The 57,671-nt window shown below is 42.3% G+C and carries 58 protein-coding genes, 1 tRNA gene and 1 pseudogene (2 of these 60 running past the window's edge); 21 read left to right on the plus strand and 39 right to left on the minus strand.

The features are described 5' to 3' along the window. Positions 1-223, plus strand: the 3' end of a protein-coding gene (locus L3D27_RS06405) for a tetratricopeptide repeat protein (protein WP_432480669.1). 734 nt of this gene lie to the left of the window's left edge; 223 of the gene's 957 nt are visible here — the last part of the coding sequence; its start codon lies off the left edge, out of view; the stop codon is at positions 221-223. A 209-nt stretch (positions 224-432) separates the two neighbouring features. Here the strand turns inward: L3D27_RS06405 and hemE are convergent, their stop codons facing one another. From hemE to cgtA, 3 genes are all read right to left on the minus strand, one after another. Beyond that, positions 433-1,500 (minus strand): uroporphyrinogen decarboxylase, encoded by a 1,068-nt coding sequence (gene hemE / locus L3D27_RS06410; protein ID WP_432480670.1) that lies wholly within the window; start codon positions 1,498-1,500, stop codon positions 433-435. Positions 1,501-1,566: 66 nt separating this feature from the next. Continuing rightward, on the minus strand, positions 1,567-2,679 hold the full coding sequence (proB, locus tag L3D27_RS06415; RefSeq protein WP_284672927.1) for a glutamate 5-kinase: 1,113 nt from the start codon (positions 2,677-2,679) through the stop codon (positions 1,567-1,569). A gap of 34 nt (positions 2,680-2,713) precedes the next feature. Further along, positions 2,714-3,928 (minus strand): Obg family GTPase CgtA, encoded by a 1,215-nt coding sequence (cgtA, locus tag L3D27_RS06420; protein WP_432480671.1) that lies wholly within the window; start codon positions 3,926-3,928, stop codon positions 2,714-2,716. Between the two features lie 412 nt (positions 3,929-4,340). Between cgtA and L3D27_RS06425 the strand changes: the two genes are divergently transcribed. Genes L3D27_RS06425 through trpC form a run of 3 tightly spaced genes read left to right on the plus strand, consistent with a single transcriptional unit; the run spans position 4,341 to position 7,009 of the window. Continuing rightward, positions 4,341-4,964, plus strand: coding sequence for an aminodeoxychorismate/anthranilate synthase component II (locus L3D27_RS06425; protein ID WP_432480672.1), 624 nt, complete (start codon positions 4,341-4,343; stop codon positions 4,962-4,964). Between the two features lie 56 nt (positions 4,965-5,020). Then, complete coding sequence (trpD, locus tag L3D27_RS06430; protein WP_432480673.1) at positions 5,021-6,112, plus strand: anthranilate phosphoribosyltransferase; 1,092 nt, start codon at positions 5,021-5,023, stop codon at positions 6,110-6,112. 60 nt (positions 6,113-6,172) lie between these two features. Then, positions 6,173-7,009, plus strand: coding sequence for an indole-3-glycerol phosphate synthase TrpC (trpC, locus tag L3D27_RS06435; protein WP_432480674.1), 837 nt, complete (start codon positions 6,173-6,175; stop codon positions 7,007-7,009). Between the two features lie 133 nt (positions 7,010-7,142). On the opposite strand, the gene L3D27_RS06440 is transcribed toward trpC, so the two are convergent. Together L3D27_RS06440 and L3D27_RS06445 are read right to left on the minus strand one after the other, a co-directional pair. Continuing rightward, positions 7,143-7,790, minus strand: coding sequence for a MarC family protein (locus L3D27_RS06440; protein WP_432481887.1), 648 nt, complete (start codon positions 7,788-7,790; stop codon positions 7,143-7,145). 100 nt (positions 7,791-7,890) lie between these two features. Then, positions 7,891-8,532: a MarC family protein gene (locus L3D27_RS06445; protein WP_432480675.1), complete on the minus strand. Its 642-nt coding sequence runs from the start codon at positions 8,530-8,532 to the stop codon at positions 7,891-7,893. Positions 8,533-8,679: 147 nt separating this feature from the next. On the opposite strand from L3D27_RS06445, the gene queC reads away from it, so the two are divergent. Then, positions 8,680-9,396: a 7-cyano-7-deazaguanine synthase QueC gene (queC, locus tag L3D27_RS06450; RefSeq protein ID WP_373628712.1), complete on the plus strand. Its 717-nt coding sequence runs from the start codon at positions 8,680-8,682 to the stop codon at positions 9,394-9,396. Positions 9,397-9,718: 322 nt separating this feature from the next. Further along, positions 9,719-10,297, plus strand: a complete 579-nt coding sequence (locus L3D27_RS06455) for a TetR/AcrR family transcriptional regulator (RefSeq protein ID WP_432480676.1) — start codon at positions 9,719-9,721, stop codon at positions 10,295-10,297. Positions 10,298-10,407: 110 nt separating this feature from the next. On the opposite strand, the gene L3D27_RS06460 is transcribed toward L3D27_RS06455, so the two are convergent. Then, the gene (locus L3D27_RS06460; protein ID WP_373628688.1) at positions 10,408-11,721 is read right to left on the minus strand and encodes an NCS2 family permease; all 1,314 of its coding nucleotides are present in this window, start codon (positions 11,719-11,721) and stop codon (positions 10,408-10,410) included. Positions 11,722-12,003: 282 nt separating this feature from the next. Here L3D27_RS06460 and L3D27_RS06465 point away from each other — a divergent pair, with 282 nt between their 5' ends. From L3D27_RS06465 to infA, 6 genes are all read left to right on the plus strand, one after another. Continuing rightward, positions 12,004-12,480 (plus strand): peroxiredoxin, encoded by a 477-nt coding sequence (locus L3D27_RS06465; RefSeq protein ID WP_432480677.1) that lies wholly within the window; start codon positions 12,004-12,006, stop codon positions 12,478-12,480. A gap of 15 nt (positions 12,481-12,495) precedes the next feature. Continuing rightward, positions 12,496-13,695, plus strand: coding sequence for a glycosyltransferase family 4 protein (locus L3D27_RS06470; RefSeq protein ID WP_432480678.1), 1,200 nt, complete (start codon positions 12,496-12,498; stop codon positions 13,693-13,695). A gap of 410 nt (positions 13,696-14,105) precedes the next feature. Then, positions 14,106-15,236 (plus strand): aspartate-semialdehyde dehydrogenase, encoded by a 1,131-nt coding sequence (asd, locus tag L3D27_RS06475; protein WP_432480679.1) that lies wholly within the window; start codon positions 14,106-14,108, stop codon positions 15,234-15,236. Between the two features lie 94 nt (positions 15,237-15,330). Continuing rightward, positions 15,331-16,314 carry an asparaginase domain-containing protein gene (locus L3D27_RS06480; protein ID WP_432480680.1) on the plus strand — a complete coding sequence of 328 codons (984 nt, stop codon included), beginning with the start codon at positions 15,331-15,333 and terminating at the stop codon, positions 16,312-16,314. Between the two features lie 26 nt (positions 16,315-16,340). After that, positions 16,341-17,195: a tRNA pseudouridine(38-40) synthase TruA gene (gene truA, locus L3D27_RS06485; RefSeq protein WP_432481888.1), complete on the plus strand. Its 855-nt coding sequence runs from the start codon at positions 16,341-16,343 to the stop codon at positions 17,193-17,195. A 173-nt stretch (positions 17,196-17,368) separates the two neighbouring features. Continuing rightward, complete coding sequence (gene infA, locus L3D27_RS06490) at positions 17,369-17,590, plus strand: translation initiation factor IF-1 (protein WP_029102801.1); 222 nt, start codon at positions 17,369-17,371, stop codon at positions 17,588-17,590. Positions 17,591-17,852: 262 nt separating this feature from the next. On the opposite strand, the gene L3D27_RS06495 is transcribed toward infA, so the two are convergent. Next, positions 17,853-18,545, minus strand: a complete 693-nt coding sequence (locus L3D27_RS06495; RefSeq protein ID WP_432480681.1) for an alpha/beta hydrolase — start codon at positions 18,543-18,545, stop codon at positions 17,853-17,855. 225 nt (positions 18,546-18,770) lie between these two features. Here L3D27_RS06495 and ypfJ point away from each other — a divergent pair, with 225 nt between their 5' ends. Together ypfJ and L3D27_RS06505 are read left to right on the plus strand one after the other, a co-directional pair. After that, positions 18,771-19,667, plus strand: coding sequence for a KPN_02809 family neutral zinc metallopeptidase (ypfJ, locus tag L3D27_RS06500; protein WP_432480682.1), 897 nt, complete (start codon positions 18,771-18,773; stop codon positions 19,665-19,667). A 520-nt stretch (positions 19,668-20,187) separates the two neighbouring features. After that, a complete protein-coding gene (locus tag L3D27_RS06505) occupies positions 20,188-21,060 on the plus strand; it encodes an ATP-binding protein (protein WP_432480683.1) in 873 nt (290 codons plus the stop codon). A gap of 86 nt (positions 21,061-21,146) precedes the next feature. On the opposite strand, the gene L3D27_RS06510 is transcribed toward L3D27_RS06505, so the two are convergent. Both L3D27_RS06510 and L3D27_RS06515 read right to left on the minus strand, forming a co-directional pair. Continuing rightward, positions 21,147-22,436: an adenylosuccinate synthase gene (locus tag L3D27_RS06510; protein ID WP_284672944.1), complete on the minus strand. Its 1,290-nt coding sequence runs from the start codon at positions 22,434-22,436 to the stop codon at positions 21,147-21,149. A gap of 93 nt (positions 22,437-22,529) precedes the next feature. Beyond that, positions 22,530-23,759 (minus strand): ATP phosphoribosyltransferase regulatory subunit, encoded by a 1,230-nt coding sequence (locus tag L3D27_RS06515; RefSeq protein ID WP_432480684.1) that lies wholly within the window; start codon positions 23,757-23,759, stop codon positions 22,530-22,532. A gap of 373 nt (positions 23,760-24,132) precedes the next feature. Between L3D27_RS06515 and corA the strand changes: the two genes are divergently transcribed. Further along, on the plus strand, positions 24,133-25,392 hold the full coding sequence (corA, locus tag L3D27_RS06520) for a magnesium/cobalt transporter CorA (protein WP_432480685.1): 1,260 nt from the start codon (positions 24,133-24,135) through the stop codon (positions 25,390-25,392). On the opposite strand, the gene L3D27_RS06525 is transcribed toward corA, so the two are convergent. From L3D27_RS06525 to rsmG, 10 genes are all read right to left on the minus strand, one after another. After that, positions 25,359-26,186 (minus strand): TIGR03915 family putative DNA repair protein, encoded by an 828-nt coding sequence (locus tag L3D27_RS06525; RefSeq protein WP_432480686.1) that lies wholly within the window; start codon positions 26,184-26,186, stop codon positions 25,359-25,361. The genes corA and L3D27_RS06525 overlap by 34 nt on opposite strands. Before the next feature lie 9 nt (positions 26,187-26,195). Continuing rightward, entirely contained in the window at positions 26,196-27,452 is a 1,257-nt protein-coding gene (locus L3D27_RS06530; protein WP_284672947.1) for a putative DNA modification/repair radical SAM protein, read from the minus strand. Between the two features lie 234 nt (positions 27,453-27,686). Further along, positions 27,687-28,406 (minus strand): tRNA pseudouridine(65) synthase TruC, encoded by a 720-nt coding sequence (gene truC / locus L3D27_RS06535; RefSeq protein WP_284672948.1) that lies wholly within the window; start codon positions 28,404-28,406, stop codon positions 27,687-27,689. Continuing rightward, a complete protein-coding gene (locus L3D27_RS06540; protein WP_432480687.1) occupies positions 28,406-29,413 on the minus strand; it encodes a DNA polymerase III subunit in 1,008 nt (335 codons plus the stop codon). Before L3D27_RS06540 ends, truC begins: the two co-directional genes overlap by 1 nt. A gap of 76 nt (positions 29,414-29,489) precedes the next feature. Next, the gene (gene kdsB, locus L3D27_RS06545) at positions 29,490-30,269 is read right to left on the minus strand and encodes a 3-deoxy-manno-octulosonate cytidylyltransferase (protein ID WP_432480688.1); all 780 of its coding nucleotides are present in this window, start codon (positions 30,267-30,269) and stop codon (positions 29,490-29,492) included. A gap of 201 nt (positions 30,270-30,470) precedes the next feature. Continuing rightward, the gene (gene lpxK / locus L3D27_RS06550) at positions 30,471-31,481 is read right to left on the minus strand and encodes a tetraacyldisaccharide 4'-kinase (protein WP_432480689.1); all 1,011 of its coding nucleotides are present in this window, start codon (positions 31,479-31,481) and stop codon (positions 30,471-30,473) included. Further along, entirely contained in the window at positions 31,478-33,280 is a 1,803-nt protein-coding gene (msbA, locus tag L3D27_RS06555) for a lipid A export permease/ATP-binding protein MsbA (protein ID WP_432480690.1), read from the minus strand. The genes lpxK and msbA overlap by 4 nt, the downstream gene beginning before the upstream one ends. A 148-nt stretch (positions 33,281-33,428) precedes the next feature. After that, complete coding sequence (locus L3D27_RS06560) at positions 33,429-34,475, minus strand: ParB/RepB/Spo0J family partition protein (protein ID WP_284672952.1); 1,047 nt, start codon at positions 34,473-34,475, stop codon at positions 33,429-33,431. Positions 34,476-34,572: 97 nt separating this feature from the next. Then, positions 34,573-35,391 carry a ParA family protein gene (locus L3D27_RS06565; protein WP_432480692.1) on the minus strand — a complete coding sequence of 273 codons (819 nt, stop codon included), beginning with the start codon at positions 35,389-35,391 and terminating at the stop codon, positions 34,573-34,575. An 84-nt stretch (positions 35,392-35,475) separates the two neighbouring features. Next, on the minus strand, positions 35,476-36,141 hold the full coding sequence (rsmG, locus tag L3D27_RS06570; RefSeq protein ID WP_432480694.1) for a 16S rRNA (guanine(527)-N(7))-methyltransferase RsmG: 666 nt from the start codon (positions 36,139-36,141) through the stop codon (positions 35,476-35,478). A gap of 464 nt (positions 36,142-36,605) precedes the next feature. Between rsmG and L3D27_RS06575 the strand changes: the two genes are divergently transcribed. Continuing rightward, positions 36,606-38,948, plus strand: a complete 2,343-nt coding sequence (locus L3D27_RS06575; protein ID WP_432480696.1) for a Lon protease family protein — start codon at positions 36,606-36,608, stop codon at positions 38,946-38,948. A gap of 200 nt (positions 38,949-39,148) precedes the next feature. Here the strand turns inward: L3D27_RS06575 and L3D27_RS06580 are convergent, their stop codons facing one another. From L3D27_RS06580 to L3D27_RS06640, 13 genes and pseudogenes are all read right to left on the minus strand, one after another. Further along, positions 39,149-39,358, minus strand: coding sequence for a hypothetical protein (locus L3D27_RS06580; RefSeq protein WP_432480697.1), 210 nt, complete (start codon positions 39,356-39,358; stop codon positions 39,149-39,151). 846 nt (positions 39,359-40,204) lie between these two features. After that, a complete protein-coding gene (locus L3D27_RS06585) occupies positions 40,205-40,597 on the minus strand; it encodes a hypothetical protein (protein ID WP_432480698.1) in 393 nt (130 codons plus the stop codon). Continuing rightward, positions 40,573-41,061, minus strand: coding sequence for a hypothetical protein (locus L3D27_RS06590; protein WP_432480699.1), 489 nt, complete (start codon positions 41,059-41,061; stop codon positions 40,573-40,575). The genes L3D27_RS06585 and L3D27_RS06590 overlap by 25 nt, the downstream gene beginning before the upstream one ends. Positions 41,062-41,218: 157 nt before the next feature. After that, entirely contained in the window at positions 41,219-41,569 is a 351-nt protein-coding gene (locus tag L3D27_RS06595; protein ID WP_432480700.1) for a hypothetical protein, read from the minus strand. Further along, complete coding sequence (locus L3D27_RS06600; RefSeq protein ID WP_432480701.1) at positions 41,529-41,858, minus strand: hypothetical protein; 330 nt, start codon at positions 41,856-41,858, stop codon at positions 41,529-41,531. Before L3D27_RS06600 ends, L3D27_RS06595 begins: the two co-directional genes overlap by 41 nt. A 49-nt stretch (positions 41,859-41,907) precedes the next feature. Further along, entirely contained in the window at positions 41,908-42,447 is a 540-nt protein-coding gene (locus tag L3D27_RS06605) for a hypothetical protein (RefSeq protein ID WP_432480702.1), read from the minus strand. A gap of 178 nt (positions 42,448-42,625) precedes the next feature. Further along, the gene (locus L3D27_RS06610; RefSeq protein WP_432480703.1) at positions 42,626-42,901 is read right to left on the minus strand and encodes a hypothetical protein; all 276 of its coding nucleotides are present in this window, start codon (positions 42,899-42,901) and stop codon (positions 42,626-42,628) included. Between the two features lie 3 nt (positions 42,902-42,904). After that, on the minus strand, positions 42,905-43,270 hold the full coding sequence (locus tag L3D27_RS06615) for a helix-turn-helix domain-containing protein (protein WP_432480704.1): 366 nt from the start codon (positions 43,268-43,270) through the stop codon (positions 42,905-42,907). A gap of 43 nt (positions 43,271-43,313) precedes the next feature. Then, positions 43,314-43,619: a helix-turn-helix transcriptional regulator gene (locus L3D27_RS06620; protein WP_432480705.1), complete on the minus strand. Its 306-nt coding sequence runs from the start codon at positions 43,617-43,619 to the stop codon at positions 43,314-43,316. A 113-nt stretch (positions 43,620-43,732) separates the two neighbouring features. Further along, positions 43,733-44,290: a hypothetical protein gene (locus tag L3D27_RS06625; protein WP_432480706.1), complete on the minus strand. Its 558-nt coding sequence runs from the start codon at positions 44,288-44,290 to the stop codon at positions 43,733-43,735. Further along, the gene (locus L3D27_RS06630) at positions 44,260-44,679 is read right to left on the minus strand and encodes a hypothetical protein (RefSeq protein WP_432480707.1); all 420 of its coding nucleotides are present in this window, start codon (positions 44,677-44,679) and stop codon (positions 44,260-44,262) included. The genes L3D27_RS06625 and L3D27_RS06630 overlap by 31 nt, the downstream gene beginning before the upstream one ends. Before the next feature lie 111 nt (positions 44,680-44,790). Then, positions 44,791-45,159: pseudogene (locus tag L3D27_RS06635) on the minus strand (GNAT family N-acetyltransferase); the annotation flags it as partial. Between the two features lie 100 nt (positions 45,160-45,259). Beyond that, complete coding sequence (locus L3D27_RS06640) at positions 45,260-45,529, minus strand: DUF1778 domain-containing protein (RefSeq protein ID WP_373628436.1); 270 nt, start codon at positions 45,527-45,529, stop codon at positions 45,260-45,262. A gap of 87 nt (positions 45,530-45,616) precedes the next feature. Between L3D27_RS06640 and L3D27_RS06645 the strand changes: the two genes are divergently transcribed. Continuing rightward, the gene (locus tag L3D27_RS06645) at positions 45,617-45,823 is read left to right on the plus strand and encodes a hypothetical protein (RefSeq protein WP_432480708.1); all 207 of its coding nucleotides are present in this window, start codon (positions 45,617-45,619) and stop codon (positions 45,821-45,823) included. Between the two features lie 169 nt (positions 45,824-45,992). Beyond that, positions 45,993-46,142, plus strand: coding sequence for a hypothetical protein (locus L3D27_RS06650; RefSeq protein WP_432480709.1), 150 nt, complete (start codon positions 45,993-45,995; stop codon positions 46,140-46,142). Between the two features lie 334 nt (positions 46,143-46,476). Here L3D27_RS06650 and L3D27_RS06655 read toward each other — a convergent pair whose 3' ends face one another. The 7 genes from L3D27_RS06655 to L3D27_RS06685 all read right to left on the minus strand — a co-directional run bounded on the left by L3D27_RS06655 (position 46,477) and on the right by L3D27_RS06685 (position 54,579). Next, positions 46,477-47,820 (minus strand): tyrosine-type recombinase/integrase, encoded by a 1,344-nt coding sequence (locus tag L3D27_RS06655; protein WP_432480710.1) that lies wholly within the window; start codon positions 47,818-47,820, stop codon positions 46,477-46,479. A 186-nt stretch (positions 47,821-48,006) separates the two neighbouring features. Then, positions 48,007-48,083, minus strand: a tRNA-Pro gene (locus L3D27_RS06660). Between the two features lie 144 nt (positions 48,084-48,227). After that, positions 48,228-50,531: a site-specific recombinase gene (locus tag L3D27_RS06665; protein WP_432480711.1), complete on the minus strand. Its 2,304-nt coding sequence runs from the start codon at positions 50,529-50,531 to the stop codon at positions 48,228-48,230. 163 nt (positions 50,532-50,694) lie between these two features. Further along, positions 50,695-52,728 carry a UvrD-helicase domain-containing protein gene (locus L3D27_RS06670; RefSeq protein WP_432480712.1) on the minus strand — a complete coding sequence of 678 codons (2,034 nt, stop codon included), beginning with the start codon at positions 52,726-52,728 and terminating at the stop codon, positions 50,695-50,697. Between the two features lie 271 nt (positions 52,729-52,999). Further along, positions 53,000-53,218 (minus strand): hypothetical protein, encoded by a 219-nt coding sequence (locus tag L3D27_RS06675; RefSeq protein ID WP_432480713.1) that lies wholly within the window; start codon positions 53,216-53,218, stop codon positions 53,000-53,002. Next, entirely contained in the window at positions 53,205-53,489 is a 285-nt protein-coding gene (locus L3D27_RS06680) for a hypothetical protein (protein WP_432480714.1), read from the minus strand. The genes L3D27_RS06675 and L3D27_RS06680 overlap by 14 nt, the downstream gene beginning before the upstream one ends. 103 nt (positions 53,490-53,592) lie before the next feature. Next, positions 53,593-54,579: a polyprenyl synthetase family protein gene (locus tag L3D27_RS06685; protein ID WP_432480715.1), complete on the minus strand. Its 987-nt coding sequence runs from the start codon at positions 54,577-54,579 to the stop codon at positions 53,593-53,595. A gap of 310 nt (positions 54,580-54,889) precedes the next feature. On the opposite strand from L3D27_RS06685, the gene L3D27_RS06690 reads away from it, so the two are divergent. From L3D27_RS06690 to L3D27_RS06700, 3 genes are all read left to right on the plus strand, one after another. Beyond that, positions 54,890-55,969 (plus strand): 3-deoxy-7-phosphoheptulonate synthase, encoded by a 1,080-nt coding sequence (locus L3D27_RS06690; RefSeq protein ID WP_432480716.1) that lies wholly within the window; start codon positions 54,890-54,892, stop codon positions 55,967-55,969. Positions 55,970-56,086: 117 nt separating this feature from the next. Then, positions 56,087-56,956 carry a DMT family transporter gene (locus L3D27_RS06695; RefSeq protein ID WP_432480717.1) on the plus strand — a complete coding sequence of 290 codons (870 nt, stop codon included), beginning with the start codon at positions 56,087-56,089 and terminating at the stop codon, positions 56,954-56,956. Positions 56,957-57,485: 529 nt separating this feature from the next. Further along, positions 57,486-57,671, plus strand: partial view of a hypothetical protein gene (locus L3D27_RS06700; protein ID WP_432480718.1) — the 5' portion only. The gene runs 660 nt beyond the window's last position; 186 of the gene's 846 nt are visible here — the first part of the coding sequence; the start codon lies at positions 57,486-57,488; its stop codon lies beyond the right edge, outside the window.

The raw sequence follows: 57,671 nt of genomic DNA on the forward strand, positions 1-57,671 counted from the left end.
AGACAAATCAGTCTCGCTAGGCTACATTGAAGCAGAGCAAAGCCTTGCTCAAGCAGACCTATTAAATGACAAAAAAGATGCTGCCTTGTCACGACTAAAGGCATTGCAAGCCAAGCATCCTGACAACGCTCAAATCGCCAATCAAATCAAAATCATCAATGAAGGTGGTTACTATATTTGGCGTTCTGATGACAAGCCACTTAATATCAAACCTGTTAAGTAGTAATCAAGTATTTTTGATTGGCATAAGATTGCTTATAAAATAATGCTTTATAGAAAATTCTGTTTTTGGGCATCTGCACAGAAACAGAATTTTTTGTTGCTCATCAAGACTAATTTGGATAGACAACCATCAAATAATTGGTACAGCCACTCACCCAATAAAAAAACCGTCCACTCGGTCGGTTTTTTTATTATAATGCAGTTAATGCTTTACAGTTGAAATTCATGCACCGCATCAACAAACACTTTGGCATGATCTGGATTTGCCCACTGGGTGATACCATGGCCAAAGTTCGCTACATAACCTGTATGGATACCGCTACCATAGACATCGCTTAGCATATGTTGCACCGCTTGGCGGATACTCTCAGGCGTTCCGTATAGGGTAGCAGGGTCTAGATTGCCTTGAATCGCCTTGGTACGACCCAATGCCACACGAGCCTTATCTAATGGCATGGTCCAGTCAAAACCTAACGCATCTGCCTTGCTGTCTGCTTGCACATCAACCCATAAACCGCCACCTTTGGTAAACATAACCACAGGTACATCAGGATGGTTAGCTTTTAGGACATCGATGATACGGCGGTTATATTGATGGCTAAATTCAATAAACTGGCGATGACCTAACGCCCCACCCCAACTATCAAAAATCTGCACAAGGTTCGCCCCTGCAACAATCTGAGCACCCAAATACTCAGCTACTGCATCAGCGATTTTATCCAATAATGCGTGCAACAACTCTGGGTGTGCATACATCATTTCTTTGGCATGGCGATATTCTTTTGAACCACCACCTTCTATCATATAAGTCGCCAGTGTCCAAGGCGAACCACTAAAACCAAATAATGGCACTTGCCCACCCAAAGCATGACGAATACTTGTTACCGCATCAGTAACATAGCTTAGATCTGCCATGTTTAGCTTAGGTAGGTTGGCTATATCAGCTTCGGTGCGGATGGTTTTTTGAAATCTAGGACCCTCGCCTGCTTCAAAGTACAGACCCAAATCTAAAGCATCAGGTACAGTCAAAATATCACTAAATAAAATTGCCGCATCCAACTCAAAACGACGCAAAGGTTGTAAAGTTACTTCAGTAGCACGAGCCGTGTCTTTGCACAAGCTCAAAAAGTCACCTGCTTCAGCACGAGTTGCCTTATATTCTGGTAGATAACGCCCTGCCTGACGCATCATCCAAACAGGTGTAGTATCCACCTCTTCAAAACGCAATGCTCTTAATAGTCGATCATTTTTTAGAGTTGGGAAATTATTATTTGTCATAAAATATCCATCAAATTATTGAAATCAAATGATTTAAGATATATAAAATAAACACTTAGCGTATCATCAAAGAACCGCCATGTCATCACGATGCACCATAATGACTTTGTCATTATTTAAATTCAAAATTCGCACAATTTCATCGGTGTGCTTTTGAATGATGGCTTTGGCATCTTTGCTACCAAAACCTACCTGCCCCACCGCCAAACGCACTTTTTGGGTATTGACAATTTCCACCACATCACCTGCATCAAAATCGCCTTGAACCTCCACAACACCCACAGGAAGCAAAGATTTTCCTTGCTCGGTAATGGCATTCATCGCCCCATCATCAATCACGAGCGTACCCACCATACGAATGTGGGTAGCAAGCCATTGTTTTTTTGCAATCAGGCGGTCGGCATGATCGGTGGTCAGTCGTGTGCCAATAGATTCGCCGTCCACCAATCTTGTGATGACATTTTCTACCTTGCCATTAGCGATGATGGTTGGACAGTTTGCCATCGCGGCCAATCTACCTGCACGGATTTTGGTTAGCATACCACCACTACCCCATTTACCGCCATCACCTGCCACATCAAGCAAATAATCCGCCATGGCTCGTTCGTTTTGTATGAGTGTAGCATTGGGGTTGGTGCGTGGATTATCGGTAAATACACCCTCTTGGTCAGTCAAGATGATGTATAAATCCGCCCCCACCAGCGTGGCACTCATCGCCCCTAAAGTATCATTATCCCCAAATTTTATCTCACCAAAACTTACCGTATCATTTTCATTGATAACAGGCACGACACGCCACTCAATCAGCTGGCTTAAAGTTTGGCTAATATTTAGATAACGAGAACGATGAGCCAAATCATCATGAGTAAGCAAAATCTGTGATGACTGCACGCCTTTTTGGATAAGAGCCTGCCACCATGTCTCAATCAGCCCCATTTGCCCAATAGACGCACAAGCCTGCAAGGCGGACAGTTTTTTGGGGCGTTCAGGCAAGTTCATCCGAACCACCCCTTCAGCAACTGCTCCGCTAGAGACCAGTATCACCTCAATGCCACGAGCGTGGATTGTGGCGATTTGCCTTGCCCACTCATAAATGGCAGTGCGGTCAAGCCCACGACCATTATTCGTCAATAAAGACGAACCGATTTTAATGACAATACGCTTTGGTTGATTATTCATAAAACTCTCTCAATATTACCAACAAAACCCTTGATTAATAAGGAGCGTATTCCACCGCCACATCATAATCGTCATCATTCCAATCATCATCGTCATCATCCGACAAGCCTTCTCGCTCGGCTTTACGGCGGGCACGATAAGCCTCTTTTTGGATTTCGGTATTGTGACGAACCTCTTCTTCTAGACGAGCAAAGCGTTCAGCTTGTGCTTCGGCAAAATCACTATCTTCCGCCTCTCGTTCTTGTTCTGCCTCAATTTCGCTCATCAGGTGATATTTAATCTCATCAACACCTTGTCCAATGATGGTTGAAGTGCAAAAAAACTCACCCTGCCAGTCTAGCTCTTTGATGATGTGCTCGCACACATCCTTCACCTCGCCATCATCTAATTGGTCAATTTTATTTAACACCAAAATTTGTGGTAATTCACTAAGGCTTTTTGAAAATTTTTCAAGCTCATGCAAAATGATTTTGGCGTTATCCACAGGATCAGAGCCATCAATGGGCTTGACATCTACAATATGTAGCAATCTGCGAGTACGAGCAACATGCTTTAAAAAACGAATACCAAGTCCTGCTCCATCAGATGCCCCTGCGATCAAGCCTGGAATATCTGCCATCACAAAAGATTGGTGCGTGCCAACATCCACCACGCCCAAATTAGGCACAAGCGTAGTAAATGGGTAATCAGCAACCTTAGGGCGAGCTGATGACACTTGGCGGATAAAGGTGGATTTTCCAGCATTGGGCAATCCAATCAAACCCACATCCGCCACAACTTTTAGTTCTAATTTGATATTCTTAGCTTCCCCAGCAAAACCTGGAATGGCTTTTCTAGGGGCTTGGTTGGTGGAGGTCTTAAAACGAGTGTTGCCAAAACCGCCATCACCACCTTTGGCAACCAATACCATCTGCCCAACTTCTGTCAAATCACCAATCACCACATCAAGGTCGGTGTCAATGATGGTTGTGCCAACTGGCACTTTTAGATAAATGTCATCTGCACCTTTGCCAGAGCAGTTTTTTGAGCGACCATTTTCGCCTCGCTTGGCTTCAAATTTACGAGTATAGCGAAAATCTACCAGCGTATTGGTGTTGTCATCAGCAACGACATAAACACTGCCGCCCTTACCGCCATCTCCGCCATCAGGACCACCTTTTGGGATGAATTTTTCACGGCGAAAGCTGACGATACCATTGCCACCATCGCCCGCCTTTACACTGATTACAGCTTCATCAATAAAACGCATGAGTTTCTCTTTAAAATTTTTTAAAATTAACTTAGCATTATAGCATAGTTTTGGGAAAATTTGATTTTATCTATCAAATCTCCGCCGAAAAAATAACCCAAAATATAGCGATAAACCTCTATTTATTCACAAAATTAGTCTATTTTTTCTCCCACTGTCTGATCAGAAAAGCCCATCACAGCCACCACCGAACAGACAGCATGTATTGGTATTGTTATGGCATATGGAGTAGAATATTTAAATCACCTAAAGCGAAAATCTCAGTGCATCGGTGTTGTCATCAGTAGCGACATAAACACCACTGCCGTTGTTGCTTTGACAGATGTCAAAATAATGTTAAAATACTACCCATATCCACGATTAGATATTCATCACTTCATCTTAATAATCAAAATACGCACAAGGACATAAAATGCTTTTAATGATTGATAACTACTGCAGCTTTACCTACAATATTGTGCAATATTTTGGCGAATTGCAACAAAATATCCAAGTATTTCGTAATAACGAAACCACGCTTGATGAAATCCGCACACTCGCCCCCAAAGCCATTATCTTAGGCCCTGGTCCTTGTAGTCCAACAGAAGCAGGTGTTACCTTGCCCATCTTAAATGAACTATCAGGCGAAATCCCCATCTTGGGCGTATGCTTAGGTCATCAGGCAATCGGGCAAGCCTTTGGTGGTCAAGTCGTGCGAGCAGGTGAGGTCATGCACGGCAGACTTTCCCCCATTCATCATCACAACACAGGCGTTTTTGAGGGACTACCTAGCCCGTTTAATGCCATTCGCTATCATTCACTTGTGATTGATAAAAATACCCTGCCTGACTGCCTAGAGCTGACTGCATGGACAAAAAACACCGATGGCAACATTGAAGAAATCATGGGTGTACGACACAAAACACTAGCAGTAGAAGGCGTACAATTTCACCCAGAATCCATCTTAAGTGAACATGGCTATCGCATTTTTAATAACTTTTTGGCACGGCATGGACTATCAAAATTAGAACACAACGCCCTACCTCAGGTTGCTTAAGTTAATTGCAATCAGCCACCTATAGCCACCAACCAAACCAACCTGCAAGGATTGACATGATTACACTTGATAACATCCACTTACTTGACGATGATGAGATTCACAGTTTTTTAAGCCAAAGCCTTAATCAATTATTAAAACATCAAGACCTAGATACCACTACCATGCGTGCGGTCATGCTTGCCATCATGCATGGACGCTGTCCTGATGCCTTGATGGGAGCGATTTTGATTGCTCTGCGTCTTAAAGGTGAGAGCATTAACGAAATCAGTGTTGCTGCTGATGTCATGCGACAACTGGCAGATAAGGTGGTGCTTGATGATTTGACTGGTGTGGTGGATATTGTCGGTACAGGTGGCGATGGAGCAAGTCTCTTTAATGTCTCAACCGCTGCTGCTTTTGTGGTCGCATCAAGCGGTGCTATTGTTGCCAAACATGGCAATCGTGGCGTTTCTACCAAATCAGGTTCTTCAGATTTATTACAATCGGCAGGAGTTCGCTTAGATTTAGATAATCAGCAAATCCACGCCTGCCTTCATGAACAACAACTGGGTTTTTTATTTGCTCCCAATCACCATAAGGCAATGAAGCACGCCATCGGTGTCAGAGCCCAATTAAAGGCACGCACTATCTTTAATGTATTAGGTCCACTGACCAACCCAGCTGGCGTGGTCAATTCGGTCATCGGTGTGTTTGATAAACCTTTATGCCACCCATTGGCACAGGTCCTAAAAAACTTGGGCAGTCGCCATGTCATCGTGGTGCATTCTACCGATGGTTTAGATGAATTTAGCTTGGCAGGTGATAACTTTGTTAGCGAACTCAAAGATGGGGTTATCACCGATTATATTGTTCGACCTGATGATGTTAATTTAGCCACACAATCTTTAGAAGGATTGACCGTTAGCTCCCCAGAAGACAGTTTATCTCTAATAAAACAAGCCCTACAGGGTACATCAGATGACGCACGCATCAAAAAAGCTCAAGACATCATCGCCTTTAATGCAGGGGTGGCAATTTATGTGGCAGGCAAGGCCGATAGCTTAAGACATGGGGTTGAGCTTGCCAAACAGCTCATCAATCATGGTCAAGGCTACCAAAAATTACAAAAATTCGCTGCTTTTACCCAATCGCTAAAATCCACCTAACTGACATTTACCCTAAATAAACAAGACTTCGCCATCTTAACAATATCATCGGAAGACGCCATGACTCACCCAAACACACCAAGCATTCTACAAAAAATAGTCGCAACAAAGCACCAAGAAATCATCAATGCAAAACAACAACTTAGTCAAGAAGCCCTGCTTGACATCATTCATCAAAACAAAGATACACCAAGGGGTTTTGCTGATGCCTTGCGTGCCATTGATACCAAGCGTGGCAACATCGGCGTCATCAGCGAAATCAAAAAGGCTAGCCCATCAAAGGGCATTATCTGCCAAAATTTTGACCCCACTGCCATTGCTCAAGATTATGTCAAAGCAGGTGCTACCTGCCTATCGGTTCTGACCGACCGTGAGTACTTTTTGGGTCATGACAACTACATGAAAGACGCCAGAGATGCCTGTGCATTACCTGTGCTTCGCAAAGATTTTATGGTGGACGACTATCACATCTACGAATCTCGTGCCTTAGGAGCAGATTGCATTTTACTCATCATGGCATGCCTTGATGATGAAACAGTGTTTCGCCTGCACGCACTTGCCATTGAATTAGGCATGGATGTATTGATTGAGATTCACACTCAAGATGAGCTTGAGCGTGCCTTAAAACTTCCTAAAAGCAAGCATAATATCTATGGTATCAACAACCGAGATTTAAATACTTTTAAAGTGGATTTAGCACACAGTATTCGCCTGTGCGAGCGTTTGTTTGAGGTGCTTGATGATGATGCGTTAGTGGTGAGTGAAAGTGGCATTAATGATGCAGATGACATTCATCTTATGCAAAATAACCGCATTCACCATTTCTTAATTGGCGAGCAGTTTATGAAAACCGATAATGCTGGCGATGCTCTAGCCAAGCTATTATCTAGTATCTAACCCATCATTGATATTTTGATACAAGTTTTTATCATCAAAATTATCTACCAGTTTGATTAACCAACTGATGCCGGATAACAAAAAAGCGCATGAATTCATTCGCTTTTTTGTTATCAATCCATTAACAGAGCAATTATCCAAGTTGTGGAAATAGCGTTCTAAGACCATTGACCATAATCTCAATGGACAACGCCGCCAAGATAATACCCATCACACGATTGATGACATTAAGACCTGTATTACCCAACACCTTGCTAATCCGCCCTGCCCCCATCAAGCATGCATAGCAAAATAGACTGATGGCAAGTCCTGATGCCAAAATCATCAAAATACCTGCAAGACTGTTATACTCAGCAGCATAGATAATCACAGTAGAAATCCCACCAGGACCTATCATCATCGGAATGGCAATTGGCACAACTGCCACGCTTGCAAGACCGCCCACTTGACTTCGTTCACTGATCTCGTCATCGACATCTTTTTCTTGGGGCTTGGCAGGATTGTTACCAGCACTCATCATATTAAGAGCAATCAGCAATAGCAACAAACCACCCGCCATACGAAATGACCCTAAAGAAATGCCCAATACCTGCAATAATAGCTCGCCAAGCAATACAAAAAACGAAATCGTAATAAATACGGTCAAGCAAGCAGTGCGTGCCACTTTTTTCTTAGCATTATCCGAATGACCATTGGTAAAATGCAAAAACAGCATCAATGCCCCCAATGGATTGATTAATACCACAAATGCCAGCGTAATTTTAACTATATCAATTTCCACAACCATCACTCATCTTTTGCAAAAGACATCGTTCATTTAAAAATATCTTCATTCAAGAAGCAAAAACAATTCGTCAATTATCAAGCCTATCAATGGATTATTACAAACTGGTGGCGGCATAAATCACAGGCAACACCGCCTTGATACCACTAATGACAATCTCAACCGCCACTGCTGCCAAGAGCATACCCATCACACGACTCATGATACTAAGCCCTGTATCACCCAAAAATCGGCTAATCTTAGACGAGGTTAACAAAGAAATATAGCAGAACATCGAAATCAAAAATCCTGCCCCTACAATTGATAATTTTTGTGAAACCGATGGCATTTGACTAGCATAGATAATCACAGTAGAAATCCCACCAGGTCCTATCATCATCGGAATGGCAAGTGGTACAACCGCCATCGCCGCCAGTGGGCTATGCACACTAATACTATCGCCATCAGGCTTAACAGGGTTGCCACCACCATTCATCATGCTAATGGCAATCAAAAATACCAAAATCCCACCTGCAATCTGAAACGACCCCACCGAAATCCCCAAAAATTTCAGCAGATGATCGCCCATGAATGCAAAGAATGCCACAGTCACAAATATGGTCAAGCAGGCAATTTGAGCGACTTTCTTTCGGTCTTTAGGGGTGTAACCATTGGTGATATTTAAAAACAACCCCAATGCACTAAAAGGGTTGATAAGCACCACAAAAGCCAAAATAATCTTAATCAGTTCAATATCCATAATTTTTCTTAACTACCATTGTTGATCTTTAATAAACAACTCGCAATAAACACCTATTGTAACATAAGGCAGATGAAATACTTACCAAAATCCGCACTTTATGGTAAAATTTTATTCTCTTTTTATCAGCAAAAGCACCTTACCAGTATGCAAAACACGATTGATAATAACGATTTTCAAGATAAGCACGCCATCGTTCTATTCTCAGGCGGACTTGATTCAACTACTTGTCTTTACTGGGCAAAATCACAATTTAAAAGCATCACCGCCATCAGTTTTCGATATGGACAACGACATTCTAGCGAACTTATTGCTGCCAAAAAAATCACCGAAAATCTAGGCGTTGATCATCGCATTATTGATATTGACATCGCTCAACTTGGTGGCTCTGCTTTAACAGATCAAAACATCAGCGTGCCTGATTATGACGCCCACTCCAATGCCGTACCCATTACTTATGTACCTGCCAGAAATACCATTTTTTTATCTTATGCACTGGCAGCAGCTGAGGTCATGCAGGCAAATCACATCGTCATCGGCGTCAGTTCGGTAGATTTTTCGGGCTATCCTGACTGTCGCCCTGATTTTATCGAAGCATTTGAAAACCTTGCAAACCTTGCCACCGTTGCAGGGCGTGCAGGCAATCATCTAAGCGTCCTTGCCCCATTGCAGTATCTCTCAAAATCTCAAACCCTAGAGCTTGGTCTGTCTTTGGGCGTGGATTATGCCAAAACAGTATCTTGCTATCAAGCAGATGATGACGGCCGTGCCTGCGGTATGTGCGACAGCTGTGCACTACGCCAGCAGGGCTTTGCTCATGCAGGCATTGCCGACCCTACTCGCTATCGGCACTCGGTAGATTAACTGTTTTTAAAGCACCAAAGCCACAGTGATTACCGATGACTTTAGTACTTTTTGATCTTTGATTTTATTTAATGATTGACTTTTCTATACCTTCTCAATAAAATACCGACCAGTTGGTTTTAAAAACTTTGGCTTCTTGTGCAACTGTCCATTAGCCACACTCCATTACCGCTTTATACCATCTTAACCGTGCTATTATATCCAAAAAAAGCACCGAATTTACCCACCGAAATGGTATCAGCTTATCATAAACATAATAGCCAATGGCTTTTTAAAATCAATGATTCATTCACGATTAGCCACCCAAAAATACAGGAAAACCATGGAAAATCAATCACTTGATTTATTTAACAATACCCAAACAAAACGCAAAAACAACCCTGAGCTACTAAAGCACAATCTACTTATTGCCGCCAAGACACTCATGCTAGAAGATGGCATTGCCAACCTTTCCATTCAAAAAGTCGCCACTTTGGCAGGGATAAGTAAAGGTGGGTTGTTTCATCACTTTAAGAATAAAGAAATGCTGATTGCTTCTGTATTTGAGCTATTCATCGCTCAAGTAAACACCGCCATTTTAGAAGAGATTGAGCAGCTTGGCGAAAGTAAAGGTGTGTTTACTCGTGCTTATGTGAATGTATTTTTTTGCAATGATAGCATTGGTCTATCTAGCGACTGGGCAGGCTTGATTCGTGCCATGAATGCCGAGAGCAAACTTGTTTTACTATGGTCAAATTGGCTAAATCACAAACTAAAAACCTACGCCCATACCGATGATGATGTGCGTCTTGCTAGCATCCGCCATGCAGTTGACGGGGCTTGGTTAAATGACCTACCTGATGACAATCTGCCCAAGATTCATGCTTACCTAAACAAGCTGATTGATGATATTGTGGCATAAAATACACCAAGTTGTACATTGGGTTATTTTAAGTGCTTGTTAAAACATAAAAAACACCGCCTTCGTTAAGCGGTGTTTTTAAAATAAGCGATCAGCTTGATGGATACAGCCTAGATAGCATAACCCAACGCATAGAACGCCACCAATACCACAGCGATAATCACTGTGCCAATGTTTAGTTTATGAAACTCGCCTGCAATGATGCGTCCAAGTACCAATGACGCAAAACCAAGCATGATACCAGTTACAATGTTTGCTGTTAGCACAATGAACACTGCACAAACCAGGCCACTCATCGCACCCACAAAGTCTTCAAAGTCAAGCTTTGAAACATTGCTTAGCATAAGCAAACCCACATACATCAACGCAGGTGCTGTTGCATAGCTTGGCACTAAGAACGCCAAAGGACCAAAAAACAGCATAAGCAAGAACAATGCACCCACCACAACAGCAGTCAGTCCTGTCTTGCCACCAACTGCCGTGCCTGCCGCCGATTCAATGTACACAGCAGCAGGTGCTGTACCAAACAGACCTGAGAAAATACTTGACACCGAATCAGCAGTCAATGCCTTGCCACCATTGATGATTTGACCATCTTTATCTATCAAGCCTGCCTGCCCTGCCACCGCACGAATCGTACCTGTGGCATCAAACACCGCTGTCATCACTAAAGCAAATACCGCAGGCAACACTACCGCATTTAATGCACCCATGATATCTAGATTGAAAAACTGCGACTCACCATCAATCACTGGTAATTTAAAGATAGAGCCGCTAAATTGCACATTCGGATCAATAATCAGCCCAATCGCCGTGATGGCGATAATCACCCAAAGAATACTACCCTTGACTCGCTTGCGTTCAAGACCAATGATGGCAGCCAAACCAAGCAATGACATCAGCACAGGGAATGAAGCAAATTCGCCCATCTTGACAGGCAAGCCTGCATCATTTTTAATGACCAAACCCACACCATTAGCAGCAATGAGTAGCAAAAACAAACCGATACCAATACCTGCACCATGAGCGATGGCACTTGGCAAATTTCTCAAAATCCAAGCACGAATGCCCGTTACCGAAATCAGCGTAAACACCACACCCATCAAGAATATCGCACCCAATGCCACAGGAATGCTAATACCTTGACCCAAAACAAGACTAAACGCCGTAAAGGCAGTCAAGCTGATTGCACAACCAATCGCCATCGGCACATTTGCCCACAGACCAATTAAAATTGAGCCAAGACCTGCAACCAAGCAAGCAGCAATGAATACTGACTCAGCAGGAAAGCCCGCTTGCGACAGCATATTAGGAACAACGATAACCGAGTACACCATCGCCAAAAATGTCGTCAAGCCTGCAATGATCTCTTGACGCACAGAAGAGCCACGCTCTTCGATTTTAAAAAAAGAAAGCAAAGACATAAAACGCCTATTGAGTTTGCCAAAGTAACAATAAAGAAGAAAAAATTTACTAATTTTACTTGATAGTGAGTTTTTTTACAATTTTTAACGAATAGATTTTTGTAATTTTAGATAATTTTTTAAAAATTTAGAAAAAACACGGAGAAATTATGCGGACTTTTGCAAGTTTTTTAGGTAAAATGGTATGCCTTAATGAAAGATGATAAAGCCTAGCACTTTATACCTAGCACCTTATCTCAATCTTATTTTTCTTTTATAGTAACAGAACATTTAATATCATCCATGAAAAATACTCAAGAAAATATCACTCTACCTACTTTTCTGGTCAATCTAGTGGTAGGCGATGATGAACACACCATCAGCTTACCAAATTGGTTACAAGAATACAATCAAGGATTGATCTTGTATTTTTACCCCAAAGATAACACACAAGGCTGTTCAGTGCAGGCGGTTGATTTTAGTCAGTTAAAACAAGCATTCGCCGACAAAGGCTATCAGGTCATTGGCGTATCTCGTGATGGCATCAAGTCGCACCACAATTTTATCAACAAAAAAGAGCTATCCATCGCTCTTGTTAGCGATAGCAACGAAATGCTCTGTCAACACTTTGATGTCATCAAAGAAAAGATGATGTATGGCAAGACGCATTTAGGCATTGTTCGTTCAACCTTTGTGTTTGATAGTGCAGGGCAGATGATTGCCAGCTATCGCAACATTAAGGCTAAAGATCACGCCCAAACGCTACTAGATATGCTATAAATTCATGCAAAACCCATGAAAGTTCTACATTTATCGTCATCATTAAAGCATGATGAATCCGAGCGTGGCATCTACGCCATCACGCACGCACTCATGCGAGCAGGTCATGAATCTGTTGTCATTGGTGCTGCTCACGAAGATGAGGAGTTGGTTACTCGTCTTTTGCGTGATGGCACGATTTATCACCGCTTGCCCATGCCAAAAAAATCATGGTGGGCATTAAAGCATGTCTACAAATTAAGACAACTCATCTGTGAATATCAGCCAGACATCATTCATGTACACTCTCGAACACCTGCATGGGTGCTACACTGGTCATTAAAACTCATCGCTAAGGACAAACACCCCAAAATAGTCGCTACCATGTATGGATTTTACCCGCTCAATTCATACTCTAGAGCACTATTTAATGCCGATATTATTATCACCGCTTCAAAAAGCATAGATAAATACCTAAAAGACAAACTTACCGACAAAGAAGAAGATTTACAACAATTACCCTTTGATATCATATGCGTCAAGCGAGGCATTGATGTTCGCACCTATCCCTACCGCCATCATGCTTCGGTGTACTGGCTGCATAATGTTTTTGCTCAGTATCCAGAACTTGAACACAAAAAATGGCTACTATTTCCCACACCCATTGGCACACAGTATGGTCAAGAATGGCTGGTAGATATTCTGGGAAATCTGCAAGACAAATTCCCTGACATTCACGCCATCATTGCTGAAGACTTAGAGTTCAACTTAACCGACCAAGATGTATCCCACGAAGAATTCATTCAAAGAATTCATGCATTAGGACTAGATGATAAAGTTACTTTCATCGGCAGACGACCGCTCGATATGAGAGAGTGGCTGTCATCCGCCAACATCGTTCTTGCTCTTGCTAATCATCCAGAGAGTATCGGCATCACCGCCTTGCAAGCCATTCATCTAGGTACGCCTGTCATCGGTTGGGCAAAGGGGGCATTTGCTGATATTTTATCCGCCACCTACCCACAAGGTTTGGTCAAAGAGCAGACCGCTACCGCTTTATGCAAAGCAGTCAAATCACACCTACAAAATCGCCTACGCCCCACCATGACACACGAATACACCATCGAGCAGATGACTGCTGAGACTTTGGCAGTGTATCAGTCGCTTATGCCTGAATGCAAACTGGTAAAAAATGACCGTCATGACAACTTGGTTTGTATTCGCATTGATGACTAATCCTATTTGTTCAGCCATTTATGGGCTACCACTCAATCTGGCACACCAACCGATACAAACACAACCAAACACAAAAAAATAACCCAGCTTATCTAAGCTGGGCGTGTGGGTAAATACCATCCATAGCAAACAGTCCTTTGGCAATCATTGCCTGTGGCTAAAGCCACCCAATCTCCTTATCATCTATCCATGTGCATATTATAAAACGATACATGCAGACATACCATCAGCCATTACCGCCACAAAATGTAAGAAATCGCCGACAGATAACTTTATTCATAAAAATCACAAAAAGCACTTGATTTTTTATGAATAAAAGTGCATAGTTATAGGCTTATTTTTAACAACTTAACCAGTGTGATGATTGGTCGGCTTAGGCTAATAATCACACTCCATTAAAGGTAAATGCAATGGCAGAAAAATTAGTCGTAGGCTTAGTGGGTTGGCGTGGCATGGTAGGTTCTGTGCTGATGACTCGCATGACTCAAGAGGGTGATTTTGAGCATATCACACCTGTATTTTTTTCAACCAGCAACGCCGGTGGTCAAGCACCGAACTTCGGGGTTGATGCAGGTACACTAAAAGACGCTAACGACATTAACGAACTTGCCAAATGCGATGCCATCATTACCTGTCAAGGTGGCGACTACACCAAAGCCATTCACCCTGCCCTACGCCAAAGCGGTTGGCGTGGCTACTGGATTGACGCAGCAAGCTCTCTACGCATGGACGATGATGCAGTCATCATCTTAGATCCTGTGAATCGTGATGTGATTGATCAAGCTCTAGCTAACGGTCAAAAAGATTTCATTGGTGGCAACTGCACAGTGAGCCTGATGCTCATGGCAATTGGTGAACTTTTCCGCCGTGGATGGGTTGAATGGGTGTCTGCCATGACTTATCAAGCCGCCTCTGGTGCAGGTGCCGCCAATATGCGTGAGTTAATCACAGGTATGGGTGTACTGCGTGATAGTGTTGCTGACGAGCTTGCCAACCCTGCTTCTGCCATTTTAGACATCGACCGCACCATTGCTACCACTCAGCGTTCGGACGACTTTCCAAAACAAAACTTTGGTGCAGTCTTAGCAGGTAGCCTAATTCCTTATATTGATAGTCAGCTTGATAATGGTCAATCTCGTGAAGAGTGGAAAGGTCAAGCCGAAACCAACAAAATCCTAGGAAAATTAGGTGATGAACTCATCAATATTGACGGCATCTGTGTGCGTATCGGTGCGATGCGTTGCCATAGCCAAGCCCTAACCATCAAACTAACCCAAGACATTCCACTAGAACAAATCGAACAAGCCTTGCGTGAAAGCGATAATCCTTGGCTTGATGTGGTTGAAAACGACAAAACTGCTAGCATGGAACGCCTAACCCCTGTAGCAGTTACTGGCACACTAAATGTAGCGGTTGGTCGTTTGCGTAAAATGAATATGGGTGGTGAGTACCTAACAGCATTCACCGTAGGCGATCAGCTATTGTGGGGTGCTGCTGAGCCACTTCGTCGTATGCTCGCCATCATTCAAGGTCGCATTTAATCCTTGTAAAGAATACAAAAAAGCATGCTATTTTGGCGTGCTTTTTATGTTATGATATGCATGATTTTAGCTTTGTTGTCTTATCAAAACCATCATGAATCACACCACCCACATCATCTATGCTGGCGGAACTTTTGGTAGTCATTGCACACCATTATCGCCCTTGCCTGCGGACGAATTTTTGCCAATTTTAAAAACACAATTCTCCGATAAATTACCAAACATCACCATTGATATTTTACCCAATTTACTCATCAAAGACAGTAGTACACTCACTCCAAGTGATTTTGTGCATTTATACAGCTTAATCTTGCAGGCTTATGCGGTCGGTGGTCGGCGTTTTGTACTAATTACAGGCACAGACAGCCTAAGTTTTTTGGCGGCATTTTTAGCCAATGCCTTTAGTGATTTTAAAGACATTAGCCTGATTATTACAGGCAGTATGCAACCATTGTTCATCGCTGACAATCCCATCTACACCATCAATGAGAGTTCAGATGCTTGGGTAAATTTATCAGCAAGCATCATGGCTACAACCGAACACACAGGGGTATTTGTGCAATTTTATCACAAGCTCATGTATGCCCTTGACACCCAAAAGTTAAATAGCCAAAATCACGATGCATTTATTGGCAAATTGGTAAATAATAAAAAAACCGACCAAACGGTTTTTAATCAGAAACCATTCAGCATACAGTCAGTGATTGATGACAGATTGGCTCACCTGCCAAAGCTAATCGCCAACGCCAAACATACGCACATCACTGCCATATATTGCCTTCCCAATGATGTTGCCAACTTAGAACATCAACTAAGGCATCTAAGCGGTAATACCAAGTCAGTCATTTTAATCGGCTTTGGTGCAGGCAATGTGCCATCATCACCCACACTAATTGACCAAATAGTAAAACTTACCCAACAAAATATCCGAATCATCTGCACCACCATGTGTGCTTTTGGTGGCACGACCGCCGACTACGCATCGGGGGCTTGGCAGTATGAATATGGGGTTGAGGCAAGCGATAAAGGCATTGCCGGTATCTATGGTCAGACACTTTGGCAGGTTTTACAACCATGACAGACAATCTAAAACAAACTGCACCAATGGTATTGGTCGTACAACCTAACCAAAAACAGGTGCAAACTTATGCCATTGGCATTGAGTTCATCGGTACAAATTATCGTGGCTGGCAAAGACAGCAAGAAGTAGACAGCGTACAAGCACGCCTAGAATCCGCCATATCCACCATCGCCAATGAAACTGTAGAAGTTATCGCTGCAGGTCGTACCGATGCTGGCGTTCATGCAGGCAATATGATTGCACATTTTACCACCACTGCAAACCGTACTGAGTACAACTGGATGCGTGGGGTAAACACCCTACTACCTGATGACATCGCCTTACGCTGGATTACCCCCATGCCGTCCGATTTCCACGCACGCTTTAAGGCGATTGCTCGTCGCTATCGCTACATCACACTCAATCAGCCTTACCGCCCTGCTATCTTGCGTCATCAGGTAACCCATGTTTTTGAGCCACTTGATATAGATCAGATGGTACAAGCCAGTAGACTTTTGGTCGGCACGCATGACTTTACTAGCTTTAGAGCAGCACAGTGCCAATCCAATCAACCTGTACGCACAGTCAGTCATACCCATCTATTTCAGCATGGAGCATATCTGGTGCTAGATATACAAGCTGATGGCTTCTTGCATCACATGGTGCGAAACATCATGGGAGTACTGTTTGCCATTGGCAAAGGCGAGCTTAAGGCAGATGATGTTACACGATTGATTCATGCCAAAAACCGCTGTCTTGCCCCACCAACCGCCCCTGCTGATGGGCTGTATTTCATCAATGCCTACTACCCCAAGCACTTTCAGGAGTTACTACCAAATGCACCATTGACACCATTATGGCTTGGGCTTTTAGATGATTTTCACATCAACCAAAGATAAGGTCATATAAAGATGGACCAGTCATGTTATTTTATCGCTTGCCTAGCCCATCAGACCGCACTGCACATCTCTAGCAGATACCAACCATCGCATTAAGAAAGCAAGGGTAAAACCTAGCTTTTCATAAAAATATCAGCTATAATACCCCTTTATTTTTTAACTTAATTTGACTTATGGCAAAAAAAGACGACATCATCGAATTTGAAGGCGAGGTAATTGACACCCTGCCAAACACTCTATTTAAAGTCCGCCTAGATAACGGACATGAAATCATTGCCCACATCTCTGGTAAAATGCGTAAGCACTACATTCGCATCTTAACAGGCGATAAGGTGAAGGTTGAGATGACCCCATACGACCTATCTAAAGGTCGCATCACCTATCGTGGTAAATGATCAAAACCCAGTCTTTTGACTGGGTTTTCTTTATAAATCACGATGGCTTGTCTGTGAACTTGGTTGAATATAGCTTAAGTGAGTTTGTCGCTAGCCGTATGTTTGGCAAACCTTGCCAAACATTTAGCATATCATTGTACCACCCCAAACAGAAGGCTTTGCCATTAAAAACCACCCCAAAGGTTAGAGTTTAGATATCTAACTCCAACCTTTGGGGTGTAGTTCAACTTCGGTGGTTTCTTGTATTAGGCAATATTGACTTTTAAGTACACACCGTAAACATCTCTTTTATCCATGCACCAATTGACTTAATTTGTGGCAAACACACCTGATGTGTCATTGGATAGGTGCTAAAAACAGGGGTTAGACCCAAGTTATCTAGCGAATTTTTTGCCTGCTCGCCTAAGATTTTTGGAACAATATCATCATAATCACCATGATCAATTTTTACCAAAATATCGCCGTTCACACCTGCATCTTTGATGCTGTCTTTGGTGGCAAAATAGGTGGATAACGCCAGTAAGCCTGCAATCTGGTATGGTGTGGTAAAAGCATGGTGATACGCCACCGCACCACCTTGCGAAAAGCCTGCAATGATGATATTTTGACTAGGCACACCTTTTTTAATCTCTTGCTCAATCAAATCATCAATAGCACGAGCAGACGATTCAATCTGTGCTGTATCCACCTTTCTATCCAAACTCATCTCGATGATATCATACCAAGCAGGCATCACATAGCCACCATTGACCGTTACAGGAATTTGTGGTGCGTGCGGAAATACAAAACGCACTGATAAATCGCCTAAGTCAAGCTCAGGCACCACAGGTTCAAAGTCATGACCACTTGCCCCAAGCCCATGTAGCCAAATCACGCTGTGGCGGATGGGGGAATTTGTGGGATTATGTTCCACCATGACGCATGATAAAGGCTGATGCTTGACCGATTTGTTCATTTTATTATCCTAATTTTATCTTAACCAATGCACACTAAAACAATTTTAGTCGTACAGTACCCACTCATCAGTAGGTAGTAAATACCGCACCATCATATCACAAAGTCATCATATTTATCCAGATTTGCAAAAACCACATGGCAGGTGGTGAATTTTCCCCATTTTCAACAAAAAATCGTTATAATAAGCACCTTATATTTCATTTTATTTTTAAGGTCAAACATCATGCAGTGGAAAGGTCGCAGACAAAGCAGTAATATTGAAGACCGCCGTGGTAGTACACGAAAAGTCGGTGGTGTGAGTATTATTGGCTTGATTTTAGCACTCATTGTTTGGAAAATTTTTGGTATCAGTCCAGAGACCACCTTGGGCATTACCGAACAAATCACTCAAAATAGCCAAATCACCCAAGCCCCCACCCAAGAAACCGCTGAACAAGCTGAGACTCGTGCTTTCGTTGCCACCGTCTTGGCGGATACCGAAGATGTCTGGATACCGATTTTTAATCAGCTTGGTGGTACTTATCAACCGCCCAAACTTGTCATGTTTAGTGGCACGGTCCAGTCTGCTTGCGGTTCTGCAACTTCAGCCAGCGGTCCTTTTTATTGCCCTGCCGATCAAAAAGTCTATTTAGATACCAGCTTTTTTAAAGCAATGCGTACACAAATGGGCATCTCTGGCGAGAAAAACGCCACCGAGCTTAGCCAAAAAGACCAAGCAGCTGATTTCGCTCAGGCTTATGTCATTGCCCATGAGGTCGGTCATCATGTACAAACCTTACTGGGCATATCAAATCAAGTACGCCAAGCTCAAAGTCAAACAGATCAAGCAACCGCCAATAATCTGTCAGTACGCCAAGAACTACAAGCAGACTGTTTTGCTGGGCTGTGGGCAAGACATAATCATGAACGCACGCAATTTCTACAAAAAGGCGACATTGAGGAAGCTTTAGATGCCGCCGAAAAAATCGGCGATGACTATTTACAACACAAATCACATGGGCACGCCGTACCAGATAGTTTTACACATGGCACAAGCAAACAGCGTCAGCGTTGGTTCTATCGTGGTTTTGAGTCTGGCGACATTAGGCAGTGCGACACTTTCGCTACTCGCCAATTATAATTATAAAAACGCCATCAACTTGTTTTGATAGCGTCTGTATGCTTTTGGTCATGTAGTTCATAAAATTGACAATATATAGCGTATTCCTTAAAGAATACTTTGGCAAGACTGTACTCTTTGATGATTATCTAATTGCCCCCTGATAGAATCAACTGCTTCACGCAAACCATGATACAATATCGTATTTTGTTTACCAGTTGAACAATAAAATGGTAGTATACCACCAGCTCTTTTGTGTTTAAAAACCAGATAAGTAGTACTACCATCTGCCGGTATTTGAAATGCAAATGGTTTAATTATATATTTAATATTTGTGCCATTAAGATAGATTTCAATATCATGATTTCTACATATTTTAAATGTACACTTAGTAATTGCTCAGATAGTATTTTAACTTGTTGTTGCACTTTGTCAGATTGCATCTTTTGTCTTTGCATATACTCTTTAATCCCTAAATACCATGATTTCATTATTAAACCCCATCAATTATTAGTTCAGCTGTTAAAAGACTTGGATAAACATGAATATACTAACCTTACCTGAACCACTAAGTTCACTATTAACTCAGTTTTTAACTCAGCATACCAACTCGCCCATCGTCATTGATCCAAATATTTTAGCTTATCGTTGGGTTGGTAGCAAGCATGGGCAACTGATACCACTTGATGTGGTTTTTGGAGTGGACTTAGATGACCTTATGGGCATTGAGACCCAAAAAGACAAGCTAATTACCAACACATGCCAGTTTCTATCAGGACTGCCTGCCAATCATGTGTTAATGACAGGCTCTCGTGGAGCAGGTAAATCATCATTGGTGCGAGCTCTACTCAAACGCTATCATAGTGCAGGACTGCGAGTCATCGAAGTAGCTCGTGATGATTTGGTACATCTGGATCAAATCCGTCAAGCCATCAAAATATCACAACAAGCAGGTAATACCAACCACTACATCGTGTACTGTGATGATTTGGCATTTAATACTCAAGATGAAAACTACCGCACCCTAAAAAGTGTACTTGATGGTGCTTTAGATAGTGAACAAGAAAGACTGCTTGTGTACGCCACCAGCAATCGCCGCCACCTACTGCCACAGATGATGAAAGACAACATCAATATCTACAACGGTCAGACTGATGAGGTTAATCCCTACGAGACCATTGATGAGACCGTCTCATTATCAGATAGATTTGGTCTATGGCTATCATTTTATCCAATGAATCAAGACACCTATTTAAACATTGTTGCAAACTATCTTACCAAACATGGCTTGGCATTTGACGAGGTGGCACAGCAAGAAGCCCTAAAGTGGGCAAGCACTCGTGGCGGTCGTTCTGGTCGCATTGCTTATCAATTTAGTCGCCATTGGGCAGGCATGAACCAACTACAACAATAACCGCCATACTCATTAACCATACCAATAATAAAAAAACACACCATTAAGATGTGTTTTTTTATTATTGGTATGGTTAAAAAAGGCAATTATGCGTCATAAGGGTCTCTTAGCACAATCGTCTCCGCACGGTCAGGACCTGTTGAGATGATATCTACAGGACAACCAACCAACTCTTCAATACGCTTGATATAAATCTTGGCATTCTCTGGCAAATCTTCAAACTTGGTAATTCCAATGGTTGATTCGCTCCAGCCTGCTAAAGTTTCATACACAGGCTCAACTTTCTCATAGAACTCTGCATCATAAGCCCCTGCACATTCGCCCTCTGGCACACGGTATTTAGTAGCAATCTTAATCTCATCAAGACCATCTAACACATCTAGCTTGGTTAAGCAGATGCCCGACATTGAGTTTAGCACCACCGCACGACGCAGGCTGACTGCATCAAACCAACCGCATCGGCGAGCACGACCTGTAGTCGCACCAAACTCATGACCTACTTTTGCTAGGTGCACACCCACTTCATCAAATAGCTCGGTTGGGAAAGGACCAGAACCCACACGAGTGGTATATGCCTTGGTAATGCCAAGCACATAATCAAAATACAAAGGACCTAAGCCTGTACCTGTCGCTACACCGCCTGCTGTTGTATTTGAGCTGGTAACAAATGGGTAAGTACCATGATCAATGTCAAGTAGCGTGCCTTGTGCTCCCTCAAACATTAAGTTTTCACCAGCATTACGGCGTTTTTCTAGTTCATCAGTCACATCAACAACCAAATCCCTAAGTTCATCTGCCCACACTTTGCACAGCTCAAGTGTTGCATCATAATCGATGGCCTCCACCTGATAATATTGAGTTAAGGAAAAGTTATGATATTCTAACAGTGCTTCTAGCTTTTGGGGCAAATCCGCTCTAAATAGGTCAGCCACTTTTAAGGCACGGCGAGCCACTCTGTCTTCATAAGCAGGGCCGATGCCACGACCTGTTGTGCCGATTTTGGCATCGCCACGCTTTAGCTCACGAGCTTGGTCTAGTGCGGTATGATATGGCATGATGAGTGGGCAAGCAGGCGAGATACGCAGACGCTCACGCACAGGCACGCCTTTTTCAATCAAGCCGTTCATCTCTTTTAACAATGCATCAGGGGCAAGCACAACGCCGTTACCAATAAAACAAGTAACCCCCTCACGCAAGATGCCAGACGGGATTAAGTGAAGTACAGTCTTCTCGCCACCAACAACCAATGTATGACCTGCATTATGACCACCTTGATAGCGTGAGACTGCTGTTGCTTTTTCGGTCAAAAGGTCAACAATCTTACCCTTGCCTTCATCGCCCCATTGGCTACCCAATACTACGACATTTTTACCCATAATCTTTCTTCCTCAGTTAACAATCATTCTAATTCTGTTGTATCGCCAATCATAGCAATAATAAAAAATTATTCAATCGGTGCCATCAAGCCACTAGTCATCACCAACCAACTGTACCACCCACACTCCATCATCAAGGTGTAATACGCCATCAATCATTTGCGGTTTGTCATCAAAGGATAGTGGCTTGATAACGATACAGCCCTCATCTTGAAGTGTAGCAATTTGTTTGTCTAGGTCGTCTTTTTGGTCATTATCGGCACGGCACAAATCATCATAATCCACTACAATCACAGTATCTTCTTGTAGTTCAACATATTCAAGCAGGCGATTCATATCCATACTAAAACCTGTTGCCTGTCGCCCTGCTCGTGCACAAAAACGCCCACCACGCACCAAAGGTTGTGTCTGTGCGATGACCGAACGATTCAAATAAACATTAAACACAAGTCCTGTATGGTAGTGATAACCAGACAGCTCAGTAATATCAACACTAACGCTCATGCCCAGTGCTTTGATGTGCGATGACAAAGTGGCAATCTCAGTCGCCGCTTCAACAATCGGCGTGCTATCTTGAGCTTTTTTGGATAATTTTGACAATAGATTGTTTGCATCAGGTATGGCATCTTGGGCAAGCGTGTGCTGAGCAAGCACCAAAAAATCTACCCCACCTTCAATAGATAGGCACAATGTCTCAAGTTCGGGCAAATCTTTTTTGATATACAACGACATAAGCGTATCAATGACCGACTCTTCGGTATGATGTAGCGTGCATAACGCATCAAAAATCACCACATGACCAACATCAATATGCAGATTATCACGGCTCATGCCGATCTCATCGGTCAATGCCACCAATAGATCAATGAGTGCCATCTCGGCATTGACATGGCTTATCCCAAAAATCTCCGCCCCTAGCTGAAGTGGTGTACGCAGTCCAAACAGTCCATTAGGCAGCGTCTTAACCACCTGACCAATATAGCAGTAACGACTCACTCCATCGCCATGCTGTGCGTCAATACGAGTAATCTGTGGTGTAATATCCGCTCGCACGCCCATCATGCGACCTGTGAGCTGATCCACCATCTTGAAAGTCTGACGCTTTAAATCCTCATCAGCACCACCAAGCAAAGTCTCGGTATATTCAATCAAAGGCGGTGAAACCAACTGATAACCATTGGCAGTTAGAACAAATAGTAGTGCATCTCGCAGACTTTCTTGTTTTTGAGCATCTTTAAATAATACATCTACCACGCCATCTGGCAAAAGCCAGTTTTTGGCATCAGTACGCTGTAGGCTAGTCGCCATCGTGCAGGTCGGCACAACAAACCCCTATTCATTAGTGATGGATGAATAAATAAAAATAGCAAGTCATCACTTGCTAGAAAAAACACCCTACGCTTATAAAAAGACCATTAGGATTTTGATTGGTTTTTTCCTCCTTAGTTTATCATTAAATTACTAATACGACTAGGCTAAATTATAAATTATTTTAACAAAGTATCACTCAAACAACGATTTTTTAGAATCTTTCTAAACATACAGCCCAATCAACCACTGGGTAATTTTATGGTATTTATACAATACCCACCTTTAATCATCATTACCAATTCGTTAATTTATGATGAAAAGTGGCGTAAATATTGCTATAATACGCCGATTTGCATCACATTATTTTACACCAAGGGGAGTAGCCATGCCGAATAAGCACCACACGGACGATATGAACACCCCCAAATGCGATACCATTGAAGAGTATCTCAATGCACCAAACGAACCATCAAGACGCCCTACTACACCAACCGATGATGAACTGACCGAAGAGTATGATGAAGAGTTGTCATTAGACAGCCAAGACAGCTACATCTATGGCGATGCTGATGCCACCGATGAAGACACCATCGAAATCATGACGGTGTACGACCCAGATGCCGATCGCTTTGAAGACCTAGAAGACTCTGGCGATAATGAAACCATTGTCTGCTATTCTTATTCTAGAAAAACAGGCGAGCCCATAGAGCAGTTGCACATTGATGATGTCAGCCGTGCCTTAACCAACAACAATCAATTTATCTGGCTTGGTCTGTATGATCCTAGCATTGAGACCGTTCAAGAAGTCAAAGATGCCTTTGACTTACACGAACTTGCCTTAGAAGACGCCCTTGCTGAACACCAACGCCCAAAGGTTGAAAGCTATGGTCATGATATGATTTTTGTGGTGGTGCGTACCGCAAAACTTGAGGACAATCAAATCCGCTATGGCACAACAGCCATATTTATGGGAAAAAATTTCATCATTAGTATTCGCCGTGGTGCTTCCAACTCTTACGCACCTGTGCGTGAGCATTATCATCGCCGCCCAGAACGCCTAAGATTAGGACCGATTTTCGTCTTGCACGCCATCTTAGACTTCATTGTTGATAATTATTTACCAATCACTGACCGACTGGGGAATTATTTGCGTGAACAAGAAAGAAATATTTTTTCATCAGAATTTAGCCGAGAAACACTAAAAAGTTTATACGAATTAAAATCTCAGCTCGTCCATATGCGTGCGGTCATTTTGCCCGTACAAGATGTCTGCAACTTTTTTATCAATCACAAAAAAAACGAACTTATCTCAGCATTCCCTGTTGCTGCTCAGCCCTATTTTCGTGATGTCAACGACCACCTACTACGCTCACTTGATGCGGTAAACGGATTAAATGAAATGCTCTCTGTCGCCATGAATACCTATACCACGATGGTAACCATGGGACAAAACGATGTCGTGCGTAAACTTGCTGCATGGGCGGGTATCGCTGCCGTACCAACAGCAGTGGCAGGCATCTATGGCATGAACTTTAAGTTCATGCCTGAATTGACTTGGCAATATGGTTATTTTATCGTCATTGGGGCGATTTTACTCATCTGTATTTATCTTTACTCTAAATTCCGCCGTGCTGGGTGGTTATAGTCAAAACCCTTTTTCTCGGTAAGATACTGCCAATAACGGCGTGGCATTTGGGCGATGTGGTGCTTGGTGTTGATACGCTCTTTGATGGTAACATGGCGAAAATATGCCTGCCATAACCTTTGGTAAATTGGCTCTTTTTCGCCATGAATGGTGCTTGAATCGTCTAAAAGCCTTTGATCAATATCTACCACCTCACGCACACCTGCCTTAGGATTGGTGTGGTCATAAAATATCCCATAGCCTCTCACCACATCAAAGATTAGCCAGCTTTGATCAGCAAACCGTTTAGCAAAAAAATCCCCAATTAACGGCAAGACATTAAAATCAGGATTAACCTTAGCAAAATACACATCATTATCCGTACATTCAAATCGTACGAATGCTTGCATACGATGCCTCTCCCGCCCAACTTTCTTGATGCACTGATGAACCACCAAGACATCTGGGTGAGCATAATTTTGCATGACATTTTTGTTGGGATGATTAAGCTGATGCACCACCACTGATAAAAGATGTGTGTAGATTGTCGCATCTTCTGATAAAAATGCCCAAATCACTTGCCTTAAATCTAAAATTTGCCGAATTTTATCCAGTACACGCAAAGCTTTCTTTTCATCTGTTGGTACTTGTAGCGTGGTCAAAAAAAGATGGGGTATCTCATCATGCTTTGCAACAACAGTAATATGTCGCCCAATCAATCTATGCTCATAAGCATAAAACACCGCCGACAGCCAACCCTCAAAACTCCCATCAAAGACCAACGCTACGCCATCATCACCGAACAAATCAACCACAGCCACACCTTAAAATAAAGACAACTGCCCAGTACGCTGTTCACCAAATTTTGTGGTGGTCTGCCCCATCAGAATCTCTCGAAAATTCTCACGAGTCAGTTCGTTTAAATAAGGATTGGGCGTATTTAATGCCACAAAATATCTGGCACGATTGACCGACGCTCCCATTTGTTTGAGATGTTCAAGGGTAAGCGAAGTAAACTTACGAGCCTTAATGATTTTTTTGGCGGTACACACCCCAATGCCTGGCACACGCACAACCATCTGATAGGGTGCTGTTTGGATATTGACAGGGAAGTGTTCACGATGACGAATTGCCCATGCCAGCTTTGGGTCAAATTGTAAATCCAAAAAAGGCTGACCGGCATCAACAATCTCATCTGCCTCAAAGCCATAAAATCGCATGAGCCAATCTGCCTGATACAGACGATTTTCCCGAACCAATGGTACAGGCGTATTGACAGCAGGCAATCTGTCATCAGCAAGCATCGGTACATAACCTGAGTAGTATACTCGTTTTAAATCATATTTTTGATAAAAATGGCTTGATAGTCGGATGATTTGATGGTCTGTCTCGCCTGTTGCTCCGATGATGAACTGTGTGGACTGCCCTGCTGGGGTGAATTTTGGGGTATGTTTATGTACCTTGCGTGAATCCTTGAACTGTACGATTTGTTCTTGGACGGTTTGCATGGGTGTTTTCATGTCGTCATGGTTTTTTTCAGGAGCAAGCAATGCCAAGCCTGACTTGGTGGGGATTTCCATATTCACTGACAATCTATCGGCATACAACCCAGCCTCTTTCATCAATTCATCAGATGCCCCTGGAATGGTCTTTAAATGAATATATCCATGAAAGCCATGCTCGGTACGCAAAGTCTTGGCGACACGCACCAACCGCTCCATTGTATAATCCGCACTCTTAAAAATACCAGAACTTAAAAATAGCCCTTCGATATAATTTCGCCGATAAAACTGCATGGTTAAATCTACAACCTCCTCCACCGTAAAAGCAGCTCTAGGGGTGTCATGGCTACGCCTAGAAGTGCAGTAGGCACAGTCATATATGCAGTAATTAGTGAACAAAATTTTTAATAAAGACACACATCGCCCATCTTCTGTATAGCTGTGGCAAATACCTGACTTTGAAGCATTTCCCAAGCCACCTTGATTTTTACGATTGCCACCACTTGATGAGCATGAGACATCATATTTGGCAGCATCGGCAAGAATGGATAATTTTTCTTCGATACGGATATGATTCATGGATTTATTGGCTATTATTCTAATTGCTGAACTAAAAATTATGTTATGTTTGATATTTGAACTTTTATTATTATCATTGCACCATCGTCATCACTTGATACATACCTGTGCGATACAAGATGATTACTTATTACCATAAATGGGTATCAGCACTCATGAATTAAAGCGGTTCATGAGAGTTTATTAGGTTATTTTTTGTTAAAAAATTATCATTATTATGAATTTTTGTTTTTATTAAGGGCAATTCCACCCAAAATCCACTAGTACCCTACCAAATCCATCATCAAGTGGAGCGACCACTTCTACCCTATTTCCCCTCATGTCATCAAATGCCAAACGATGAGCGTGAAGCAACAACCGTGATACGCCAGTAAATGCTGCCACCGCACGATTTTGAGCGGTATCGCCATGCGTAGTATCGCCCACAATGGGGTGAAATAGGTGAGTCATGTGCCGTCTTAGCTGATGCTTACGCCCCGTAATGGGAGAAAGTTTCATGAGTGAATAGCGAGAAGTTGAGTAGCGTGGCGTAGAAACAAAGGGCATCTGAGTGGTTGCCAAACATTCATAGTCTGTGATTGCCGCCTCTGCGACTTTATCCACCTTAGCAAATTTATCAGCAATTTTATCCAGTCGCACCTTTAAGGGATAGTCAATCCGTCCGTTACCCGTCAGATGACCACGCACCACCGCTAAGTAGGATTTATCCACTGTATGAGTCTCAAACTGTGCCGATAGCACTCGTGCCGTCTCGCTAGATTTGGCAAACAGTAACACCCCCGATGTTGGGCGATCTAGGCGGTGCACAGGATAAACATACTGCCCCAACATATCACGCAAAGTTGTCATCACAAAGACGGTCTCATGTTTATCCAACCAAGAGCGATGCACAAGCATGCCGGCAGGCTTATTGACAACAACCAACTCGTCATCTTGATATAAAATTTCTAACATCACAACCCCACCAACCGACAACACAGCGTATCATATGCCATCTTTTCTTGCACATTTTGCCCCACAGCCACCATCATCTCATCAAGACTGGCTAAAAACGCCTCTATTGCAGGCAAGTTTAACATCTGCTGACTCATCAAGGCTTGAACATCAATATCAGTATGGCGACTGTCCAAACCCAAGCCTAATCGCACTAAGTCATTTAGCATCAGTCGTGTCAGCACCACAAAATCACCAAAACCCATCACACCCTGCCAATAATCACTTGCTGCAATGGGCGTTCTTGTTCCACTTCTAAGAGCAAGCCAAGTTTTTAACCAAAGCGTCCGTTGATTAAACCATGCCGTCTGTGGCAATTTTACCGCCTTTAACACCGCCCCATCTGCCAAATCCAGACATAAGCGTGAGAGTGATTCATCACCCAATTCATCAGTTACAAACTCCAATGCCTGTCCATAATCAATACGATTTAATGGCAGATTTTGCACACGGCTTTTGATGGTGGGTAGCAATCTGGCAGGATTGTCGCTAATTAACATTAAATGTACGCCAGCTCGTGGTTCTTCTAAGGTTTTAAGCAGAGCATTAGCCGCCCCCACTGACAGGCTTTCTGCATGGTCAAGTACAATAAGTCTCACACCTCGACCTTTGATATGGCTATACTCTTGTAAGTCTCTCACCTCATCAATCTTAATAGAAGCTCCATCCACCTCCTCACTTGTTGGCAAGCTCCCTGATGGAAGCACCATCAAATCAGGGTGCGTACCAGCAACAAGCCAAGTACAGCTCTCACATAGCCCGCACGCCCCACTTTCATGCTTATTTTGACAAAGTAGCCATGCCATAAATCGCCAGACAAATGCACGCTTACCAATGCCTGCCATACCACTTGCTAAAAGTCCGTGTGGCAGTTTACCATCATAAAACTGGCGAGTAGCTTGTTCCCAAGCCTGTTTTTGCCAAGCAAGTAATGGGGTAAAATAAGGTAGCTGTTCCTGCTCATTCATGAGATGACATCCATATAGGTTTCTTGATGAAATCTTAATATCACACTCTTAAAGTCAAACATCATTACCCCACTCCTTAAAACTTCAAAAGCTCATCTACCGCCATCGCATTTAACCTGTCCAAATCCTCTTTTGTATCAACCCCTAATGGCAGGGCAACTTTGGCAACATCAATGGCAATTCGCCCCCCATTTTCTAAAATACGCAACTGCTCTAGACTTTCTAACTTTTCAAGTTTGCCTTGCTCCCATCCGCTAAATTCTTTTAGCAGTCTGACACGATAGGCATACAACCCCAAATGGCGATAGGCGTTTTTTGGCACATTGCCAAGCTCACCTATCAAACTACCATCTCTATCGTACGGAATGGGACTGCGACTAAAATACAAGGCTTGATTACCCGCCTTAACCACTTTAACCACTGAATTTTTATAAAAATTCTCAAAATTATCAATGACCTCGCACAAAGTTGCCATCATACAATCAGGATTTTTTAATAAAAGATTTTTGGTTTGCTCTAAGAGTAAAGGTGGAACAAGCGGTTCATCGCCTTGCATATTCACCACAATGTCATCATCTGCCAGACCCAAAAGCTCTACCACCTCGCTTAATCTGTCCGTGCCTGATGCGTGCTCACCTGTCATCACAACAGGCACGCCTGCATCTTGACACACTTGATAAATCCGCTCATCATCAGTCGCCACACACACGCTATCAGCAAAAGTCGCCTTCATCGCTTTATCCACCGTCCACAAAATCATTGGTCTACCATGGATTTCTAGTAAAGGTTTGGCAGGCAGGCGAGTAGATTGATAGCGAGCAGGAATGACAATATGGGTTTTTGGATTGGCTTGCACGAATAACTCCTTAAAGTCATGTTAGATTTTGTTTAAAACAACTTTTGATCATGTGTATTACGGCTATCTTTTAAAAGATTTGATGAATTGAATTGGGCGTTGTTTTTAAGACAGTGTATTTTTTTATAAGGATAACTTATGATGACAGCTCTTGATAAAAATGCGTACAACTTTTGATTTAAAAGCCACCTTTTATCATAATCATGCAATATCAAATCTATCCAATACCGCATCCATCTGCCGATAGACACTCTCTGACAGTACCATTTGCACAGGCAACACCCAGATATTATCAAAAATAGCATGGGGGATATCTTTGGCAAGTTCACGCAGTTTGACAGCGTCTTTGGTGGTGGTGATAACCGGTAAATCAGTCAAATCCAACAGATCATCAATATCAAAGGCGTGATGGTCACCAAATGGCTTCTCTACCACTTCAAAACCCAAATCTGACAAGGTTTTAAAAAATCGTACAGGATAACCAATACCACTCACAGCATAGATTTTTTGGGGCATTAAAGATGTATCGCTCGCCAATAGTGGTATGGGACGACCAGAGATTAGGTGCATGAGTAGAGCATCGTCAGCATACCGCTCGGCTCGGCTATCATGATAGATAATGGTCGCTCCTGTCAGTCGGTCAAGCGGTTCACGCAAAAATCCCTGTGGAAAGAGTTTGCCATTACCAAACCCACGCATGCCATCAACCACAATCCATTCCACATCACGGTGTAAGGCATAATGCTGTAAGCCATCATCACTGATAATCAGCTGTAAATCAGGATAACTTTCCATCAGTAAGTCAATCGCCTGTCCACGATTTGCCCCCACCGCCATCGGCACAAAGGTTTCATTCACAATCAAACATGGTTCATCGCCCACCTCTTTAGGGGTGCTGTTTTTTTGCACAAGGGTGGGATTCTTAGATTCTCGCCCATAGCCACGACTAATCACACCCACCTTTATGCCTTTTTGTTGCAAATAACGCACAAGTGCGATAATCAGTGGAGTCTTACCACTACCGCCTACTGTGATATTCCCAATCACCATCACAGGAATTGGGGCGTGATATTTGGTAAGTGTATGATTATCATACAAGGACTTACGCACACGACCCACCACGCCATACAATGACGACAGAGGGGCAAGGGTATTTAACCATGGGGACTGAGTCTGCCACGCCTGCGTGATAAAAAGTTCGGCTTTTTTCATGCCAGACCGCCCTGATTCACTTCGCTTATTTGCTCATCAAAGGTGCGTTCATACATGGTGCGATACATACCACCTTTAGCAAACAGCTCATCATGCGTACCCATCTCCACAATCTGCCCATTATCCATGACAACAATGCGGTCAGCATTGGCAATGGTAGATAAGCGATGGGCGATGACCAGAGTTGTCCGCCCTGCCATGACTGTCTGCAGTGCCTTTTGGATGTAGTATTCAGATTCGTTATCCAAAGCAGATGTCGCTTCATCTAAAATAAGAATCGGAGCATCTTTTAATAAAGCCCGTGCGATAGAAAGTCGTTGACGCTGACCACCAGAGAGCTGAAGACCATCAGCACCAATAAAACTGTCGTAGCCGTTAGGCAGTGCCATAATAAAATCATGAGCATACGCATCTTTACTCGCCTGCACTATGTCATCAAATGGCTTATCAGCGAGCAAACCATAAGCAATGTTGTGAGCGATACTGTCCAAAAATAGCGTAACTTGCTGATTGACTGTCGCAACCTGCTCACGCAAAACAGACAGCTTAATCTCGTCAATGGGTATGCCATCTATCAAAACCTGACCACTTGTAGGACTAAGCGTACGAGTCAGTAAATTCACCAGTGTGGTCTTGCCAGAACCTGACCGCCCCACAACCGCCACCGTCTCGCCTGCCTTAATAGATAGATTTAAGTTTTTAATCGCCTGCGTACCACTGTCATAAGTTAAATTAACATCACAAAAATCTATATCACCCACAATGGCAGGGGTTAATAACCCTGTATCATGCTCTTCTGGAGTATCTAATAATTCAAAGATAGACAGTCCTGCAGCAATACCCCTCTGAAGTTTTTGGTTGACATCGGTCAAAGCCTTGACAGGGCGAGCCAATAGTCCTGCTGCTACTAAGTATGATGCAAACTCACCTGCACTGGTATCACCCAACACTTGTGGACGCAAGGATAACCAGATAACAAAGCACATACCCACCGCCATGAGTAACTGGATAAGCGGTGTGTTAATGGCAGCTAAAATGGTGATTTTTAGCCCCTTATTTAAGTTTTCTAAAGAAGCCTTCTCAAATCGCTTAGATTCATAAGCCTGACCGCCATAGTTTTTGACCACCTGATAACCTGTAATGGCTTCATTGGTGATGTGGCTGACCGCACTCATCGTATCTTGAATGTCTATAGATAAAGTAGCAAAACGCCTAGAGACTTGCTTAATCAACCAAAAAATCGGCGGAACAATCACCATTAACACCAGCGTAAGTCGCCAATTGGTATAAAATAAAAAGCCAAACAAAGCAATAACTGTTAGACCATCTTTTAATAGCGTTATGATGGATTCGGTGGTGGCCGCAGTTACCTGTTCCACATCAAAGATGAGTTTAGAAGAAATTGTACCAGCAGGGTTTTTTAGATAAAAATCAGCAGGTAGCTTGAGTAGCTTTTTAAATACTTCCACTCGCAGACTATATACCAAACTCCTTGCCATTACCGCTGCATAATAGCTACCCAAAAATGCCCCAACCCCACGAAATACAAACAATAAAATTACCAAAAACGGAAACCAAAACTTGCGTACATTATCGTTGTTATTAATCGCCTCAATAATGTATTCAAAAAGCTTGGCACTCGCCACCTCACTACCCGCACCAATGGCAAAACCAATCACCACCAAAACAAATGCCCACCAATATGGTTTTAGATACGACATCAGTCGGACAAAGATGGCAAACTTATCAGCACGCTCAAAAACTTGCGGTTTAGCGGATTTTTCTAAGGCAGTATTCATGGTATGTTTGCTTGATTAGGCGATGGATTTAGGTAGGGTTGACCAACTGGCTTGGGATAAATTTATTAACTCAGCTGACCCAAGCCAACCAGACAAGAACATAAAAAAGTCGCAGGCGACCGATTAAGGCAGTGGCATAAGATGACAATTACTGTAAGCCAAAATGGGTTAATAATCCTTGTAATTCATCATCGTCATGGAAAAATATTTCCACGCTACCACCACCATTTTTGCTTTGTTTGAGTTTGACCATTGCCCCTAATACCTCAGACAGCTTTTGATTGAGTAGGATAATCTCATGATTATCAGCATTGGCAGGCTTAGCAGGCTCTGGGTTTAAGATGGATTTGACTAATCTTTCAGCATCACGAACCGTCATCTTAGCATCAATGATTTTTTTGGCGATGATGGGCTGTTGTTTGGCGGACAATGACAATAAAGTGCGTGCATGACCCATATCAAGCAGACCTTCTTGCATATATTCTTTGACTGTGTCGTGCAGGTTGTTCAATCGCAGTAAATTAGATACAGTAGCACGAGCTTTGCCGACCACATCAGCAATCATTGCATGGCTCATGCCAAATTCGGTATGAAATCTCTGTAAAGCAGCGGCTTGCTCTAGGACATTTAGGTCTTCACGCTGAATATTTTCAATCAGTGCTAAAGCAATCGCCACCTCATCAGACAGCACCCGCTCAATGGCAGGAATGCTATCAAGCCCTGCCATTTTTGAAGCTCGCCACCGGCGTTCGCCTGCAATAATCTCATGGGTAACGCCCTGCTTTTTTTGCTCACCTGCCAACAATGGACGAATGACTATGGGCTGCATGACACCATGTTGACGAATAGAATTGGCAAGCTCGCTTAGCGTCTCTTCGTTCATCTTTTGGCGTGGCTGATATTTGCCTGATTGTAAACAAGCAGGGTTGATTTGAATTAAGGCGACTCGCTCAATATCATCGGTTATGCCACTTTTTTTAGCCTTGGCTTTTTTCTTGGATTTTTTGATTTTATTCAAACCAGCGGACTTGCCCTTCGTCTCATCATCAAGCAAGCTAAAATCTACTTTATCCGTAACTTGCTCTTGATTAGGCGTGGCTGTAGTAGGTGCAGATTCAATAATCTGCCGTTCTTGCTTAATCTTGCCCATCAGGACATCTAATCCACGCCCTGTACTAAGTCCGCGTTTTTTCATGCTATTTTCCAAGTCAAACCACATGGCACGCCTACGATGCCACTACTAAAATCAGCCCAAAGTTGATATTCTAGCACAGTTTTTGGCTGTTTGTCATTTACCAGTCAAACTGGACTCGTACTTTAGCTTGGAACCGTTCAGGTTCTTGTGTCTGCTCCACCACTTCATTCATCAGATGATGATAAGCGATTGCCCCTTTTGACGACTTTTCGTAGCCAAAAATTGACTGTCCAAAACTTGGTGCTTCAGCAAGACGCACGCTTCTTGGGATTGCCGTTTTATATAAAAGCTCACCAAAATAATTTTCAAGTTCTACAGAAACATCTTGAGCAAGCGTATTTCGCCCATCATACATGGTGCGAACCACACCACGCACCTGCAAATCAGGATTGATATCTTTAAGTCGTTTGATGGTGTCAATCAAATCCACCACACCCTCAAGAGCATAATACTCACACTGCATGGGAATGATGACATTCTTAGCGACAGCAAAGGCGTTAATCGTCAGCATGCTAAGGCTTGGAGCACAGTCCATAATCACATAATCATAGCCAAATTTTCCACTTTTTTTAGTGGTTTTAAAGGCTTTTTTTAATAAAAACGGTGCATCTTCCACATCAGCAAGCGATACATCAATACCTGCCAAATCACGGTTTGATCCCACGACATCAAAGCCTGCTGGTGCATTTTTTTGTATGACTTTATGTAGTTTTACACCATCAAGCAACACATCAACAATACTCGCCTCCAACTCATTCTTATCAAGCCCTGCCCCTGTGGTGGCATTGCCTTGCGGGTCTAAGTCAATGAGCAATACTTTGTATTTGCCAATCACGGACAATGCCGCTGCCAAATTGACCGCCGTAGTGGTTTTACCCACTCCGCCTTTTTGATTGGCAATTGCGATAATTTCCATACGATACCTTAAAATCTACCTGTTGTATTATTAAGCTGATGCTGTTTAATTTTTGATATGATGCAACTTTAAAATGACTTGGTATTATACCCTGCTTAGATACACCACACACCGCTCATCGCTCATCTGTGGCACACTGATGGGCTTAATCTGAACCTGCCAATCAACCAAGCGTGCCACCTCATCATCGGTTGGCATCTTGCCTTTCATGGCATATAAAACACCGCCCACCTTTAGATAGGGATTGGCAAGCTGTGTAAAGTCATCAAGACTGGCAAAGGCTCGAGAAGTAATAACATCAAACACACCTTCAAAATCTTCAATACGCCTTGCCACAGGCGTGATATTATCAAGCCCCAGCTCACCTGCCATCTGACGGATAAAACGCACTTTTTTGCCATTACTATCAAGTGCAACAACCTGCCAATCAGGTCGCATGATGGCAATGATTACCGCTGGTAAGCCTGCCCCTGTGCCAATATCTAGCACACTGACATCTGATTTATCAGCAAAGGGCAAGTCGGCAATGATTGCCAAACAGTCTAATATATGCTTAATAAAGGCTTCTTTTGGTGCGGTGATGGCGGTCAGGTTGTACGCCTTCGTCCAAAGCAATAAATTATCCAAGTATGCCAAAAGCTGATGGAGTTGTGTCTGGCTAAAAGTCAAGTTAAGAGCCTTGGCACTTTGCTGCAATTCTGCAATAAAGCCATCAGCATGGTTAAATATTTTATGGTAGGTATTGTTCATGACATCATTAAATGGTTGTGGTAAAAGGTGAAGTTTATCAAATTTTTAATTTTTAAACAGGTTTTATGCCATCGATTGACGAACAAGGGCAAATTTTTCATGCCTTGATGTCTCTATAACGACCGCCAATTCGCCCAATAAGGCAGTAGGTAAAACACCTATATTTACTTACCTTACCCTTTATGTGCGTTAATTATAGCCTTAGTACATCATTAACATGCCTAACAACACAGCGAAAAACCCAACTGAATTATCATAAATCTTTTTTTGATTATTTTAACATTAAATGAACAATCATTGTACCACTTTGCCATTATTCCAAACAACAACCGCTAAAAAATGCGATTGATATTCGCCAGTAGTGCAGGGAATAACAATCAATTGCTAGCCCATTTCATCAAGTCCCTATTTTGTCGCAGGATTATCTGTTAAAATATACTTTTTTGGATTAGATAATAGCACCAATGACCAATCAATACCCCTACCACTTACCTCACACCGCTCTTACTCACACCACCAACCCCCAAACCCTGCCAGACACACCCCCTGTCTTTGACCCTTATTTTGGACAGAATCGTGCCGTCAAAGCCATACGGACTGCTCTTGATATTAAAGCCAGTGGTTATCATATCTTTGCTGTGGGCGAGAATGGGCTAGGCAAACGCACACTCATCACTCGCCTTTTGCGTGAACGAGCCAAAAACGAACCGACCCCATGTGACCTTGTATTTGTGCATAATTTTGACAATCCACGCCTACCTATTGCCATACAGCTTCCCACAGGGCTTGGCAAGACATTACATCACGACATCAACAAACTTTGGCAAGCCTGCCAAAAAAAACTTTACCAAAAATTCAACAGCCTTAATTATCAAAAACAGCTTGCCACTCTAAAAGAGCAATCTCAAGAGCAAGAAAAAGCACTCATTCGTGAATTTAATATCCTTGCTGCACCTTTTAACATCGTATTAACTTCCGCCATTTTACATGATGAAAAAACTCCTGCCTTCGCCCCACTAGACCATCAAAAACCCATAGATGATAAGGCTCAAAATAAACTACACAAAAAACTCATCAATCTTAATTTTACCCTAGATGAGTTAGAAAACACCACCAATGATAAAATTGACGCTCTAAACGAAAGCCTTGCCAATAAATTATTAATACCATTATTTGAACCATTACTGAACAAATATCAAGGCATCATTAAAGATAAAAATGAAAAAAACAAAGTTTTAACCCACCTAAAAAATACGCTAGCCGATATGGTCATGTATTCTTTAGATATTGTAGATAAAGAAGGGGAATTTAATGGCTCTAACACCCCTGCCAAATACAGCATTAATGTCTTAGTATCACACACACCAGATAGCGGTGCACCGATTGTATTTGAGGAGCTTCCTACACATCTTAATCTACTTGGACATATTGAGTACACCACCGAGCTTGGCACAGCATATAGCGATGTATCCATGATACGAGCAGGTGCATTAATGCAGGCAAATGGTGGATATTTGATTTTAGAAGCATTAAGTTTATTGGAGCATCCTTACGCATGGCAGGGGCTAAAGCGTGCCTTGCAGTCAGGACAGATTAGATTGTCTAGCCTAGAACAAATGCTCACCTTGACAGGTTCTTTATCACTAGAACCAATGAGTGTGCCATTATCAGTTAAAGTTATCTTGCTTGGAGAGCCAGATTTATATTATGAGTTATTAGAATTTGAGCCTGAATTTGATGCCGTTTTTAAAATTAGAGCCGATTTTAATGATATGGTCGCACGCAATGTTGATCACGAATGTCAAATGATTGCTAAAATCAATGACATTGGTCAAAAACATCAGTTACTGCCATTTGATAATACCGCCCATGCCAAACTCATTGATATCTTATCATTATATTGCGATGACCAATATAAACTAGATTTACATAGCGACCGATTAACCCAACTTTTACTAGAAAGTCATCGTAACGCATTATTAGACAAACAAAAAGTCATTACCGACAAACACATCAAAAGCACCCTAAATGACATAAAAGATAGGCTTGGGCTACTAAAAGAGCTGTATTGGCAAGAAATCAAAAATGGACAGCAACTCATTAGCACCACAGGAACAAAAGTTGGACAAGTTAACGCTTTAACTGTGATTAGCTATGCTGATAGCGAGTTTGGAATGCCAGCTCGCCTAACCGCTGTTATCGCCCCTAAGTTTGGAACAGGCGAAATCTTAGACATTGAGCGAGATGTGGAACTGGGTGGTAGTTTACACGCCAAGGGAATGATGATCATGACCAGTTTTTTGCGGTCGGTATTTAGCCAGTTTGGGCAAATGAATTTTTCAGCAAGTCTTGCTTTTGAACAAAGTTATGGGCAGATTGACGGCGATAGTGCCACCCTTGCTGAGTGTTGTGCATTACTATCCGCCCTAGCAAATATCCCCATCAATCAATCGCTTGCCATCACAGGCTCCATGAATCAACTGGGGGAGGCTCAAGCAATAGGTGGGGTCAATGCCAAAATTACCGGTTTTTTTGAAGTATGCCAAGAGCATGGCTTGACAGGCAAACAAGGAGTCATTATCCCAAGAGCAAACCTAAATAATCTGATGCTCAACGATGATGTAATCACAGCTGTCAAAAATGGGGAATTTGCCATTTATGCAGTGGACAATATTTATGAGGCATTGCAATTATTAACCGATATGCCAGTCAATGACAAAAATAAAAAAGGTAGTTACAAAAAAGGCACGCTGTTTTATCAAGTGATTAAACGCTTGGCAAGCTGGGAGGATAAAGATGAAAAATAAATCTTTCAAAAGCTACCCCACCCATAAAAACCAAGGGCTGTCGCACGATTGTGGATAGCCCTAGATTATAAAGTGGCGTACTACAAACAGGTAATTTAAATGATTGATTTTATTATATTTATTTTTTAAATTTTTTTTCAATACCAACAATAATACCAACAAAATTCAAAGTAACCCCCATTTTTGGCTAAAAATCATGCTCACAAAGCTCTTTTTTTAACCATTCCAAATAGGCGAATTTCTACAACACCGATAACAACGCCTGTGGGTGTTTGGTTGCGATTTTTAGTAGGGTCATCACCCCTTTTGATGGCGTGCGAAAATCGGCAAAAATAAGGGGCTTTTTGTGTAATTTTATGTAACTTTGTTACAGCCCCCACTTTCTCCATCTTTTCGGAAGTTTTTTTCAAAACAGAATTTTTTTATACACGAATAGGGGCTTGGTGTCCGCTGGTGTGGTGTTTGGTATTTTTTGCACGCCCCCCGACTGGTGTTGGTGGTGGATATATCCCCTATGGAATTTTGCCCACACGGAAAAAGTATTAGGGTGGCGGTCTTTAAAGACAAGGGTTTTTCACTTTAAACCTACCCCATCACATACCAGCCAGCACGGTCGCACGGTTCAGCCTGCTGTTCGGTGCTGGGGCGGTCGGTTCGGTCGGTGCTGGTGCTATCTTTGTTGATGGCTATATCTGGGCGGTGGGGCTGGTGTTTGCGTGCTTGTTTTTATTATCAATATATTCACACCTTTTCAAGGATGAATTTAAAAACACACCCTAAAAGTCTGCTAAGTTTGCTAAGTTATTCAAAAAAAGCCCTGTAAGCCTTACGCCATAAGGGTTAAAAACTTTTCACCCATTTGCTAAGTTTTGCTAAGTTATTGGCAATTTTACCCCAAACACCCTTAAAACCAGCACAACCACGACTACACCAAACACTATCAATCCCTTTATCTATAAGGCTTTGCGGTGTTTTACTATTAAGATTGAATAACTTAGCAGATATGGGAATAACTTAGCAGGGCTGGCAGTGGCTGGAATGGTCGCACGGTTCAGCCTGCTGTTCGGTGCTGGTGGTCGGTTCGGTCGGTGCTGGTGCTATCTTTGTTGATGGCTATATCTGGGCGGTGGGGCTGGTGTTTGCGTGCTGTATGCTTTGGCGGTTGTTATATTCAAACAAAGTACCGATAAAAAAACAACAAGGGCGAACGCTTACCCTTGTTGTTTGTATTGCCTGTATGATCAAAGGCGGTTGGGCTAACATTGATTTAATAATGCTGGGTTTAGCTCTATCACACGCTTTGGACGGCGGTTTGTGGTCTCGGTGTCCAGATAGATATAATTGTTATCACTTAACAATTCTAATGCTGTTTCTAGTGTTTGTTTAATTCGTAAATGCTGGGGCGTTACGCTCGTTTGTAGATATGACAAATAAAACTTATCTTGCCCTGTCTCTTTGGCTTTTTTAACCAGCCATTGTAACAGCTTTTCAGCGTCTGTAATATCTGTGGCAATGTCATCATAGCGTCTGCGTTCGCTTGCTGAATAATCCACAATCGCTATCGCTCCTTTGATGTCGTCAGATTCTATGGCGTTTTTGCCGTTGAACCATGCAAATAACGCTCCTAGCCGTGTAGCATTCTCCACCATACGACTAGCATAGGCTTTGGCGTTGTGGTTAATACCGCCTTTTGTTGGTTTTTTTCTACCTCACACCAATAGTCTTGCGTGATTTTTAGAGCTGGAATCGTCCATGCTAGGCGTTTTCTTTTATCATCTGCAGGTGGTAGCTCTAAGAAGTTTTGGCATTTTTTCCAATAAGTTTGCAAGGTCTCATCCATCATAAAATTATCCGTGATAAGCTGGCGATAGCGTGCATAAAAACTGACTGGGTCGGGCTTGTCATCGGTATCAAATCGCATGGCGTGCTGATGATTGCCCATGCCATGCTTGCCAACCGCTCTATTTTCGCTTGTGGGGTGTGGGTGGTATGATTGCCCATGTGGGTGCTGGGCGTGGCTGTGTGCGTTTTGCTGACTGGTAAAAGGTCGCTTGTTAAAAAATGCGTTTTTGGCAAATAATGGGCGGTTTAATAATTCGTGTGCGTTTGTCATGATAAATTCCACTGATACAATTTTAATCATTACTTGGGCTGGTTCGGTCGCTCGGTTTGGCTGCTTTGGTTTGCCATGTCGATAAATCCAGCCATCAGACAATAAAAGCCATTCACCCAAAATAGATAAATGGCTTTTTGGGCGTCTTGTACTTTGGTTAGGCTGGTTTGTTGTGATTGGGCTGGCGTTTCGTTGGTAGCAGTGCCAGCAGGTCTTTTTTGTTGTGTTCAGCGTTATTTGCCATGTTCCAACACGCCTGCTGGATAAGCTCGCATAAAGTTTCAAATGAAGTCAAATCATCTTTATGATGGCGTAACAAATCCATTGCTTGCCCTAACAGACAAAACTGCTCATTTGCCGTGCCAAAATCATAGGCATAACACTCAACATCATTTACTGATATGGTAATGCTTGGTGTTAGGCGGTCATGTCCGATACTTTGGGCGTTGGTGTTGCTGGTGGTTTGGTTAAGATTGGCGGTTGTGCCAGTGTTGATAACTACATTCATGATATTTTCTCCTTAGATTAAAATTGTTCTGTGATGGTTTTAATGGCGACGCTGATGCTTTCATTACTTGCGATGCTTTGGGCGTGTTTGATTGCGTCTGAAAGCTCGTCAAATGCTGGCAAGTGATAACAAGGTGCTTATCTTTGCCATTGGCAAACACACAAGCAGGCGGTAAAAACGCATGAATGTCTTTAAATGCTATCGCTTGGCTGGTGTATGGCGTGTTTTGGTTGCACGGTGGGCAAATATGCACGGCGTTGGCTGGTGTGGCAAGTACAAACTTAATCATCTTGCACCTCCTTTGGCAAAAACACGGATAGCAGGCGTGCTAAATAACGCTACAATGCGTTCTGTGATGGTTTTTGGCTTAGGTGGTACACTTGCCCATTTCGCTCATTGATTAGCTTTACCAGCTCATTCATGGCGTTGTAGATGGCATTGGCTTTATCGCCATGTCCTGCGTATGGATTTTGGGCGTGTAGTTCGCTATGGCGGTGGTATTCGTCTGCTAGGACGGTTAGAGAATGGGATAAGATGGGGTTTGCGGTCATGATTGACGCTCCTAGTAAAGTTTTGAGTAATTTACCCAGTAATGGGCGGTGTGGTCTCACTCTCGGTCTTACTAGTGACCGCTTTACATATTCGCCAACTGGCTTATTTTGTAATATCAACCACACCATAAAGGGGCGAAAATTTGCCAGCATGGGCAAAGTTTGCGTATATGATGGGTTTACGCTTACACCAATGCCAGCTTTGGCGGTGTTTGGGCGTAAAAAAAGCCAATGTAAACCGTTTGGCGTAACGGCTAGTAAGTTTTGAGAGAGACGCTCATCATATTTCACGCCTGCGATTTTGTCAGGTGAAATATTTTTAATCAATTCTTATTTTAATGAAATTTCTTTCATGTTATAATCTCTTTTGTGATTGAAATTTGTGTTTTTTATTGTTCGTTTTTCCACATTTCGCCCCTAATTCGTTAGGGGCGAAATGTTTGGTTCTGCAAGATGGCAGGCGTGGCGGTTTGGTTCGGTCGCACGGCTCACGCCTGTAGGCTAATTAAAATGGTTGGTTGTCATAATTCTCTGGTAAATCAGAGTAAGGCTCTAAAATATCAAGCACTCTATGAATGTCGTAATTTATACAACTTCTTGTGTTCGTCGCCCATTTATATATTTTTAGTAAAATCTTTGAATTAGGAATGTTGGAATCTAGAATGGTAAATAATTCATCAAAATACAGTCTATTGTCCGTGTCTAGCTGTTCCAGCTTTCTGTAACATTCGGTTGCTTTTTCTGTTGGCATGAGTGGGAATTGTTGATTTATATGGCTCATTTTTCATTTTCCTTGTGGTTTGCCGTTGTTTTGGCGTTTGGTTTTGGGTTTGGTGGTTTTTGGTTTTGCCGTTCGTGCTTGTGCGACGACTTGATGAATGCTTGCCGTGCCGTCTAGGATTTCTTGATAACGCTGTTTGGCGGTGGTCTTATCTTTGATGAAATAGACCTTGTAGCGTGAGTTTGGGCTATTTTGCCAACGCCAATCAATGATAAATCCCATCTTTTTTAGCTCGGCAATTCGGGCTGACAAGCTGGCTATATTCATCGTGTTAATGGCGTACTGGATATGTACTTCCACACCGTCTAGCATGGCTTGTAGCACCTGCATAGCTTGATGGTTTTTTTGATTGTGGGAAATGGGTAGCATGGGGTTACTCCTGTTGTTAAAGGCTGGTTGGTTGTCGTTGTGGCTACTGCTTGACTTCGCTATGATGGGCAATGCTGGCAGGCGTGGGCGGTGTTTGCCCTTGACTTTCTAGCCATTGCCAAATCTCTTGATTGTGCCAAACGGTTACAGTTTCTGATAACTTTATTGGTTTTGGGAATTTGCCAGATTTTACCCACGCCCAAACGGTGGATTTGCCAATGGGCAAAAATGGTAACAGCTGGCTTAATCGGCTCATGCCGTCTTTGGGTAGGGTTATTGGTTTGTCTTGGTTTACGCTGTACGCTCCTAGATTGTGGGTGTTTGTTGCGTGTATTGTAAGGCGTGGCAATAAGTTTCTTGCAATAGTGAAAGGGCTTCATGCATGGATGCAATCCAATCAAAAACCAAACAAAAAACCCTTACAGTTCAAAGGCTGTAAGGGTGTTATACAATGATAAAAAATTAGCGTGTTTTTTGTCCGCCCATGCGGTATTGTTTGGGTCGTACAATGCTGTCGATGGCGTGGGCGATGCGGTGGGATACGCCATATTCTGATATTATCCAATCGACAATAGTATCTTTTTTGGGTGGCATTTCGTTACTTTTGTGATTTTCCCAAAACTCTCTATAAACTTCATTGATAATTTGCATTTCTTCGGTGGCGTTTATGACGACTTCGGCAGGCGTGGTATTGGCTGACTGCGTGGCAAGCCGACTTTCAAGCTCTGCTATGCGGTCTTGTAGTTCGTTGTTTTGTTGCTGTAGGTCGTTGATAGTCTCGGTTTGGGTTTGTTGTTCTAGTTGTTCGCTAAGTGTGCCATATCTGTTGATGTTGGGTTGTAGTTTGGGTTGTAGCGTCTCGTTTTCTTTTTTTAGGCGGTCATTTTGTGATATAAGGCTGGATAAATAACACCCATCTAATACCTGCTGTAATTGCTTTCTTAGCCGTGCGATTTCCCTGTACTCCTCCTGCATGGCAAAATTCGGCTCTAGGCATTTTGCAAGTGGTTCAAATGCCAATAAATCTTGTCGCTTGAAATAGTATTCTTTTTGCCATTCCTGATAAAAGTAGCGTTTAATGTGTTCTTGCCAACCACAAATCTCTTTAGTCCCATCAAACTTTGAACAACCAATTTTCTATCACTTTCATCTTGTTTCAGATTATTGGCAATATCATCAATAATACTTGAAACAGCATTCAAGCCGTCCATGTTTTTGATAAAGTCTTTGCACTCGTACAATGCAAAATCTTGATTGATTTTGTAGGGGGTTACTGCTTCGCCAAATTTTACCGAATGCAAATAAAGGCAAATATCATACAAGGGGTTTTGTGTATTTTCGCCAATCAATAACAGCAAGTCGGGTAAGCTGATATAATCTTTTAAGGGATTTAATGTAATGTCTAACAACCCCATTTCATACCTTACCATACCTTAAAAAATAAAGGTGCAAGGCGGTGGCGGTCTAAGGTATGAAAAATAACCGCCGTTCGGTTAATTACTCCTAGCCTTGCAAAACTTTTAAAAATCTGGAATATCCTTAATGGCGTAACATAGACGCATGGGGTGCTGGCTTAATGCCACAAACCCAAACCGCTCATAAAAGGCTTTGGCGGTCTCGTCTTTGGCATCAACAATCACATAAGCAAGCCCCATCATCTGCGATAACTTCTTGACCGTCTGCATGGCGTGTAGCAGTAAATCAGCACCAAGCCCACGCCCTTGATATGCCTTATCAACCGCCAGCCGTCCAAGCAATACGCACCCTATGGGGCTATGTGGGCTTTGGCGTTTGAGTAGTTCGCCATCGTCTGACTGCATAATCTGACAAGCAGACAAGGTATAAAACCCTGCCAGTCGGTCATCATCTATCGCACCATAAATAACAGTTTCGTGGCGTTTTAATAACTGGCTTGCCTGCTATCTGATAAAGCGGTTTAATGGCTCTACACCGCAATCAAAACCGCTTTTATCGTGGTTTTTGGCAAGTTTAGTTATCAACATTGACAAAACCCCTATCAAATAGCGATTGCATGGCTTTGGCTGGTTTGGCAGGCGTGTCTAGGCGGTCTATGGCTTGTTGCCATTCATCGCTGGTTAGGGTGATTTGCGTGGTTTCTTTGATGGTTTGGCTGGCTCTTTGATAAGCACTATCCAAGATGAAATAGCTCATACTCACCCCTAATGCTTGGCTGGCTTGTTCTAGCATGGCTTTGGTGTGTGGCGTGGTTCTAAGCTGTATGCGTTCGGTGGCTTGCATGGTTTATCCTTTGTATGTTTGTGTTGTGTACATGATAGCATAGATATGTTTATGATGTAAACATGACTGGCAATTCATGATGAAAAAATGCCAAAACTTAAAGATGATAACCCTGCTAAGTTATTGCCAGCCCCTGCTAAGTTATTCAATTCTGATAATAGAACACCGCAAAGCCTTATAGATAAAGGGATTGATAGTGTTTGGTGTAGTCGTGGTTGTGCTGGTTTTAAGGGTGTTTGGGGTAAAATTTATAATAACTTAGCAAAACTTAGCAAATGGCTAGAAAGTTTTTAACCCTTATGGCGTAAGGCTTACAGGGCTTTTTTTGAATAACTTAGCAGACTTAGCAGACTTTTGGGGTGTGTTTTTTAATTTTATCATCAAATAATGCAGATATATGAGTATCAAAAACAAGCACGCAAGCCCTAACACCGAACCATGACAAACGCCAATTAGGTCAAAAATGGGTCAGCTTTGGGCGAAAGTGGGCGGGGTGCTTTTGTGGGCGGTGGCGGTGGGTTTGGTGGGCGTGGTCGGATTGGTCGGACTGGGGCGAAAAAATCGGAACGGCTGGAACGGCTGGGGAAATGAAAAGTTATATCATAACCTATAAAAAAAATTGCAGGCGTGGCATGGCTGATAAAAAAACCAGCACCGCCAACCGCCAAAAAAAATCATCAAAGGGCAAAAAAAACAACAAGGGTAAAAAAAACAACAAGGGTAAAAAATAAATAAAAAAATAAAATATATATATAAAAAATACTTTTTTTATATATATTTTATTATTCTTAGGGCTTTTTTGGGTTTTTGCCTTGCTGTGATTTTTTTGGACTGGCACAAATTTTAGAACTTTTTTTGTTATATTATAACATTACATATATTATTTAAAATAAATATCCCCTTTTGATTTATATTTTTAATCATTTTTGGGCGTGCAGGCGTGTTATTTATTGCACAAGCTCCATCATCTCTAATCTATGTACCGCCAATTCGTCCATAATCTCATGTTCTTTATATTTAATCGCCTTTAAAAAGCCAATAAATGCCTGCTCGCTGTGGTCGGTCATGCGTTTGTTTTTGTAGCTGTCAAAATTGCCATGCTTGATTTCATCAACGATATTTGCCCATTCACTCATCATTCTTGTGCGTGCTGGCAATAGATTGGCTTCATTGTACGCCCTTACTGTCTTATTACCCTGCACATGCGATAACTGCAATTCTATGGCTTGTGGTGGGTATTGCATTTCATAAAGGCTGGTACTTGCTAAGCCACGAAAGCCATGTCCAGTCATTCGCCCTTGATAGCCCATTGTTTTTAGTGCTTTGGTAAAGGCGTTTTCTGATAGCGTGTCAGCTTTGCGACTGCGATTACTACAAAAAACATAGTCATCATGTAGCTTCATGGCTTGAATGTCTTTTAAAATCTTAACCACTTGTGGGGCAAGTGGGACAATGTGGGGTAAATTATTTTTCATGCGGTCGGCTGGAATGTGCCAAAGGTTGTTTTCAAAGTCCAATTCAGCCCATCTCATGCCCCTAAGCTCTTTGGTGCGAACAAAGGTATAACACATCACATAAAAGCCATATTTGGTTAATAGCTCGCTGTTACTGCTGTCAATGTCTGCTAGAAGCTGGGGAAGTTCGGTTATCTTAATGCGTGGGTAATGCTTAGTCTTGTGTTCGCATAGGCTTTTACCAATGTTTCTTGGAATGGGATTGTATAGGTTTTCTGCCAACCCCTTTTCAATGGCATAATCATAAATAGCGGTTATCCAGCCAATCACTCTATGGGCGGTGCTGGTCTTGCCTGCCAACGCTAGGCGGTCATGTACTGCCATAATGTCAGGCAGTCGCAAAGCATAAATATCTTTATTGCCAATGATGGGATAAATGTGGTTATGATACGCCCCTTTGCCTCGTTTGAATGTGTGGGGCTTAGTGCGTGTTTCGTGGTGTTCTAGCCACTTTTGAGCAAATACATCAAAACAAGTATCAACCTGCACGGCTTTGGCTTGCTTGGCGTGTTCTTTGGGGTCTATGCCTTGTGCTAGTAGCTTTTTAAGCTCTGCAAGCTCTTCCCTTGCTTGTGCTAAGCTGATTTGTGGGTATTGCCCTATGGATTGGTTGGCTTGCTTTCCTTGATAGCGATAAGCAATAACCCATGATTTAACACCTGTATATCTTACCCATAGTTGCAAGCCGTTCATGTCGCTGTACTTGTCAGGAACTTTGGTATCAATGCTCTTTTGTGTTGGTACTAGCTTTTTGATTTTGGTATCTGTTAAAGCCATAATTGATAAGCCTTTGGGTGTGATTTGTTGGTATTGAAAGAATGTGAACTACAATACCAACAATAATACCAACAAAATTCATGGATAGCAATAGACTATCATAGACAACCAAAGACAAGAAAATGGCTTAAAGCCTAGAAAAACCAAGGGCTATCGCACGATTGTGGATAGCCCTAGATTATAATATGGTCGGAGTGGCGGGATTCGAACTCGCGACCCCTTGCACCCCATGCAAGTGCGCTACCAAGCTGCGCTACACCCCGATTGAATTGCTATTTTACTAAATTTTTTAAATTTTGCAAGCGTTTTTCTTATTTTATCATCAATCACCGACCCCAACTCAACATAGCACTATTTGCATAAAAAACCCCTGTTAAAAACAAGGGTTCATCATAATAATCAATGGCTTACTTAGGTAGCTTAGGAGGTTTATCTGGTTTGGGTAGGGGTGTCGTGTTTTGATTCTCTTCTATCACTTCAAGCCGAACTTCCATACCATCATTATGATGCTCAGTAACTACTTCTTGAATACCTTGCGATTCATCGGTCGCCACCCCTTCTTTATTATCCTTAGGCTTTCTACCCAAGCGACGCACAACATAACTATCTGTAAGGACACGCACACTAGGCTCTTTTTCATCAGCAATGTCTTCATAGATGACCTGCCCTTCACTGTTAATCTTAGCGTATTTAACCGACTCGCTTCGTGGAAAGAAAAAATCCCATGGCGTCGCCAAAAAATGTCTCCACACCAACCCAGATAATTTTTTCCATTCAAAGAATTCTACTTCTTTAGAACGCAACGCAACAAATAACGCCAAAGAAAAGCTCACCATTAAGTTCACCGCACCAATGAGCAGTACACCGATAAAAGATAGTATCACAAGCCCCCAACTTAGGTCCTGTGGCGATAGATAAAATAGCCCATGCACAAAGTTGGCAGAAGCAAAAGCGATATGACGAATATCTAGTGGCAATCCAAGCATATAGCCAATGGTTGCCGTACTGCCTAAGAAGCAACCAAAGATAAAGTTACCCATGATTGCCCCAAGATTCGCTTCAATAAAGTTACCTAGCTTTTCTTGCCAAGCACTTGGTAAGATATGCGACAACAAGCGATGGCGACGGATACGCTCACCAATCTTATTGTAAGCTGATAGATTATCATAATAACCTGCAATAAGCCCCGATAAGAACAAAAACACACCTGCAATTGCCGCATGTGGCAAAGAGAGCGAACGAATAGGATCAAGCTCATGCAATAGATGTGCCGCCTTATAGCCATCAATCATGGGCGTGCCTGTGATTGACAGCCATGCATAAGCAATTAAAAGAGCCACTGGCATAGCAATCGAGATATTACCCAAAATCGCTACAAACTGCGTCCGTAAAATATCTACAATCAGCTCAGATAATTTGGTCAGCTGTTGGGTTTTTTTATTGCCCGAGCCATCTGAAATGGTTGATGCAATAGCGGCGGCTGTCATGGCTGGCTGCTTGGTTGCAACCGTACCGCCTGCAATATGAATGGCAACAAAGCCCAAACCATAAATCATGCTATTGATAAAAGCCCTACCGACTGGAGCTAACACCAATGATGAACCCAAAATTTTTATGGTCGCCATAAATGCAATAAGCAATCCGCCAATCGCTGCTTTTTTATACATCTTGCGATAGCCTGTGCGGTCAGTGCTGATGTAGTGCTCCCCTACTCGGCTAGCATTTTCAGTAACCTTGCGAGATAACAGCTTTGTATTATTTTCAATCAAATAACTAAAGCTATAACGAGTCTTTGCTGTACGCACAATCTGTGCGGTCAATTCAACAATTGCCTTATCACGGTTTTTTTGGTTGTCCGAAACCAGCTCAATAAGCACCTGCATTCTATGCAAGCTTTGCTCAAGTCGCACAAGCATATTGGTCAGACGAATTGAAATACCAGTCTTATAGATGCGTTTTCGCACATTGGTAACTATCTCGTGGCATTGCTCTAGCATGACAAGCAGTGGTGCAGGACTGATGTCTTCATCAGGCGTGATGTCCGTCATCAAATCTAGCTCATGTGTCTTTCGGTATTGATTGACATACAATACAGCTTCTTGGTTTTGTGCCACAAAAGCTGCTGAATGATTCAGCATCTGCGGATAAGCTGACATTAAATCAGGGTGCAGACCCATACCACTAATACGGTATGATAAGATAACTATGGCATTTAGAATATTATTTTTAGCGGTTGCCACTAAGGCTAAGTCTTCATCATCAACATGAATCAGCTCAATTAGCCTATCCCATTTAGCACCATCAATCATGCGTACCCAACGCAAGTCATTGCGTTTGTTGAATAAAAAACTAGCAAGCTCAACAACCGAATCTTCTTCGGGTAACAGTGGTAAAAAGCGATGCCCAATTAGCCTGTTAACGCTATAAGAAAAACTTTGGTCAGAAGCGATACCCGTATCCGTATAAAGCGTTACTTGATTATATTTATTCGTCAATCGCAAAATAAACGCCGCCAGCCCCGAGCCATACTCAGGGTTTTGCTCAACCAAGGCAATCAGCTGACTTATTTTTTCATTGGCAGCGTCTTCATCACCCTCGTCGACACGCAACTCATCAACCAATTGCTTTAGCACTTGGGTTTCAGGCAGTTCTTTTAGTGCTAAGATACGCTGTAAAATATCTTTTAACTCAGCATTATTAGGGTTTTGCAACAGTTTCTCCAAGTTTTTTATTTTATTAAAATCAGCAAAATTAGCTTAACAGTCCAAAAGTTCAAAAAAATCTTACCATCAATGCCAAGTCTGGCAAAATAGCTAAGTATTCATAAGAATATACACATTGTCCATTTATGCTTACGCACAGCATTGGTATAACCTAACCATTGCGTTTAGCATTTAACATCGCTTGAATATTGGTCAGATAGTCTTGAGAGATCTGCTTGGGGTCTTTGTTGCTTGGACGCTTAGCAGGATAATCAACATGATCGGTTGGTAACTCATCTAAGAACCGTGATGGCGTGGTGGTTTTAAAATCCTTACCCATACGGCGTTTTTGAGCAAAAGTTAAAGTCAGCTCAAGCCTTGCACGAGTAATGCCCACATACATCAAACGGCGTTCTTCTTCAATATCATCTTGCAACAAAGAATTGCGGTGTGGCAAGATTTCCTCTTCAACACCAATGATATAGACATGATCAAACTCCAGACCCTTTGCAGCGTGTAAGGTCATCAAGTTGACCTTATTGGTATTTTCCTCTTCTTGTTGTTGCTCTAGCATATCTAATAGCATCATCTTACGAACCACAGCTTCAATGGTTGTGTCTTCGTCATCTTCGGCACGGTTAATGAGTGTGGCGATACTCTGATACAGCGTTTCAATGTTATCAAGTCGATTCTTTTCTTGCTGGGGGGTTTTGCTATCTTCTTTGATATAATCAATATAGCCTGTTTCAATAATCATCTGACGCACCAGTGGCATGGGGTCGGCGTTGTCATACAGCTCACGAGTATAATATTCAATAAACTCAGCAAAGGCATATAGCGTGTTGCTCGCTTTTGCTCCCACCGCTGCTTTTAGCCCTGCGTGCGAACAGGCGGATAGTAAAGATATGCCATACTCTTGGGCAAGTAGGCCTAGCTTTTCTAGCGTAGCAGAACCCATACCACGCTTTGGGGTATTAATGATGCGTAAAAAAGCTGCATCATCATCAGGATTTAGAATGATACGCAGATAACTCATCACATCCTTAATCTCCGTGCGAGCAAAAAAGGATGTACCGCCTGAGAGCTTATAAGGCACATTCAGCTGACGCAACTCAGTCTCTAATACTCGTGCTTGAAAATTGGAACGATATAGTACGGCATACTGCTCCCATAGGTTGCCATGACGCAGACGATGGGCGACGATTTCTTTAACAACTCGCTCCGCTTCATCTAGATCTGTTGGGCAAGTAATCACACGGATATAAGCCCCCTCGCCTTTATTTGACCACAATGCCTTATTAAAGATATGTTCATTATTGGCGATGACGGTATTTGCCGCACTTAAGATGCGATTGGTAGAGCGGTAATTTTGTTCAAGTTTGACCACATGCAGATTAGGAAAATCCTGCTTGAGCAGTGCCATATTTTCAGGTTTTGCTCCACGCCATGTATAGATGGATTGATCATCATCACCCACTACCGTGAAACGAGCAGTTAGCCCAACCAAGAGCTTAACCAGTTCATATTGAGCGGTGTTGGTGTCTTGATACTCATCTACGAGTAAATAACGAATACGGCGTTGCCATTTTTCACGCACCATCTCATTTTCTTTTAAAATACGGACAGGCAGAACAATCAAATCATCAAAATCCACCGCATTATAAGCCCTAAGATTGCGTTCGTACAATCCATAAAGATGAGCAAAAATCATGTCCTCTGGGTCCGATAAAGTGGTCGCTGCATCTTCAGGAGCAATCAAATCATTCTTCCAATCTGAAATAAACTTCATCGCCTTGCCTGCAAATTCACGACTCTCAGAACCGCTCATATTATCACGCATCATTAGTTCCATCAGCAGTCGTTTTGTGTCATCTGCATCCATGATGCTAAAATTGCTTTTTAAGGGCGTATGAATCAGCTCATAACGCAAAAACTGCAAGCCAAACTGATGAAAGGTAGAGACCGTCAAACCACGAGTTTTTTCATTCGGCAAAAGTTTGCTCACACGAGCCTTCATCTCTCGTGCCGCCTTATTAGTAAAGGTCATGGCAGTGATTCGCTCAGCAGGAATATGGCAGTTGGTAATCAAGTGGGCGATTTTTTGGGTGATGACCGATGTCTTACCCGACCCTGCCCCTGCCAGAACGAGCAAAGGACCTGATACATGGGCTAAGGCTTCTTGTTGGCGGGGGTTTAGCTGACTCATACTCTAAATTCTTTGGGCAAAATGGGGACTCATTATAAAGGATTTTGGTAAATTGGGCAAAAGTTTGTACCAAAACTTGCAATGAAAAAAGGTAGTATTTTGCAATATTACCTTTTTTCATTGCCCATGAACAGTTCTGTGATTGCCTACAGCAAAGTTTTGGCTGTAGGTTAATTTTGCCAAACAGTAAGGTGGGTAAGACCAAGCAAGATTGATATTTAATGCCCAATAACATCATAAAAACACCGCTTGTTTAGCTAGTATTTTTTAATTATTTTAAATAAAATAAACACCACACCGCACAAATGCCCAGTACAATGCCCATGCCATTGATTTTTGAAATCTTTTCTTTAAAAGCCAATAAGCCCACAATCGCACCCAAACACATCACCCCAATATTCATACCTGCAAACACCAAGGTGGGGTCATCTTTAAAGGCTTGATGGGCTTTGATATAAAATAAGATATTAGCAAAATTAAGACCGCCCAATATCACCCCACTTGCCAAACTTTGACCATGCCATTTGGTTTTTTTGATAAGCAAATAAGCTAGGCAATAAAATACCCAATGTCACAAAAACAAACACCTTACCAAACGCCACATTACCAATGCCATCAAAGCTCAGTTTCAGTAACGCCATGCACAGTGCCATGGCGGTCATATAATTCACCAAAATAGATTGGATGATGTCAAGGCGTTGTTGACGAGCAAACTTTAAAAATATAGACACCAGTACGCTAGCACAAATAGCAAGAATCAAAAAAAATCATGGTTATTCCATCACACCAATTTGAAATATTTTGTTACAAAATGTGTGATACATAACCATGAATGGATGATTGTCAAAATTTTAGTGTACAGTTTTACACCAAACGAGAGCTTGCCAATGCGGTCAGCTGATACAGTCCTTCACGATATTTATTGACAGGCAATACTTCTAAATATTGTTGAGCCTGTTTGGTTTCGTCTAAGGCTTTTGCCTTGCAGTAGTCCAATGCCCCAGATTGTTGCACCAAGGCAATCAGCTCGCCTACATCATCAACCTTCCCTGTCTGCACAGCGATGCGTAACTTGTCATAATTGATGGCATCGGTATCCTTTAGAATTTCTAGGGTTTTGATAATCGGTAAAGTCGGCTTACCCTCCGCCAAATCATCGCCTAGGTTCTTACCCATCATCGCTGTATCGCCTGTAAAGTCAAGCACATCATCAATCATCTGAAAGGCATTACCAAAGTGATAAGCAAACTTACCCAAAGGCTCAAGCAAATCGTCACGACCTGCCAAAATCCCTGCCCCTTGCGTTGCCATCATAAATAATCTTGAAGTTTTTCCATCAATAATTTGACGATAGTCTTCCTCGGTAGTCTCTGGGTTGTGCTGATGCTGTAACTGCAACACCTCTCCTTCTGCAATATCGCAAGTGCCATCAGAAAATAGCTGAAGCAACGGCAAATTACCAAATCCAACAAGCAAATTAAACGAACGAGCAATCAGATAATCTCCCACCAGTACAGCTGTGGCATTATTCCAAGTGGCGTTAGCAGTCGGTCTTCCCCGTCTAAGCCCTGATTCATCAATCACATCATCATGTACCAGTGTGGCAGTATGAAGCATCTCAGTAATCGCCCCAAGCTCCAATGCCTGCTGACTTTGTTCATCATGTAGCATTCGTGCAGTCAGCAGCGTAATGAGTGGTCGCATCCGCTTACCACCTGCATCAATGACATGCTTAGATACCTGCATAACTAAGCATACTTTGGAATTTAAACTGCCAAAAACCTGCTTATCCATGATGGCAAAATCATCAGCAACGATGGCTTGAATGTCTGCATAAGTGGGCGTAATCATTATTTTTCTCACACTTTTAAAAAATTTATTTATCATATCATAGCCCATATATTTCTAAAAGAGCATTCGTCAAATTCAACCAACAGTTGCATTCATCTGACACCCTCGCATAACTTTTTCTTATGTTTTTTTATTATTAACAAACCAATACTTAATTTTTTGGTATTTTTGTGCGTGATACGCTTGTAAAATGGGCGGATTGTGTGCATAATGTTAGTATTTTTATCTGATGCGACTGCGTTCAGTTGGTAGCATCCTTATCTCCATCTTTATTTCTATTATAAATCCAAGCCATCCTAAAGGTAGCCTTATGTCATTTTTAACTCACCATACCGAAATTGATGATGTGAATATTGAAAAAATCACCCCTTTAATTACCCCCACAGAACTAAAACGCACCTACCCTCTATCAAGCCAAGCCTTTAACACCGTGCTACATGGTCGTCAGGTCATCCAAGACATCTTAGATGGTGTTGATAAACGCATTTTGGTCGTTGTTGGTCCTTGCTCCATTCACGATACCGTCGCTGCTCACGAATATGCCGACAAATTAAAAGTTCTGGCAGATGAGTTAAAAGACGAGCTGTTTATTGTCATGCGTGTATATTTTGAAAAACCTCGCACCACCACAGGCTGGAAAGGTCTTATCAATGACCCTAACATGGATGATAGTTTTGATATTGAAAAAGGGCTTGGCATGGCAAGAAAGCTCCTTTTAGAACTGAACGAAAAAGGTCTGCCTTGTGCTACCGAAGCATTAGATCCCAACACCCCTCAATATATGCAGGATTTAATCAGTTGGTCAGCCATTGGGGCAAGAACCACCGAGAGCCAAACTCACCGTGAAATGTCCTCTGGTCTGTCCTGCCCTGTTGGCTTCAAAAATGGTACAGACGGCTCAATGACAGTTGCTGTCAATGCCATGCAAGCAGTTAAATCAGGGCATAGCTTTTTAGGCTTATCGTCAGATGGCAAGGTTTCTATCATCAAATCCAAAGGCAACCGTTACGCCCATGTTGTCTTGCGTGGTGGCAATGACCAGCCCAACTATGATAAAACGGCCATCGCCTTAGCAGAAAATGAACTTGCCAAAGGCAAAACCAACGGAAAAATCATGGTAGATGCAAGCCACGCCAACTCTGGCAAAGACCCTTACCTACAACCTATGGTTATCCAAAACATCGCAAGCCAAATCCAAAACGGCAACAAGTCCATCATGGGACTGATGATTGAAAGCCATCTCAAAGGTGGTCGTCAAAATATCCCAGCCGACCTAAGTCAATTAGAATATGGCAAATCAGTAACCGATGGTTGTCTAGACTGGGACACTACCGTTGATATCTTGCGTCAGTTCGCCAAGGCAGTCAAAGAGCATTTACCAAATCGTTAATTGACCACAAATTTAGGTTGTGCCGTTCGTAGAGAACCTGTCAAATCATGATGATAAAACCATCACTCTTTCGACAAACTCAAGGCGAACGGCTTTTTGATTACCCAATAATACGCCATGCCAAATTCACCCACCAATCCCAATCAAGGTTCATTCTTTGGCTCATTTTATATGGTCCTTGCTTGCTTGTGTTTTACACTGATGCTTGTCTCCATTAAAATGGCAGGACAAAAATTTGCCATGCACACTTATGAACTTACCTTTTGGCGAGTACTATCTTCATTGGTTATTTTAGGTGGTTTGTCTTGGGTTAAAGGGCAGGATTTTCGCACAGCTTATCCAAAGGAACACTTTTGGCGGTCATTGGCAGGTTTGGTTGCCCTACTGATGAATTTTTATGTGGTACTACACCTGCCACTTGCTACTGCCAGCACCCTACAAAACACCTCTGCCATTTTTTTAGGGCTACTTTCCATCATCATTTTAAAACAAAAGCCATCTGTTATCAGCTGGATATCGCTCATCTTAGGATTTTTGGGCGTGGTGATTTTATTAAAACCTAGCCAAGGGGGTGATATCTTTGCCATGTTTATCGGATTGACAAGCGGAGCAATTAGTGGTTATGCCTATTTACAAGTGCGAGAACTTAGCTTGCTTGGCGAACCTGCATGGCGGATTGTGTTTTATTTCTCACTTTTATCTGCCATCATCTCAGGAATATTGGCGACATTTTTTGGTTTTACGCCCATCAGTTGGGCAAATCTACCCTATATCATCGCCATTGGAGTGACTGCTTTAGGTGGACAGCTTCTCATGACTTATGCCTATCAAATGGGACAAAAATTTGTCGTGGCGGTATTGGGTTATTTAGGCGTGGTGTTTTCGGTCATTTTTGGGGCGGTGTTGTTTGGTGAACGGCTTGACTGGCTAAGCTTGCTTGGGATTGCCATCATCGTCATCAGTGGTATGATTGGAACAAAAAAATAAGATTGGTTATCAGCCCATCTCAATAATATAATGTATAATAAGCATTCAACAATCATAGATTTTTTAGTATAACTACCAATACACTTGTATTGACTAATTTTTTATGTTATAATAATGCTTTATTGATAACAGGGTTATTTCATGTAATGGGATAACCCTGCTACATTTCACGGCTGTATTTTGCAAAAATACTAGAGTATATTAACTCCCATAGCACCATTTACATTTATTGATGGTCTGAGCAAAAATCGTACAACTGTATATGAAAAATGGTCGTCAACCGCTTAATCCCATGGGTTTTGATTAACTTCAATCCCACAAATTAAGTATTTAGGTGATTTTATCATCAAGCCCTGCTATGCACTTATGTTAACCAAGTGGGCTTTTACAAAAATGTGGATCCAATCCATTTTATGGCAAATACATAAATACGATAGCAAAATAACTCTACTTCTAGTATATATCACTAATCTTGCAAGACATCAACAATCAGCCAATGGCATTTTACATTGATTTAATTGAGGTACCTATGCAAAAATTTATTATCATATCGCTAATGACAAGTGGTTTATTATACACATCTCTAGCACACGCCAAAAAAGCAGTAGAAACCAACTTAGGTATTGAACGCTATCAAGAAACATACCGTGAATACACAAATGGTGAGCGTTTCATGCAACAGCAAGGTAGCTTGAATGCACTTAATGGGTCAATT

It is taken from the genome of Moraxella sp. ZY200743, assembly GCF_050885545.1.
Classification (GTDB): domain Bacteria; phylum Pseudomonadota; class Gammaproteobacteria; order Pseudomonadales; family Moraxellaceae; genus Moraxella; species Moraxella haemolytica.

Excerpts from the sequence above, each read along its gene's own strand:
- hemE (WP_432480670.1), bottom strand. The coding sequence starts at position 1,500 with ATGACAAATAATAATTTCCCAACTCTAAAAAATGATCGACTATTAAGA.
- proB (WP_284672927.1), bottom strand. The coding sequence starts at position 2,679 with ATGAATAATCAACCAAAGCGTATTGTCATTAAAATCGGTTCGTCTTTA.
- cgtA (WP_432480671.1), bottom strand. The coding sequence starts at position 3,928 with ATGCGTTTTATTGATGAAGCTGTAATCAGTGTAAAGGCGGGCGATGGT.
- L3D27_RS06425 (WP_432480672.1), top strand. The coding sequence starts at position 4,341 with ATGCTTTTAATGATTGATAACTACTGCAGCTTTACCTACAATATTGTG.
- trpD (WP_432480673.1), top strand. The coding sequence starts at position 5,021 with ATGATTACACTTGATAACATCCACTTACTTGACGATGATGAGATTCAC.
- trpC (WP_432480674.1), top strand. The coding sequence starts at position 6,173 with ATGACTCACCCAAACACACCAAGCATTCTACAAAAAATAGTCGCAACA.
- L3D27_RS06445 (WP_432480675.1), bottom strand. The coding sequence starts at position 8,532 with ATGGATATTGAACTGATTAAGATTATTTTGGCTTTTGTGGTGCTTATC.
- queC (WP_373628712.1), top strand. The coding sequence starts at position 8,680 with ATGCAAAACACGATTGATAATAACGATTTTCAAGATAAGCACGCCATC.
- L3D27_RS06455 (WP_432480676.1), top strand. The coding sequence starts at position 9,719 with ATGGAAAATCAATCACTTGATTTATTTAACAATACCCAAACAAAACGC.
- L3D27_RS06460 (WP_373628688.1), bottom strand. The coding sequence starts at position 11,721 with ATGTCTTTGCTTTCTTTTTTTAAAATCGAAGAGCGTGGCTCTTCTGTG.
- L3D27_RS06465 (WP_432480677.1), top strand. The coding sequence starts at position 12,004 with ATGAAAAATACTCAAGAAAATATCACTCTACCTACTTTTCTGGTCAAT.
- L3D27_RS06470 (WP_432480678.1), top strand. The coding sequence starts at position 12,496 with ATGAAAGTTCTACATTTATCGTCATCATTAAAGCATGATGAATCCGAG.
- asd (WP_432480679.1), top strand. The coding sequence starts at position 14,106 with ATGGCAGAAAAATTAGTCGTAGGCTTAGTGGGTTGGCGTGGCATGGTA.
- L3D27_RS06480 (WP_432480680.1), top strand. The coding sequence starts at position 15,331 with ATGAATCACACCACCCACATCATCTATGCTGGCGGAACTTTTGGTAGT.
- truA (WP_432481888.1), top strand. The coding sequence starts at position 16,341 with ATGGTATTGGTCGTACAACCTAACCAAAAACAGGTGCAAACTTATGCC.
- infA (WP_029102801.1), top strand. The coding sequence starts at position 17,369 with ATGGCAAAAAAAGACGACATCATCGAATTTGAAGGCGAGGTAATTGAC.
- L3D27_RS06495 (WP_432480681.1), bottom strand. The coding sequence starts at position 18,545 with ATGAACAAATCGGTCAAGCATCAGCCTTTATCATGCGTCATGGTGGAA.
- ypfJ (WP_432480682.1), top strand. The coding sequence starts at position 18,771 with ATGCAGTGGAAAGGTCGCAGACAAAGCAGTAATATTGAAGACCGCCGT.
- L3D27_RS06505 (WP_432480683.1), top strand. The coding sequence starts at position 20,188 with ATGAATATACTAACCTTACCTGAACCACTAAGTTCACTATTAACTCAG.
- L3D27_RS06510 (WP_284672944.1), bottom strand. The coding sequence starts at position 22,436 with ATGGGTAAAAATGTCGTAGTATTGGGTAGCCAATGGGGCGATGAAGGC.
- corA (WP_432480685.1), top strand. The coding sequence starts at position 24,133 with ATGCCGAATAAGCACCACACGGACGATATGAACACCCCCAAATGCGAT.
- L3D27_RS06530 (WP_284672947.1), bottom strand. The coding sequence starts at position 27,452 with ATGAATCATATCCGTATCGAAGAAAAATTATCCATTCTTGCCGATGCT.
- truC (WP_284672948.1), bottom strand. The coding sequence starts at position 28,406 with ATGTTAGAAATTTTATATCAAGATGACGAGTTGGTTGTTGTCAATAAG.
- L3D27_RS06540 (WP_432480687.1), bottom strand. The coding sequence starts at position 29,413 with ATGAATGAGCAGGAACAGCTACCTTATTTTACCCCATTACTTGCTTGG.
- lpxK (WP_432480689.1), bottom strand. The coding sequence starts at position 31,481 with ATGAAAAAAGCCGAACTTTTTATCACGCAGGCGTGGCAGACTCAGTCC.
- msbA (WP_432480690.1), bottom strand. The coding sequence starts at position 33,280 with ATGAATACTGCCTTAGAAAAATCCGCTAAACCGCAAGTTTTTGAGCGT.
- L3D27_RS06560 (WP_284672952.1), bottom strand. The coding sequence starts at position 34,475 with ATGAAAAAACGCGGACTTAGTACAGGGCGTGGATTAGATGTCCTGATG.
- L3D27_RS06565 (WP_432480692.1), bottom strand. The coding sequence starts at position 35,391 with ATGGAAATTATCGCAATTGCCAATCAAAAAGGCGGAGTGGGTAAAACC.
- rsmG (WP_432480694.1), bottom strand. The coding sequence starts at position 36,141 with ATGAACAATACCTACCATAAAATATTTAACCATGCTGATGGCTTTATT.
- L3D27_RS06575 (WP_432480696.1), top strand. The coding sequence starts at position 36,606 with ATGACCAATCAATACCCCTACCACTTACCTCACACCGCTCTTACTCAC.
- L3D27_RS06585 (WP_432480698.1), bottom strand. The coding sequence starts at position 40,597 with ATGGTGGAGAATGCTACACGGCTAGGAGCGTTATTTGCATGGTTCAAC.
- L3D27_RS06590 (WP_432480699.1), bottom strand. The coding sequence starts at position 41,061 with ATGACAAACGCACACGAATTATTAAACCGCCCATTATTTGCCAAAAAC.
- L3D27_RS06595 (WP_432480700.1), bottom strand. The coding sequence starts at position 41,569 with ATGAATGTAGTTATCAACACTGGCACAACCGCCAATCTTAACCAAACC.
- L3D27_RS06600 (WP_432480701.1), bottom strand. The coding sequence starts at position 41,858 with ATGATTAAGTTTGTACTTGCCACACCAGCCAACGCCGTGCATATTTGC.
- L3D27_RS06610 (WP_432480703.1), bottom strand. The coding sequence starts at position 42,901 with ATGAGCCATATAAATCAACAATTCCCACTCATGCCAACAGAAAAAGCA.
- L3D27_RS06615 (WP_432480704.1), bottom strand. The coding sequence starts at position 43,270 with ATGCTACCCATTTCCCACAATCAAAAAAACCATCAAGCTATGCAGGTG.
- L3D27_RS06640 (WP_373628436.1), bottom strand. The coding sequence starts at position 45,529 with ATGCAAGCCACCGAACGCATACAGCTTAGAACCACGCCACACACCAAA.
- L3D27_RS06645 (WP_432480708.1), top strand. The coding sequence starts at position 45,617 with ATGCCAAAACTTAAAGATGATAACCCTGCTAAGTTATTGCCAGCCCCT.
- L3D27_RS06650 (WP_432480709.1), top strand. The coding sequence starts at position 45,993 with ATGGGTCAGCTTTGGGCGAAAGTGGGCGGGGTGCTTTTGTGGGCGGTG.
- L3D27_RS06655 (WP_432480710.1), bottom strand. The coding sequence starts at position 47,820 with ATGGCTTTAACAGATACCAAAATCAAAAAGCTAGTACCAACACAAAAG.
- L3D27_RS06670 (WP_432480712.1), bottom strand. The coding sequence starts at position 52,728 with ATGAGTCAGCTAAACCCCCGCCAACAAGAAGCCTTAGCCCATGTATCA.
- L3D27_RS06685 (WP_432480715.1), bottom strand. The coding sequence starts at position 54,579 with ATGATTACGCCCACTTATGCAGACATTCAAGCCATCGTTGCTGATGAT.
- L3D27_RS06690 (WP_432480716.1), top strand. The coding sequence starts at position 54,890 with ATGTCATTTTTAACTCACCATACCGAAATTGATGATGTGAATATTGAA.
- L3D27_RS06695 (WP_432480717.1), top strand. The coding sequence starts at position 56,087 with ATGCCAAATTCACCCACCAATCCCAATCAAGGTTCATTCTTTGGCTCA.